General features: G+C 61.7%; 52 protein-coding genes (1 of these 52 running past the window's edge). 23 read left to right on the top strand and 29 right to left on the bottom strand.

Annotated features, from left to right (window positions below):
- A protein-coding gene (gene mtgA / locus HX805_RS03765) for a monofunctional biosynthetic peptidoglycan transglycosylase (protein WP_087693250.1) crosses the window boundary here: on the top strand, nucleotides 1-174 show its final stretch. 549 nt of this gene lie to the left of the window's left edge; the window shows 174 of its 723 coding nt (coding positions 550-723); its start codon lies beyond the left edge, outside the window; its stop codon occupies nucleotides 172-174.
- Nucleotides 175-309: 135 nt separating this feature from the next.
- Here mtgA and rpoH read toward each other — a convergent pair whose 3' ends face one another.
- From rpoH to ftsY, 4 genes are all read right to left on the bottom strand, one after another.
- Nucleotides 310-1,164, bottom strand: a complete 855-nt coding sequence (gene rpoH / locus HX805_RS03760; RefSeq protein WP_003176698.1) for an RNA polymerase sigma factor RpoH — start codon at nucleotides 1,162-1,164, stop codon at nucleotides 310-312.
- 129 nt (nucleotides 1,165-1,293) lie between these two features.
- Nucleotides 1,294-2,316 (bottom strand): permease-like cell division protein FtsX, encoded by a 1,023-nt coding sequence (gene ftsX, locus HX805_RS03755; RefSeq protein WP_003213783.1) that lies wholly within the window; start codon nucleotides 2,314-2,316, stop codon nucleotides 1,294-1,296.
- The gene (gene ftsE / locus HX805_RS03750; protein ID WP_003213784.1) at nucleotides 2,313-2,984 is read right to left on the bottom strand and encodes a cell division ATP-binding protein FtsE; all 672 of its coding nucleotides are present in this window, start codon (nucleotides 2,982-2,984) and stop codon (nucleotides 2,313-2,315) included. Before ftsE ends, ftsX begins: the two co-directional genes overlap by 4 nt.
- Nucleotides 2,981-4,390, bottom strand: a complete 1,410-nt coding sequence (ftsY, locus tag HX805_RS03745; RefSeq protein ID WP_177080626.1) for a signal recognition particle-docking protein FtsY — start codon at nucleotides 4,388-4,390, stop codon at nucleotides 2,981-2,983. The genes ftsE and ftsY overlap by 4 nt, the downstream gene beginning before the upstream one ends.
- A gap of 232 nt (nucleotides 4,391-4,622) precedes the next feature.
- Between ftsY and HX805_RS03740 the strand changes: the two genes are divergently transcribed.
- From HX805_RS03740 to HX805_RS03725, 4 genes are all read left to right on the top strand, one after another.
- A complete protein-coding gene (locus HX805_RS03740; RefSeq protein ID WP_003213786.1) occupies nucleotides 4,623-5,978 on the top strand; it encodes a pitrilysin family protein in 1,356 nt (451 codons plus the stop codon).
- Nucleotides 5,971-7,461 carry a pitrilysin family protein gene (locus tag HX805_RS03735; protein ID WP_177080625.1) on the top strand — a complete coding sequence of 497 codons (1,491 nt, stop codon included), beginning with the start codon at nucleotides 5,971-5,973 and terminating at the stop codon, nucleotides 7,459-7,461. The genes HX805_RS03740 and HX805_RS03735 overlap by 8 nt, the downstream gene beginning before the upstream one ends.
- The gene (gene rsmD, locus HX805_RS03730; RefSeq protein ID WP_177080624.1) at nucleotides 7,461-8,066 is read left to right on the top strand and encodes a 16S rRNA (guanine(966)-N(2))-methyltransferase RsmD; all 606 of its coding nucleotides are present in this window, start codon (nucleotides 7,461-7,463) and stop codon (nucleotides 8,064-8,066) included. The genes HX805_RS03735 and rsmD overlap by 1 nt, the downstream gene beginning before the upstream one ends.
- 130 nt (nucleotides 8,067-8,196) lie before the next feature.
- A complete protein-coding gene (locus HX805_RS03725) occupies nucleotides 8,197-9,192 on the top strand; it encodes a hydrolase (RefSeq protein WP_177080623.1) in 996 nt (331 codons plus the stop codon).
- 47 nt (nucleotides 9,193-9,239) lie between these two features.
- Here HX805_RS03725 and HX805_RS03720 read toward each other — a convergent pair whose 3' ends face one another.
- Nucleotides 9,240-10,094: a sulfurtransferase gene (locus HX805_RS03720; protein ID WP_087693253.1), complete on the bottom strand. Its 855-nt coding sequence runs from the start codon at nucleotides 10,092-10,094 to the stop codon at nucleotides 9,240-9,242.
- 39 nt (nucleotides 10,095-10,133) lie between these two features.
- Nucleotides 10,134-10,805, bottom strand: coding sequence for a TetR/AcrR family transcriptional regulator (locus tag HX805_RS03715; protein ID WP_003213791.1), 672 nt, complete (start codon nucleotides 10,803-10,805; stop codon nucleotides 10,134-10,136).
- 146 nt (nucleotides 10,806-10,951) lie between these two features.
- Between HX805_RS03715 and HX805_RS03710 the strand changes: the two genes are divergently transcribed.
- The 5 genes from HX805_RS03710 (at nucleotide 10,952) to HX805_RS03690 (ending at nucleotide 15,611) form a co-directional block, all read left to right on the top strand.
- Complete coding sequence (locus HX805_RS03710; RefSeq protein WP_102604117.1) at nucleotides 10,952-12,379, top strand: coniferyl aldehyde dehydrogenase; 1,428 nt, start codon at nucleotides 10,952-10,954, stop codon at nucleotides 12,377-12,379.
- Nucleotides 12,380-12,407: 28 nt separating this feature from the next.
- Nucleotides 12,408-12,953 (top strand): twin-arginine translocation pathway signal protein, encoded by a 546-nt coding sequence (locus tag HX805_RS03705; protein ID WP_177009092.1) that lies wholly within the window; start codon nucleotides 12,408-12,410, stop codon nucleotides 12,951-12,953.
- 33 nt (nucleotides 12,954-12,986) lie between these two features.
- Nucleotides 12,987-14,582 (top strand): GMC family oxidoreductase, encoded by a 1,596-nt coding sequence (locus HX805_RS03700; protein WP_003213795.1) that lies wholly within the window; start codon nucleotides 12,987-12,989, stop codon nucleotides 14,580-14,582.
- Nucleotides 14,583-14,696: 114 nt separating this feature from the next.
- Nucleotides 14,697-15,176 carry a pantetheine-phosphate adenylyltransferase gene (gene coaD, locus HX805_RS03695; protein ID WP_003176711.1) on the top strand — a complete coding sequence of 160 codons (480 nt, stop codon included), beginning with the start codon at nucleotides 14,697-14,699 and terminating at the stop codon, nucleotides 15,174-15,176.
- A 183-nt stretch (nucleotides 15,177-15,359) separates the two neighbouring features.
- A complete protein-coding gene (locus HX805_RS03690; protein WP_003213796.1) occupies nucleotides 15,360-15,611 on the top strand; it encodes a YfhL family 4Fe-4S dicluster ferredoxin in 252 nt (83 codons plus the stop codon).
- A gap of 133 nt (nucleotides 15,612-15,744) precedes the next feature.
- On the opposite strand, the gene mutM is transcribed toward HX805_RS03690, so the two are convergent.
- On the bottom strand, nucleotides 15,745-16,557 hold the full coding sequence (gene mutM / locus HX805_RS03685) for a bifunctional DNA-formamidopyrimidine glycosylase/DNA-(apurinic or apyrimidinic site) lyase (protein WP_008438968.1): 813 nt from the start codon (nucleotides 16,555-16,557) through the stop codon (nucleotides 15,745-15,747).
- Nucleotides 16,558-16,578: 21 nt separating this feature from the next.
- Nucleotides 16,579-17,391: an HDOD domain-containing protein gene (locus HX805_RS03680; RefSeq protein WP_174717803.1), complete on the bottom strand. Its 813-nt coding sequence runs from the start codon at nucleotides 17,389-17,391 to the stop codon at nucleotides 16,579-16,581.
- A gap of 299 nt (nucleotides 17,392-17,690) precedes the next feature.
- Here HX805_RS03680 and HX805_RS03675 point away from each other — a divergent pair, with 299 nt between their 5' ends.
- The 4 genes from HX805_RS03675 (at nucleotide 17,691) to ilvD (ending at nucleotide 23,159) form a co-directional block, all read left to right on the top strand.
- On the top strand, nucleotides 17,691-18,887 hold the full coding sequence (locus HX805_RS03675) for a class I SAM-dependent rRNA methyltransferase (RefSeq protein ID WP_177116617.1): 1,197 nt from the start codon (nucleotides 17,691-17,693) through the stop codon (nucleotides 18,885-18,887).
- 232 nt (nucleotides 18,888-19,119) lie between these two features.
- The gene (locus HX805_RS03670; RefSeq protein WP_177116616.1) at nucleotides 19,120-20,316 is read left to right on the top strand and encodes an MFS transporter; all 1,197 of its coding nucleotides are present in this window, start codon (nucleotides 19,120-19,122) and stop codon (nucleotides 20,314-20,316) included.
- A gap of 212 nt (nucleotides 20,317-20,528) precedes the next feature.
- On the top strand, nucleotides 20,529-20,987 hold the full coding sequence (locus HX805_RS03665) for a transposase (protein ID WP_003213801.1): 459 nt from the start codon (nucleotides 20,529-20,531) through the stop codon (nucleotides 20,985-20,987).
- A gap of 330 nt (nucleotides 20,988-21,317) precedes the next feature.
- Nucleotides 21,318-23,159: a dihydroxy-acid dehydratase gene (gene ilvD / locus HX805_RS03660; RefSeq protein ID WP_003213802.1), complete on the top strand. Its 1,842-nt coding sequence runs from the start codon at nucleotides 21,318-21,320 to the stop codon at nucleotides 23,157-23,159.
- A 193-nt stretch (nucleotides 23,160-23,352) separates the two neighbouring features.
- Here the strand turns inward: ilvD and HX805_RS03655 are convergent, their stop codons facing one another.
- A complete protein-coding gene (locus HX805_RS03655) occupies nucleotides 23,353-24,411 on the bottom strand; it encodes a phosphorylcholine phosphatase (RefSeq protein WP_003213803.1) in 1,059 nt (352 codons plus the stop codon).
- Nucleotides 24,412-24,652: 241 nt separating this feature from the next.
- Here HX805_RS03655 and HX805_RS03650 point away from each other — a divergent pair, with 241 nt between their 5' ends.
- Entirely contained in the window at nucleotides 24,653-26,044 is a 1,392-nt protein-coding gene (locus tag HX805_RS03650) for an L-cystine transporter (protein ID WP_003213804.1), read from the top strand.
- Nucleotides 26,045-26,138: 94 nt separating this feature from the next.
- On the opposite strand, the gene HX805_RS03645 is transcribed toward HX805_RS03650, so the two are convergent.
- Entirely contained in the window at nucleotides 26,139-26,651 is a 513-nt protein-coding gene (locus tag HX805_RS03645; RefSeq protein WP_008438965.1) for a dihydrofolate reductase, read from the bottom strand.
- Between the two features lie 90 nt (nucleotides 26,652-26,741).
- Here HX805_RS03645 and HX805_RS03640 point away from each other — a divergent pair, with 90 nt between their 5' ends.
- Entirely contained in the window at nucleotides 26,742-28,121 is a 1,380-nt protein-coding gene (locus tag HX805_RS03640) for a DUF2868 domain-containing protein (RefSeq protein WP_102370108.1), read from the top strand.
- On the top strand, nucleotides 28,114-29,487 hold the full coding sequence (locus tag HX805_RS03635; RefSeq protein WP_134327481.1) for a DUF3482 domain-containing protein: 1,374 nt from the start codon (nucleotides 28,114-28,116) through the stop codon (nucleotides 29,485-29,487). The genes HX805_RS03640 and HX805_RS03635 overlap by 8 nt, the downstream gene beginning before the upstream one ends.
- Here HX805_RS03635 and HX805_RS03630 read toward each other — a convergent pair.
- The 7 genes from HX805_RS03630 to HX805_RS03600 form a co-directional block, all read right to left on the bottom strand.
- Nucleotides 29,484-30,038 (bottom strand): phosphonate degradation HD-domain oxygenase, encoded by a 555-nt coding sequence (locus tag HX805_RS03630; RefSeq protein WP_087693259.1) that lies wholly within the window; start codon nucleotides 30,036-30,038, stop codon nucleotides 29,484-29,486. The genes HX805_RS03635 and HX805_RS03630 overlap by 4 nt on opposite strands.
- Nucleotides 30,038-31,162 carry a TIGR03364 family FAD-dependent oxidoreductase gene (locus HX805_RS03625; protein ID WP_087693260.1) on the bottom strand — a complete coding sequence of 375 codons (1,125 nt, stop codon included), beginning with the start codon at nucleotides 31,160-31,162 and terminating at the stop codon, nucleotides 30,038-30,040. The genes HX805_RS03630 and HX805_RS03625 overlap by 1 nt, the downstream gene beginning before the upstream one ends.
- 125 nt (nucleotides 31,163-31,287) lie before the next feature.
- Nucleotides 31,288-32,304: a putative 2-aminoethylphosphonate ABC transporter substrate-binding protein gene (locus HX805_RS03620; RefSeq protein ID WP_003213811.1), complete on the bottom strand. Its 1,017-nt coding sequence runs from the start codon at nucleotides 32,302-32,304 to the stop codon at nucleotides 31,288-31,290.
- 23 nt (nucleotides 32,305-32,327) lie between these two features.
- Entirely contained in the window at nucleotides 32,328-34,052 is a 1,725-nt protein-coding gene (locus HX805_RS03615; protein ID WP_177116615.1) for a putative 2-aminoethylphosphonate ABC transporter permease subunit, read from the bottom strand.
- A gap of 1 nt (nucleotide 34,053) precedes the next feature.
- The gene (locus HX805_RS03610) at nucleotides 34,054-35,118 is read right to left on the bottom strand and encodes a putative 2-aminoethylphosphonate ABC transporter ATP-binding protein (protein ID WP_023659299.1); all 1,065 of its coding nucleotides are present in this window, start codon (nucleotides 35,116-35,118) and stop codon (nucleotides 34,054-34,056) included.
- A gap of 225 nt (nucleotides 35,119-35,343) precedes the next feature.
- Complete coding sequence (locus tag HX805_RS03605; RefSeq protein WP_177116614.1) at nucleotides 35,344-36,207, bottom strand: LysR family transcriptional regulator; 864 nt, start codon at nucleotides 36,205-36,207, stop codon at nucleotides 35,344-35,346.
- A gap of 16 nt (nucleotides 36,208-36,223) precedes the next feature.
- Nucleotides 36,224-38,494, bottom strand: coding sequence for a heavy metal translocating P-type ATPase (locus tag HX805_RS03600; RefSeq protein WP_102370115.1), 2,271 nt, complete (start codon nucleotides 38,492-38,494; stop codon nucleotides 36,224-36,226).
- A gap of 85 nt (nucleotides 38,495-38,579) precedes the next feature.
- Between HX805_RS03600 and cadR the strand changes: the two genes are divergently transcribed.
- Nucleotides 38,580-39,029 carry a Cd(II)/Pb(II)-responsive transcriptional regulator gene (cadR, locus tag HX805_RS03595; protein ID WP_017476559.1) on the top strand — a complete coding sequence of 150 codons (450 nt, stop codon included), beginning with the start codon at nucleotides 38,580-38,582 and terminating at the stop codon, nucleotides 39,027-39,029.
- Nucleotides 39,030-39,153: 124 nt separating this feature from the next.
- On the opposite strand, the gene HX805_RS03590 is transcribed toward cadR, so the two are convergent.
- The 3 genes from HX805_RS03590 to HX805_RS03580 form a co-directional block, all read right to left on the bottom strand.
- The gene (locus tag HX805_RS03590) at nucleotides 39,154-39,987 is read right to left on the bottom strand and encodes a thymidylate synthase (protein WP_003213821.1); all 834 of its coding nucleotides are present in this window, start codon (nucleotides 39,985-39,987) and stop codon (nucleotides 39,154-39,156) included.
- 51 nt (nucleotides 39,988-40,038) lie between these two features.
- Nucleotides 40,039-40,851 carry a prolipoprotein diacylglyceryl transferase gene (gene lgt / locus HX805_RS03585; RefSeq protein ID WP_003213823.1) on the bottom strand — a complete coding sequence of 271 codons (813 nt, stop codon included), beginning with the start codon at nucleotides 40,849-40,851 and terminating at the stop codon, nucleotides 40,039-40,041.
- A gap of 66 nt (nucleotides 40,852-40,917) precedes the next feature.
- On the bottom strand, nucleotides 40,918-41,700 hold the full coding sequence (locus tag HX805_RS03580; RefSeq protein WP_003213825.1) for a sulfite exporter TauE/SafE family protein: 783 nt from the start codon (nucleotides 41,698-41,700) through the stop codon (nucleotides 40,918-40,920).
- A gap of 89 nt (nucleotides 41,701-41,789) precedes the next feature.
- Between HX805_RS03580 and HX805_RS03575 the strand changes: the two genes are divergently transcribed.
- Nucleotides 41,790-42,536: an NRDE family protein gene (locus tag HX805_RS03575; RefSeq protein WP_003213826.1), complete on the top strand. Its 747-nt coding sequence runs from the start codon at nucleotides 41,790-41,792 to the stop codon at nucleotides 42,534-42,536.
- 137 nt (nucleotides 42,537-42,673) lie between these two features.
- Here the strand turns inward: HX805_RS03575 and ptsP are convergent, their stop codons facing one another.
- Nucleotides 42,674-44,953, bottom strand: coding sequence for a phosphoenolpyruvate--protein phosphotransferase (ptsP, locus tag HX805_RS03570; protein WP_003213828.1), 2,280 nt, complete (start codon nucleotides 44,951-44,953; stop codon nucleotides 42,674-42,676).
- A 22-nt stretch (nucleotides 44,954-44,975) separates the two neighbouring features.
- The gene (locus tag HX805_RS03565; protein WP_003176750.1) at nucleotides 44,976-45,455 is read right to left on the bottom strand and encodes an RNA pyrophosphohydrolase; all 480 of its coding nucleotides are present in this window, start codon (nucleotides 45,453-45,455) and stop codon (nucleotides 44,976-44,978) included.
- Nucleotides 45,456-45,598: 143 nt separating this feature from the next.
- Between HX805_RS03565 and HX805_RS03560 the strand changes: the two genes are divergently transcribed.
- Complete coding sequence (locus tag HX805_RS03560) at nucleotides 45,599-46,255, top strand: HAD family phosphatase (RefSeq protein ID WP_008438940.1); 657 nt, start codon at nucleotides 45,599-45,601, stop codon at nucleotides 46,253-46,255.
- A gap of 112 nt (nucleotides 46,256-46,367) precedes the next feature.
- Here the strand turns inward: HX805_RS03560 and HX805_RS03555 are convergent, their stop codons facing one another.
- Nucleotides 46,368-46,781 (bottom strand): DUF2269 family protein, encoded by a 414-nt coding sequence (locus HX805_RS03555; protein ID WP_102370118.1) that lies wholly within the window; start codon nucleotides 46,779-46,781, stop codon nucleotides 46,368-46,370.
- 40 nt (nucleotides 46,782-46,821) lie between these two features.
- Entirely contained in the window at nucleotides 46,822-48,336 is a 1,515-nt protein-coding gene (gene ilvA, locus HX805_RS03550) for a threonine ammonia-lyase, biosynthetic (RefSeq protein WP_003213834.1), read from the bottom strand.
- 136 nt (nucleotides 48,337-48,472) lie between these two features.
- On the opposite strand from ilvA, the gene rpiA reads away from it, so the two are divergent.
- Nucleotides 48,473-49,144 carry a ribose-5-phosphate isomerase RpiA gene (gene rpiA / locus HX805_RS03545; protein ID WP_008438935.1) on the top strand — a complete coding sequence of 224 codons (672 nt, stop codon included), beginning with the start codon at nucleotides 48,473-48,475 and terminating at the stop codon, nucleotides 49,142-49,144.
- A 118-nt stretch (nucleotides 49,145-49,262) separates the two neighbouring features.
- Here rpiA and HX805_RS03540 read toward each other — a convergent pair whose 3' ends face one another.
- The 4 genes from HX805_RS03540 to HX805_RS03525 all read right to left on the bottom strand — a co-directional run bounded on the left by HX805_RS03540 (nucleotide 49,263) and on the right by HX805_RS03525 (nucleotide 53,553).
- Nucleotides 49,263-50,177 (bottom strand): SdiA-regulated domain-containing protein, encoded by a 915-nt coding sequence (locus HX805_RS03540; RefSeq protein WP_003213837.1) that lies wholly within the window; start codon nucleotides 50,175-50,177, stop codon nucleotides 49,263-49,265.
- A 117-nt stretch (nucleotides 50,178-50,294) separates the two neighbouring features.
- Nucleotides 50,295-51,224, bottom strand: coding sequence for an SdiA-regulated domain-containing protein (locus tag HX805_RS03535; RefSeq protein WP_177080611.1), 930 nt, complete (start codon nucleotides 51,222-51,224; stop codon nucleotides 50,295-50,297).
- 246 nt (nucleotides 51,225-51,470) lie between these two features.
- The gene (locus HX805_RS03530; RefSeq protein ID WP_177080610.1) at nucleotides 51,471-52,136 is read right to left on the bottom strand and encodes a fumarylacetoacetate hydrolase family protein; all 666 of its coding nucleotides are present in this window, start codon (nucleotides 52,134-52,136) and stop codon (nucleotides 51,471-51,473) included.
- A 22-nt stretch (nucleotides 52,137-52,158) separates the two neighbouring features.
- Nucleotides 52,159-53,553, bottom strand: a complete 1,395-nt coding sequence (locus HX805_RS03525) for an FAD-binding oxidoreductase (protein ID WP_003213844.1) — start codon at nucleotides 53,551-53,553, stop codon at nucleotides 52,159-52,161.
- Nucleotides 53,554-53,757: 204 nt separating this feature from the next.
- Here HX805_RS03525 and serA point away from each other — a divergent pair, with 204 nt between their 5' ends.
- Nucleotides 53,758-54,987 (top strand): phosphoglycerate dehydrogenase, encoded by a 1,230-nt coding sequence (gene serA / locus HX805_RS03520; protein WP_003213846.1) that lies wholly within the window; start codon nucleotides 53,758-53,760, stop codon nucleotides 54,985-54,987.
- Between the two features lie 61 nt (nucleotides 54,988-55,048).
- Here the strand turns inward: serA and HX805_RS03515 are convergent, their stop codons facing one another.
- Nucleotides 55,049-55,489, bottom strand: a complete 441-nt coding sequence (locus tag HX805_RS03515) for a DUF4399 domain-containing protein (RefSeq protein ID WP_003213848.1) — start codon at nucleotides 55,487-55,489, stop codon at nucleotides 55,049-55,051.
- Nucleotides 55,490-55,623: 134 nt separating this feature from the next.
- Between HX805_RS03515 and HX805_RS03510 the strand changes: the two genes are divergently transcribed.
- Nucleotides 55,624-56,403, top strand: a complete 780-nt coding sequence (locus HX805_RS03510; protein WP_177080609.1) for a transporter substrate-binding domain-containing protein — start codon at nucleotides 55,624-55,626, stop codon at nucleotides 56,401-56,403.
- Nucleotides 56,404-56,431 lie beyond the last annotated feature (28 nt).

Below are 56,431 nucleotides of genomic sequence, written 5' to 3'. Positions count from 1 at the left end.
CAGGCCAGCTACCTGGCGGCGGTGTTGCCTAACCCGCGGGTGTGGAGTGCCAGCCATCCAACGTCGTATGTCGCGCGACGGGCGGCGTGGATTCGGCAGCAGATGAGTCAGTTGGGTGGCGACAGCTATTTGAATGAGCTGAACAACTCGCGCAAGGCGCCCTGGGCTGACTGATACCCCACAAAACAAAAGTGGGAGCGGGCTTGCTCGCGAAAGCGGTGTGCCAGTCAATACCTTAGGTGACTGATCCACCGCTTTCGCGAGCAAGCCCGCTCCCACATTTCGATCGCGCTGTCCTAGCTACCTGTGTCAGGCGGCGATCGACAGTTTCAGCTTGTTCATCGCACTCTTCTCGAGCTGACGAATCCGCTCGGCCGACACGTTGTACTTCTGCGCCAGGTCGTGCAGCGTGGCTTTTTCTTCTGCCAACCAGCGCTGGTAGAGAATGTCACGGCTGCGGTCGTCCAGCACTTCCAGCGCTTCGTGCAGGTTGTGATTGGAGTTGTCGCTCCAGTCGGCATCTTCCAGCTGACGCGCCGGGTCGTACCGGTGGTCTTCCAGGTAGTTGGCCGGCGATTGGAAGGCGCTGTCGTCGTCCGCTTCGGCGGCCGGGTCGAAGGCCATGTCATGGCCGGTCAGGCGACTTTCCATCTCGCGCACTTCACGTGGCTCTACGCCGAGGCTTTCGGCCACGCGATGCACTTCTTCGTTGTTCAGCCACGCCAGGCGTTTCTTCTGGCTGCGCAGGTTGAAGAACAGTTTGCGCTGGGCCTTGGTGGTCGCGACTTTCACGATGCGCCAGTTGCGCAGGATGAATTCGTGAATTTCCGCCTTGATCCAGTGCACAGCAAACGACACCAGGCGCACACCCATTTCCGGGTTGAAGCGCTTCACAGCTTTCATCAGGCCAACGTTGCCTTCCTGAATCAGGTCAGCCTGGGCCAGGCCGTAGCCGCTATAGCTACGGGCGATATGTACGACAAAACGCAGGTGGGCGAGCACCATCTGCCGAGCCGCCCCCAAATCCTGCTCATAGTAGAGACTCTCGGCCAGTTCACGCTCCTGCTCGGGCGTCAGCAATGGAATGCTGTTGACCGTGTGCACATAGGCCTCCAGGTTCGCACCCGGGACCAGAGCATAAGCAGGTTGCAAAGAAGTGGTCATACGAAAAAACCTCCGACTCACATAACTCGTGCAGTTCAGCACTGCGAAAATTGACCGGGAACCGTAGGACAAGTTCCCTAAACCACTGATACGGTCAATACAAACGAAACCACATTACCCTGACATTAACTACTTCGGTGCCAGCTCACGTAAATGCCGTGCGACCGCAATCCAAGCACCGATATACCCCAAGAGCACTGCCCCAAGCAACAATGACAGACCATCGGCTGCCGGCACGCCGGCCAGGGCAAAATCGCTGCCGTACAAACCGGCAAGCCCCACCACCGCATCGTTCAGCCAGTTCAGGCCAAAAGCCAGTACGCCCCAGGACAAAATTCCCGCACCGAAGCCATAAAGCGCGCCCATGTACAGAAAAGGCCGACGCACATAGCTGTCCGTGCCGCCGACGAGTTTAATCACTTCTATCTCGGTGCGGCGGTTTTCAATATGAAGACGAATGGTATTGCCTATCACCAAAAGTAATGCAGACACCAGCAACACCGTCAGGCCGAACACAAACCGGTCGCCCAGCTTGAGAATCGCGGCCAACCGCTCTACCCAGACTAGATCAAGTTGTGCCTGTTGGACCTTCGGCAGCTCTGCGAGTTTTTGTCGCAGGGCTTCCAGGGTGGTCTTGTCGACCTCGTTCGGGGTGACCAGCACCACGCCCGGCAGCGGGTTTTGCGGCAACTCCTTGAGCGCCTCGCCCAGGCCGGACTGTTGCTGGAACTCTTCCAGGGCTTGATCGCGGCTGATGTACTCAGCCTCGGCCACACCCGGAATGCCCTTGATCTGGTCGCGCAGGGACTCACCGTCCTGGGCGCTGGCATCCAGGTTCAGGTACAGGGAAATCTGCGCCGCCCGCTGCCACGAACCGCCAAGGCGCTCGACATTGTTCAGCAGCAATGACAAGCCCATGGGCAGGCTCAAGGCCACGGCCATGACCAGGCAGGTAAAAAAGCTGCCGATCGGCTGCTTGCCGAGGCGGCGCAGGCTGTCTACCAGGCTGGCACGGTGGCTTTCGATCCAGGCATGCACCAGGGTGCCGAAATCCGGGCCATCGTCTTCGTCGCGTTTTTTCTTCTGTGGCTGCGGGTCGGCCGCCTTTGGCGCGACGCGCTCGGAAACCTTCGGGCTGCGTGTTGCACTCATACCCCAGCCTCCCCGTCACCGATCAGGCGGCCGCGTTGCAGGGTCAACATGCGGTGGCGCATGCGGGCGATCAGCGCCAGGTCGTGACTGGCGATCAGCACGCTGGTGCCCAGGCGGTTGATGTCTTCGAACACGCCCATGATTTCTGCGGCCAGGCGCGGGTCGAGGTTACCGGTGGGTTCGTCCGCCAGCAGCAAGGCCGGGCGATGGACGATGGCGCGGGCGATGCCGACGCGCTGTTGCTGGCCGGTGGACAGGTCGCCCGGGTACAGGTCGGTCTTGTCCGACAGCGCCACGCGCTCCAGGGCCGAATCCACGCGCTTGACGATTTCGGCCTTGGACAGACCGAGAATCTGCAACGGCAAGGCGATGTTGTTGAACACCGTGCGATCGAACAGCAACTGGTGGTTCTGGAACACCACGCCGATCTGGCGACGCAGGAATGGAATCTGTGCGTTGCTGATGGTTGCCAGGTCCTGGCCCGCCAGCAGCAGTTTGCCGGTGGTTGGGCGCTCCATGGCCAGCAGCAGGCGCAACAAGGTACTTTTACCGGCACCCGAATGGCCGGTCACAAACAAGAATTCGCCGCGACGCACCCGGAAACTCAGCTCATGCAAGCCGACATGCCCGTTGGCGTAGCGTTTACCGACCTGTTCGAAACGAATCATGAACGCTCCCGCTCGGCAAACAGTGCCTGTACAAAGGGTTCGGCTTCAAAAGTGCGCAGGTCGTCGATGCCTTCACCGACGCCGATGTAACGAATCGGCAACCCGAACTGCTTGGCCAGGGCGAAGATCACACCGCCCTTGGCCGTGCCGTCGAGCTTAGTCAATGCCAGGCCGGTCAGTTGGACCGTCTGGTGGAATTGTTTGGCCTGGCTGATGGCGTTCTGGCCGGTACCGGCGTCCAGCACCAGCAACACCTCGTGGGGCGCGTCGGCATCGAGCTTGCCGATCACGCGGCGAACTTTCTTCAGCTCTTCCATCAGGTTGTCTTTGGTGTGCAGGCGACCGGCGGTATCGGCGATCAGCACATCAATGTTGCGCGCTTTGGCGGCCTGCACCGCATCGAAGATCACCGAAGCCGAATCGGCGCCGGTGTGCTGGGCGATGACCGGGATCTTGTTGCGCTCGCCCCAGACCTGCAATTGCTCCACGGCGGCGGCACGGAAGGTGTCACCGGCGGCGAGCATGACTTTCTTGCCTTCCAGTTGCAGCTTCTTCGCCAGCTTGCCGATGGTGGTGGTCTTGCCGGCGCCGTTGACGCCAACCACCAGGATCACAAACGGCTTTTTCTGCGTATCGATGATCAGCGGCGCTTCCACCGGCTTGAGCATGTTGGCCAGCTCGGCCTGCAGCGACTTGTAGAGCGCATCGGCGTCGGTCAGTTGCTTGCGCGCGACCTTCTGGGTCAGGCTCTGGATGATCACGGCGGTGGCTTCGACGCCCACGTCGGCGGTCAGCAGGCGGGTTTCGATGTCCTCCAGCAGCTCGTCATCGATGGTCTTTTTGCCGAGGAACAGGCTGGCCATGCCTTCGCCGATGCTGGCGCTGGTCTTGCTCAGGCCTTGCTTGAGGCGGGCGAAGAAACCGGTCTTGCCGGTTTCGGCAGGAACAGCAGGCTCTTCGATGACTGCTGGCGCGGCGACGGCGACCGGAACAGGTTCGGCGACCACCGGTGCAGGCACCTCAACCACTGGCGGCGCCTGGACCACAACGGGCGCAGGCTCCACGAGGGCCGGAATCGGCGGCGCCACATGCTCGGCCAGCTCGTCTTCAACCAGTGCTACAGGCTCTTCTGCCACCGGCAACACCAGCCATGGCTTGTGCTCTGGCTCTGGCGCAGGTTCTGGCTCAACCACCGGCTGCAACACCGGCTCGGCCATCGGCAACACCACCGGGGCCGGTGTTTCGGCAACCGGTTCGGCTTCTACTATGGATTCGGGGATCGGTTCAGCTTGAACCTGCGGCTGTTCGACGACGGTTTCCTGCGGCTTTTTGCGCAGCCATCCGAACAGGCCTTTTTTCTCGCCAGCCGCAGCTGGGGTCTTCTTGTCGTCGTTGGAACCAAACATGGAGACGGCTATCTCAAGGTAGCGACGCGCCAGGGGGCGTGCCGGTAAATAAAATTCGATGCGTAACAGACTGTTTTTTAGCCAGCTCGTTCATGCGCAACATTTTGTAAGGCCTAAATAGAGCCTTAACAAGACAGCCATAGTGGCCGTCCCTAGGTCGGACCAGTATCCTAGCACCTCCTCGCCCGCCGACGCTAAGACCAAGCGGGCAGCCCAACAGGTTTAAAAACGAATGAATGCTCTAGCCCGCCGCGCCGCAGGCCTGCTGCTCAGCACAGTTTGTCTGCCCCTTTCAGCTTTGGCTGCCGACCCACAACCCACCCATGAATTCACCCTGGACAACGGCCTCAAGGTCGTCGTGCGCGAAGACCATCGCGCCCCGGTGGTGGTTTCGCAGGTCTGGTACAAGGTTGGCTCCAGCTACGAAACCCCGGGCCAGACCGGTTTGTCCCACGCCCTGGAACACATGATGTTCAAGGGCAGCGCCAAGGTCGGCCCCGGCGAGGCTTCGTTGATCCTGCGTGACCTGGGCGCGGAAGAAAACGCCTTCACCAGCGACGACTACACCGCCTACTACCAAGTGCTGGCCCGTGACCGCCTGGGTGTCGCCTTCGAGCTGGAAGCCGACCGCATGGCCAGCCTGCGCCTGCCGGCCGACGAGTTCAGCCGCGAGATCGAGGTGATCAAGGAAGAGCGCCGGATGCGCACCGACGACAACCCGATGTCCAAGGCCTATGAGCGCTTCAAGGCCATGGCCTACCCGGCCAGCGGCTACCACACGCCGACCATCGGCTGGATGGCCGACCTGGACCGCATGAAGGTTGAAGAGCTGCGCCACTGGTACCAATCCTGGTACGTGCCGAACAACGCCACCCTGGTAGTGGTGGGCGACGTAACCCCGGATGAAGTCAAAACCCTGGCCCAGCGCTATTTCGGCCCGATCCCCAAGCGCGACGTCCCCCCGGCGAAAATCCCGCTGGAGCTGGCCGAGCCCGGTGAACGCCTGCTGACTATGCATGTACAGACCAAACTGCCGAGCGTGATCCTTGGTTTCAACGTGCCGAGCCTGGCCACCGCTGAAGACAAACGCTCGGTCAACGCCCTGCGCCTGATCTCGGCACTGCTGGACGGCGGCTACAGCGCGCGCATCTCGACACAACTGGAGCGCGGCGAAGAGCTGGTGTCCGGCGGCTCGTCGAGCTACGACGCCTACACCCGCGGTGACAGCCTGTTCACCCTGACTGCCACACCGAACCTGCAAAAGAAAAAGACCGTGGCCCAGGCTGAAGCCGGCCTTTGGCGCCTGCTGGATGAGCTGAAGGCCAAGCCACCGAGCGCTGAAGAACTGGAGCGTATCCGCGCCCAGGTCATCGCCGGCGTGGTTTACCAGCGCGACTCGATTACCAGCCAGGCCACTGCCATCGGCTCCCTGGAGACAGTGGGCCTGTCCTGGAAACTCATGGACACCGAGCTGGCCGAGCTGCAAAGCGTCACCGCCGAAGATATCCAGAAAGCTGCACGCACCTATTTCACCCGCGAACGTCTCAGCGTCGCCCATGTCTTGCCTGAGGAGACCGCTCATGAGTGAACGTAAAAACAACCGCCTGGTGCTGCCCGGCCTGATCGTGGTGACTTTGGCTGCGGCCTGCGCGGTGTACTTGCTGCGCCCCAGCGAATCCGTCGCCAGCCAGGCGCTGGAGCAGGCCAAGTCCGCCAACAAGCTGCAATCCCTGGCCGAGCTGGACGACAAGGCGCCGACCAACCGCAAGCTCGACGTGCAAACCTGGACCACCGCCGAAGGCGCCAAGGTGCTGTTCGTCGAAGCCCATGAACTGCCGATGTTCGACATGCGCATCCTGTTCGCCGCCGGCAGCAGCCAGGACGGCGCAACGCCAGGCCTGGCACTGTTGACCAACGCAATGCTTAACGAAGGCGTGCCGGGCAAGGACGTCAGCCAGATTGCCGCCGGTTTCGACGGCCTGGGTGCTGATTTCAGCAATGGCGCCTACCGCGACATGGCGCTGGTTTCCCTGCGCAGCCTGAGCGCCAGCGACAAGCGTGACGCCGCCCTGTCACTGTTTGACGACGTGATCGGCAAGCCGACCTTCCCGGCAGACTCCCTGGCGCGGATCAAGAACCAGCTGCTGGCCGGCTTTGAATACCAGAAACAGAATCCCGGCAAACTGGCGAGCATCGAGCTGTTCAAGCAGCTCTATGGCGACCACCCTTACGCGCACCCGAGCGAAGGCAACGCCGAGAGTGTGCCGAAGGTGACTCTTGCGCAATTGAAGGACTTCCACGCCAAGGCCTACGCCGCCGGCAACGCAGTGATTTCCGTAGTCGGCGATCTGACCCGCGCCGAAGCCGAAGCCATGACCGCCAAGGTTTCCGCGTCCCTGCCAAAAGGCCCGGCGCTGGCGAAAATCGCCCAACCGGTCGAGCCCAAGGCTGGCACCACGCACATCGAGTTCCCGTCCAAGCAGACAACCCTGCTGCTGGCGCAACTGGGTATCGACCGTGCCGACCCGGATTACGCCGCGCTGTCCCTGGGTAACCAGATTCTCGGCGGCGGTGGCTTCGGCACCCGTTTGATGAGCGAAGTGCGCGAGAAACGCGGCCTGACCTACGGCGTATACTCCGGCTTCTCGCCGATGCAGGTACGCGGCCCGTTCATGATCAACCTGCAAACCCGCGCCGAAATGAGCGCCGGCACGCTGCGATTGGTGCAGGACGTACTCGCCGACTACCTCAAGACCGGCCCGACACAGAAAGAACTCGATGACGCCAAGCGCGAACTGGCCGGCAGCTTCCCGCTGTCCACCGCGAGCAACGCCGATATCGTCGGGCAGCTGGGCGCCATGGGTTTCTACAACCTGCCGCTGAGCTACCTGGAAGATTTCATGAAACAATCCCAGGCGCTGACCGTTGACCAGATCAAAGCTGCTTTGAACAAACATTTGAGTGCCGACAAGATGGTCATCGTGACCGCCGGCCCGACGATTGCGCAAAAGCCACTACCGCCCCCCACTGATAAACCCGCCGAGCAACCGCTCGGGGTTCCGGAGCATTAATGGCCCGTCCATCCCGTCCCAAAAAACCTGTCCACAACGTTCACAACGGTGTGGGCCAACTGCGCATCATCGGCGGAGAGTGGGGCAGCCGTAAGCTGAGCTTCCCTGATGTCGTGGGCCTGCGCCCGACGCCAGACCGCGTGCGTGAAACCCTGTTCAACTGGCTCGCGCCGTATATCGCCGGGGCCAAGGTGCTGGACCCGTTCGCGGGTAGCGGCGCGTTGTTCCTGGAGTCGCTGTCCCGTGGCGCGGCGCTGGGCCAGGCGCTGGATGCCAGCAATGTGGCGGTCGCCAGCCTCAAGGAACACCTGGGCACCCTGCGTTGCACCACAGGGCAAGTGCAGACGGCTGACGCGTTGCGCTACCTGGAAACCCAGGAAGCCCGTGAGTTTGACGTGGTGTTTCTTGATCCGCCGTTCAACCAGAGCCTGCTGCCGACTGTATGTGCGCTGCTGGAAGAGCGTCAGTGGTTGGCGCCGGATGCCTGGATCTACACTGAAAGCGAAACCGCACCGTCCACACTCGGCCTGCCGGGCACGTGGCGCCTGCACCGCGAGCAGAAATCCGGGCGGGTGTATTACGCGTTGTGGCAACGCACCGTGTAGGAGCGAGCTTGCTCGCGAAGATCGTTAACGATGACGCGGGAAACCAGGGGAACGCGGTGATCTTGAGTTTTTCGCGAGCAAGCTCGCTCCTACAATGATTGGAGCAAGCCCATTCGGCACCGAGAATTTCATGACTCCGCCCCTCGACCGCTTCTCCCCCGCCTTCGGCCTCGGCAACCCGCACCTGCAAACGTTGTGGGGACCGCTGTGGCGCAAAACCACGCACATCGAACGCCAGCGCGAACGGCTGTGGCTGGCAGACGGCGACTTTCTCGACCTCGACTGGCATGGGCCCCATGACGCAACCACCCCGCTGGTGCTGGTACTGCACGGGCTGACCGGCTCGTCCAACTCCCCTTACGTCGCCGGCCTGCAAAAAGCCCTCGCAACCCAAGGCTGGGCCAGCGTCGCGCTGAACTGGCGTGGCTGCTCCGGCGAACCCAACCTGCTCGCCCGCAGCTACCATTCCGGCGCCAGTGAAGACCTGGCCGAAACCATCGCTCACCTGCGGGCCAAGCGCCCGTTGGCGCCGCTGTATGCGGTGGGGTATTCACTGGGCGGCAATGTGCTGCTCAAGTACTTGGGCGAAACCGGCGAAGCCTGCGGGCTGCAAGGTGCGGCAGCCGTGTCGGTACCGTTTCGCCTGGATCAGTGCGCCGATCGCATTGGCCTGGGCTTTTCTCGGGTTTATCAGAAGCATTTCATGCGCGAAATGCTGGCCTATATCCGCGTCAAACAAAGCCGGTTTCTCAAGGATGGCCGCGAGGCAGGCCTGAAAACCCTCGCCGACCTGGGCTCGCTGGAGAAGATGCGCACGTTCTGGGACTTTGACGGCCGCGTCACCGCGCCGCTGCACGGGTTCCTCAGTGCCGAGGACTACTACCGCCGCGCCTCCAGCCGCTACTACCTCGGGGGCATTCGCACACCAACCCTGATCATCCAGGCCGCGGACGACCCGTTCGTGTTCGCCCACAGCCTGCCCGAGGCCAGCGAACTGTCGGATTGCACCGAGTTCGAACTGCTGGCCAAGGGCGGGCATGTCGGGTTTGTGGACGGCTCATTGAAGCAGCCAACTTACTACCTGGAACGGCGAATCCCAGGGTGGCTACTGACACAACGCCGATAAAAATGTAGGAGCTCCCACACTTTGGCTCAGACCGGGTCAGGCAGACCTCAGTCGCCTGTTGCAACTTCCCGCTTTGGATCAGTGATCCACTCGCTCCACGACCCCGCGTACAACTTGCCCAACGGGTAACCCGCCAGGCACAGCGCAAACAGGTTGTGGCAGGCAGTCACGCCCGAGCCGCAGTAGGCCACCAGGTCATCCGGCGAGCGGTCTTGCAGCTTGGCGGCGAAGCGTTGCTTGAGCTGGTCCGCCGGCAGGAAACGGCCGTCGCTGCCCAGGTTTTCATTGAATGCGGCACATTGCGCGCCGGGGATATGCCCGGCAACCGGGTCGATCGGCTCCACTTCACCACGAAAACGCGGCTGGGCGCGGGCGTCGATCAGGGTCAGGCCGGGCTGGCCAAGGCGTTTCTGCAGGTGTTCGGCGTCCAGTTGCAAGTGGTTGTCCGGCGTGCCGCTGAAGGTGCCGGGCTCGATCACCGGCGCATCCAGGCTCAACGGGAAGCCCGCCGCGTGCCAGGCTTTCAGGCCGCCATCGAGGATGAACACACCGTCGCGCTTGCCCAGCCAGGCCAGCAGCCACCAGGCACGGGCGGCATAGGCACCCGGGCCGTCGTCATACAAAACGATATCGCTGTCGGCGTTAACGCCCCATGCCCGCAGTTGCCGGATAAACGCATCCGGCGCCGGCAACGGATGGCGACCGGTCACGCCCTTGATTATCGGCCCGCTGAGGTGGCGCTCCAGATCGGCATACTGCGCCCCTTCGATATGCCCTTCGGCGTAGCTGCACAGGCCGTAGTCCGGGTCTTCCAGGGCAAAGCGGCAATCGAGGATCACCAGCCCGCCGGACTTCTGGCGCTCGGCCAGTTGCTGGGGGCTGATCAGTTGGGCAAGCGGCATGACTGACTCCTGTGGCTAGGTTAGCGTTCGGGAAACATCCTACTTCACTTCTTCCAGCGCCTGATTCAACGGCACGTAAAACTCTTTGAACAGTGCATCCACCGCGTCCTTGGCCTTGGGGGTGATAAACCCGGCTTCCAGCACCAGCACCTGGTACACACCGCGCTTGATGGCCTCAGCGCTCAGGTGCGTGGACTTTTCATTGGTGGTGCACAGGAAGCGCACCCATGAGGTGAGGATGATCCAGGCGTTGAGGGTCAGGGCTTCGGTTTGCACCGGGTCCATGTTCAGGATGCCGGCATCGACAAACCCCTGGTAGATGGCTGCGCCCTGGATCAGGCAACGCTGGGAGAACCGCCGATAGCCGGTGGCCAGCTCCGGGTCGCTTTCCAGCAGGTGTTCGAGGTCACGGTGCAGGAAGCGGTAGCGCCACATGCCGGCCAGCACCGCCTGCAGGTAGAAGCGCTTGTCTTCCACGGTCACCGCACGGCCCTGGGGCGGGCGCAGGAAACTGTCCACCAACGCTTCGTACTCACGAAACAGCACCGCGATAATCGCCTGCTTGTTGGGGAAGTGGTAGTACAGGTTGCCCGGGGAAATTTCCATATGGGCGGCGATATGGTTGGTGCTGACACTGCGCTCGCCCTGCTGGTTAAACAGCTCCAGGCTGGTTTGCACAATGCGCTCGCTGGTCTTTACTCGTGGTGCCATGGGAAATCAACTTCTAGACCCGTGATGGCGGCATCTTACGGACTATCCTTGTCCGGATAAATCGGCACGTTGTGCAATGTTATTTGACAATTTAGAGCAATGACTCTAAAAACTGAAGCATTCCAATAACAATCGGGAACTTCGCCATGTCTGCCAACGTTGCCTACCTGCAAGATTCCCAGGCGCTGGACCAGCTCCAGGAACTGTTCGACGCCCAGCGCCAAGCCTACGCCGCCAACCCGATGCCGCCGGCCGCCCAGCGCCAGCAATGGCTCAAGGCCTTGCGCGAGCTGCTGAGTGACGAACGCCAGGCGCTGATCAACGCCATCAGCAGTGATTTCAGCCACCGCAGCGCCGACGAAACCCTGTTCGCCGAACTGATGCCCAGCCTGCATGGCATTCACTACGCCAGCAAACACCTCAAGGGTTGGATGAAACCTTCCCGCCGCGCTGTAGGCATTGCCTTCCAGCCCGCGTCCGCCAAGGTCATCTATCAACCCCTGGGTGTGGTCGGGGTGATCGTGCCCTGGAACTACCCGTTGTACCTGGCCATCGGCCCGCTGGTGGGTGCATTGGCGGCCGGCAACCGGGTGATGCTCAAGCTCAGCGAATCCACCCCCGCCACCGGCCAGTTGCTCAAGACGCTGCTGGCGAAGATCTTCCCCGAGGACCTGGTGTGCGTGGTGCTCGGCGAGGCTGAAGTGGGCATGGCGTTTTCCAAGCTGCGCTTCGACCACCTGCTGTTCACCGGCGCCACCAGCATCGGCAAGCACGTGATGCGCGCGGCGGCCGAACACCTGACGCCGGTCACCCTGGAACTGGGCGGCAAATCACCGGCGATTGTTTCCGCCGACGTGCCGCTCAAGGACGCCGCCGAACGCATCGCCTTCGGCAAGGCGCTGAATGCCGGGCAAACCTGCGTGGCGCCGGACTATGTGCTGGTGCCGGAAGACCGTGTAGACGGCTTCGTCGAGGCCTACAGCAAGGCGGTTCGCGGGTTCTATCCGACCCTGGCCGACAACCCGGACTACACCGCCATCATCAACGAACGACAGTTGGCCCGGCTCAACGGCTACGTGAAAGACGCCACCGACAAGGGTGCCACCCTGGTCCCGCTGTACGACCAGGGCCAGGACCGCCGCATGGCCCACAGCCTGCTGCTGAATGTCAGCGACGAGATGACCGTGATGCAGGACGAAATCTTCGGCCCGGTGCTGCCGATCGTGCCGTATCGCGGCCTCGACCAGGCCTTCGCCTACATCAATCAGCGCCCTCGCCCGCTGGCGCTGTATTACTTCGGCTACAACAAGGCGGAACAGAACCGCGTACTGCACGAAACCCATTCCGGCGGCGTGTGCCTGAACGACACGTTGCTGCACGTAGCCCAGGACGACATGCCCTTCGGCGGCATCGGCCCGTCGGGCATGGGCCACTACCACGGCCATGAAGGTTTCCTGACCTTCAGCAAGGCCAAGGGCGTGCTGATCAAACAACGCCTGAACGCGGCCAAGCTGATTTACCCGCCCTATGGCAAATCCATCCAGAAGTTGATCCAGAAGCTGTTCGTCCGCTAACAAACCCATCACCGGGATAACAATAAGAATGAACCCTAGCCTGACTGAATCACCCGCGCTGTCACGACGCGGCGTCTTGAAACTCGGCCTGTGCGCCAGCGCCTTCCTGGCCACCGCCGGGCTTGGCGCCAGCCTCAGCGGCTGCTCCAGCAGCACCCCGGCCAGCGGCTTTGCGATGTTGCGCAGCAGTGACCTGCCGTTTTTGCGGGCAGTGATTCCGGTGCTGCTGGAGGGCGTGGCCAGCGCCGAGATAGTGGTGGCCGGCATCGACGACACCCTGAAAAAGCTCGACTTCAGCCTGCAACACCTGTCGCCCGAGATGTTCAAGCTGACCCAGCAACTGTTCGACGTATTGGGCATGGCCGTCACCCGTGGGCCGCTGACCGGGGTGTGGGGCAGCTGGGAAAACGCCAGCGGCGAACAGATCCGCAACTTCCTGCACCGTTGGGAAAACAGCTACCTGAACCTGCTGCGCATGGGCCAGGGCTCGTTGCTCAAGCTGGTGATCATGGCCTGGTATTTCCGCCCCGAGTCCTGGGCGCATTGCGGCTACCCCGGCCCACCGAAAATCTGATCTGCATCCCGATAAAAACAAGAGACGACCCTGATGCCCGTACCTGATCTGTTCCGCGATGGCATGGCCCGCGGCTGGAAGACCCACAATGGCGCCGCCCTCGACCAGGACCTGACCCTGGAAGCCGACGTCGCGATCATCGGCAGCGGCGCCGGCGGCGGCACCACCGCCGAAATCCTCAGCGCCGCCGGCTACAAGGTGCTGCTGATCGAAGAAGGCCCGCTGAAGACCAGCAACGACTTCAAGCTGCTGGAAGACGAGGCCTACGCCAGCCTCTACCAGGAAGGCATCGGCCGCATGAGCAAGGACGGCGCTATCACCATCCTGCAGGGCCGCGCGGTCGGCGGCACCACGCTGATCAACTGGACCTCCAGCTTCCGCACCCCGGACCCGACCCTCGCCCACTGGGCCAGCGAGTACGCGGTCAAGGGCCACAGCAGCGCCGAAATGGCGCCCTGGTTCGAAAAAATGGAACAACGCCTGGGCATCGCGCCTTGGGCCATGCCACCGAATGCCAACAATGACGTGATCCGCAAGGGCTGCGAAAAGCTTGGATACAGCTGGCACGTGATCCCGCGCAATGTGCGCGGCTGTTTCAACCTGGGGTATTGCGGCATGGGTTGCCCGGTCAACGCCAAGCAATCAATGCTGGTGACCACCATTCCGTCCACCCTGGAGAAAGGCGGCGAGCTGCTGTACCTGGCCCGTGCCGAACGCCTGAAGTTCAGCGGCGACACCATCACCAGCCTCGAATGCGTGGCCATGGATCAGTATTGCGTGGCACCCACCGGCCGCAAGATCACAGTAAAAGCCAAGCATTACGTACTGGCCGGCGGCGGCATCAACAGCCCGGCGCTGCTGCTGCGCTCGGACGCACCCGATCCCCACTCGCGCCTGGGCAAGCGAACCTTTTTACACCTGGTGAATTTTTCCGCCGGGTTGTTCGACGAGGTGATCAACCCGTTCTACGGCGCGCCGCAGTCGATTTATTCCGATCACTTCCAATGGCAGGACGGCACTACCGGCAAAATGTCCTACAAGCTCGAAGTACCGCCACTGCATCCGGGCCTGGCCAGCACCTTGCTCGGCGGCTACGGCACGCAGAACGCGCTGGACATGGGTCAACTGCCGAAAACCCACGCCATGCTGGCGCTGCTGCGGGACGGCTTCCACCCCGACAGCCCGGGTGGCACAGTCGAATTACGCGGCGATGGCACACCGGTGCTCGATTATCAGGTTTCGCCCTACGCCTGGGACGGCCTGCGCCGGGCATTCCACAGCATGGCGGAGATTCAGTTTGCCGGCGGCGCCAAGTCGGTGATGCCGCTGCACGGCGATGCGCGCTACGTGAACACCTTGGCTGAAGCCCGCAGCATGATCGACGGGTTGAACCTCGAATTACATCGAACCCGGCTCGGCAGCGCTCATGTAATGGGCGGTTGCGCGATGGGGGAAGAACCGAAAAACGCCGTGGCCGACAGCCTTGGGCGCCATCATCAACTGCGCAACTTGTCGATCCACGATGGCTCGCTATTCCCCACCAGCATTGGCGCTAACCCGCAGTTATCGGTGTATGGATTGACGGCGCAACTGGCGACGGCATTGGCCGAACGTCTGAAAACGGCCTGAAAAAACCGGGTATTCGCGGTGTCTATAGTGCTTTCTTCTGAATAAGTTGACTTGGCCGACCGGGATGGCTGCGATACCATCCGGTTCCCCAACGGACTCCGCCAGGACGACGCGATGAACCGAGTGTTGTACCCAGGTACCTTCGACCCAATCACCAAGGGCCATGGCGATCTGGTCGAACGCGCCTCGCGCTTGTTCGACCATGTGATTATCGCGGTCGCTGCCAGCCCCAAGAAAAACCCGCTGTTTCCCCTGGAACAGCGCGTGGAGCTGGCCCGTGAGGTCACCAAGCATCTGCCCAACGTTGAAGTGGTCGGCTTCTCGACGCTGCTGGCGCACTTCGCCAAGGAACAGAACGCCAATGTGTTCCTGCGCGGCCTGCGGGCGGTGTCGGACTTCGAATACGAATTCCAGCTGGCCAACATGAACCGCCAACTGGCGCCGGACGTGGAAAGCCTGTTTCTTACGCCTTCGGAACGTTATTCGTTCATTTCCTCGACGTTGGTCCGGGAAATCGCGGCGTTGGGCGGGGATATCACCAAGTTCGTGCACCCGGCTGTGGCGGATGCTCTCACCCTGCGATTCAAGAAATAATCCCGGACTGCAGGAGCTGGCTTGCCAGCGATCCAGGCGCCACGGTGCAACTGACCCATCGCCATCGCCGGCAAGCCGGCTCCTACAGTCCATCGCTGTGACTCGCACTGCGGGCGCCAATGCGGCACAATTGCGCGCATTAGTTTTCAGATGCCTTGGCTGACAGCCCTGGCAGGAGTTTCCATGTCCCTGATCATCACCGACGATTGCATCAACTGCGACGTCTGCGAACCCGAGTGCCCGAACGCTGCCATTTCCCAGGGTGAAGAGATCTATGTGATCGACCCCAACCTGTGCACCCAGTGTGTCGGCCACTACGACGAACCCCAGTGCCAGCAGGTTTGCCCGGTGGATTGCATTCCGCTGGACGAGGCTCATCCGGAAACGGAAGAGCAACTGATGGAGAAGTACCGGTTGATTACCGGGAAGGCCTAAGTCCCTTGGCGCTTCATTAAGCCCCTTCGCGAGCAAGCCCGCTCCCACATTCGACTGCATTCCAAAGGTGGAACTCGGTCGAATGTGGGAGCGGGCTTGCTCGCGAAGAGGCCATCAGCAGCACCACAAATTGTCAGCTCTGACACTTCGGGCAAAACACACTCGCCCGCTGCCCCAGCATCACGTTGCGCAATTCGGTCCCACAGACCTTGCACGCCTCGCCACCACGGCCATAGACGAACAATTCCTGCTGGAAATACCCCGGCTGTCCGTCGCCACCGATAAAGTCCCGCAGCGTGGTGCCGCCGCGCTCGATGGCCGCCGCCAGGATGCGTTTGATCTCGATCGCCAGCTTCAGGTAACGCCCACGGGAAATGCCCTTGGCTTCCCGGCGCGGATCAATCCCGGCGGCAAACAGCGCTTCCGTCGCATAGATATTGCCCACGCCCACCACCACCGCGTTGTCCATGATGAACGGCTTCACCGCCATCGAGCGTCCACGGGACAGCTGGAATAGCCGCTCGCCGTCGAACAGGTCGGTCAACGGCTCCGGCCCCAGGCGGATCAGCAGCTCGTGGTTCAGCGGGTCGAGGCTCCAGAGCATCGCGCCAAAGCGTCGCGGGTCGGTGTAGCGCAGGGCCAGGCCCGACTCCAGTTCTATATCCACATGCTCATGCTTGGCCGCCGGGCTGCCGGCTTCCACCAGGCGCAAATTGCCCGACATGCCCAAGTGGCTGATCAGCGTGCCGACCTCGGCATTGATCAACAAATACTTGGCCCGCCGCTCCACCAGCACGATGCGTTGCCCGGACAGCCGCACATCCAGGTCTTCCGGGATCGGCCAGCGCAGGCGCCGCTCACGCACCACCACACGGCTGACCCGCTGGCCTTCCAGGTGCGGCGCAATTCCGCGCCGGGTGGTTTCGACTTCCGGTAACTCGGGCATGTGTACCTCTTGGAAAAAGGGTTAGTGCGCGCCCAGCTCGCGGATCGACAACTTCAAACTCTCGAAGTCGTAGTCCGACAGGCCGATATGGTCCAGCACCAGCGGGCCGATGGCGTTCCACTCATGGTCATCCACCTGGTTGCCCAGCACGCGGTACGACGCACAAATGTGCTCGGCCATCTTCAGGATCGCCAGCAGGTTTTTCAGCTGCGGCTTCTGGTTGGACTCGTCGCTGAAAATCGCCAGGGCATTGTGGTGATTGGCGATGGCATCGGTCACATGTTCCGGCAGGCGCCAGGATTTGGCGGTGTAGTAACCCACCACGGCATGGTTGGTGTTGAACGCCTGGTTCTCGGTGTCGACCACACGGCACTCCGGGCCGGCGTTGGCATAGGCCTCTTCCAGCACACTCATGTAGTTCGGGAAACGCTTGAGCATCAGCGGCACGCCACAATCGTGGAACAGCCCCAATGCGTAGGCTTCATCGACCGCCTGGCTGCCGGTGCGCTTGGCCAGGGCCAGGCAGGTCATGGCCACGTCCTGGGCGGTGTCCCAGAAACGGTTGAGGGTGACGATGGTGTCGTCGCTCATCTCGCCCTTGATCGACTGCGCGTTGATCAGGTTGACGATGGAGCGGCTGCCCAGCAGGTTCACCGCGCGCTGGATCGAGACGATCTTGTTGCTCAGACCGTAATACGGCGAATTGACGATCTTCAGCAGCGAGCCGGAGAGGCCCGGGTCTTGGGCGATCAACCGGGCGATCACTTCCAGGTCCGGATCGGGCATGTACTGCTCCATCTGCAAATCCACCATGATTTGCGGTTGAGGCGGCACGCTGATGCCTTGCAGGCTCTGTTGGATCTGTTCGGCGGATAGCTCTTGGGACATAGGGGGCACACTCTGGACTAGGCGGCGATTCTAACCTTTATGGCAACCAGGCTGACACCTCAAAAACCCGAACTGAAACCGGACCGAATGTGGGAGCGGGCTTGCTCGCGAAAGCGGTGTGTCAGCCACGGAATGGGTTTACTGATCCTCCGCTTTCGCGAGCAAGCCCGCTCCCACATGTCCGGCGGCGCCGCCAAGTACTGCACAACACGGTATACTCCCGCTCTTTTTTCCGGAGCGACGTCATGTCCCTGCCAAGCCTGCGTCTCAAAGCCAACGCCGATCGTCGTTTGCGCAACGGCCACCTGTGGGTCTACAGCAACGAAATCGATGTGGCCGCCACACCTCTTCACGGCTTCCAGGCAGGCGACCAGGCGATCCTGGAAGCAGCCGGCGGCAAGACCCTCGGCATCGTGGCCATGAGCCCGAACAACCTGATCTGCGCCCGCCTGCTGTCCCGCGACATCAAGTTGCCGCTGGACAAGTCGCTGCTGGTGCACCGCATCAACGTCGCCCTGTCCCTGCGTGACCGCCTGTTCGACAAGCCGTTCTACCGCCTGGTGTACGGCGATTCCGACTTGTTGCCAGGCCTGGTGGTCGACCGTTTCGGCGACATCCTGGTGGTGCAGATCGCTTCGGCGACCATGGAAGCCCACAAGGAAGACGTGATTGCCGCACTGACCCAAGTGCTCAAGCCAAGCGGCATCCTGTTCAAGAACGACTCCGCTGCGCGTGATGCCGAAGGCCTCAACCGCTACGTCGAAACCGTGTTCGGCCTGGTGCCGGAGTGGGTGGCACTGGAAGAAAACGGCGTGAAGTTCGAAGCGCCGGTGATCCAGGGCCAGAAGACCGGCTGGTTCTACGACCACCGCATGAACCGCGCTCGCCTGGCTCCGTATGCCAAAGGCAAACGCGTACTCGACCTGTACAGCTACATCGGCGGCTGGGGCGTGCAAGCGGCCGCCTTCGGTGCCAGTGAAGTGTTCTGCGTCGACGCCTCCGCCTTCGCCCTCGACGGCGTGGAGCGCAACGCGGCACTGAACGGCGTTGCCGAGAAAATGACCTGCATCGAAGGCGACGTGTTCGAAGCCCTCAAAGAGCTGAAAGCCAGCGAAGAGCGTTTCGACGTGATCGTGGCCGACCCGCCTGCCTTCATCAAGCGCAAGAAAGACATGAAGAACGGCGAAGGCGCCTACCGCCGCCTGAACGAGCAAGCCATGCGCCTGCTCAGCAAGGACGGCATCCTGGTCAGCGCTTCGTGCTCGATGCACTTGCCGGAAGACGACCTGCAAAACATCCTGCTGACCAGCGCCCGTCACCTGGATCGCAATATCCAGATGCTGGAACGCGGCGGCCAGGGCCCGGACCACCCGATGCACCCGGCGATTGCCGAGACCCGGTATATCAAGAGCATTACTTGCCGGTTGTTGCCGAACAGCTAACGCCCAATTGAAACCGGATCAACTGTAGGAGCGAGCTTGCTCGCGAAAGACGAATAGACAACACGGGCTACCTGATAGCGCTGCGTTATCGTTGACGTTCTTCGCGAGCAAGCTCGCTCCTACAGCGGCCACACACACCATCATGGGCTTGGCCTCCCACAACACTTTTGATTGAATTCCCCGTTTCGCAGACTAGTATCGGTTTCTGGTTTTACTCCGGAAAATAAAAACAATGTCTGAGTCCTCTTATTCGCCACCCCATGGCGACGTAAAACGCCAACAACTCTCGCGCTTCATCCTCATCACCTGCATTTCCCTGATCAGCTTCTTCCCGATCAATATCCTGCTGCCCTCCTTTCCAGCCCTGGCCGCGAAGTTCGACACTTCAACCGCTGAAGTCGCGCTGTCCATCAGCCTGTTCACCCTGGTATTTGCGATTTCCCAACTGATCGCCGGCCCGCTTTCAGACAAGTTCGGGCGCAAGGAAGTCCTGCTGGGGTGCATCGTGGTTTCCACCCTAGGCTCGATCGGCTGCGCACTGGCGGCGAATTACCCGAGTTTCCTGCTGTTTCGCGCCGTCCAGGCCATCGGCTGTGGCTTTTTTGTGCTCGGCCATGCGCTGGTTGAAGACCTTTTCGAAGAGCAGGATCGCGCCCGCATCCGCATCTACTACATGACCCTGAGCGGATCGTTCGTTGCGCTGTCGCCGCTGCTCGGCTCCTGGCTGCAAACCACATTTGATTGGCAGGGCAGCTTTTATGGATTTGCGGTGATGGCGCTAGGCATGTTTATCCATGCCTGGCTGATATTGCCGTCCAAGGCGGCCAGCCCTGAAAGAGCCCCTGTTTCGATCATCGCCACGCTGAAATCCATCGCAAACAACCGGGACTTCATCCGTTACTGGTGGATCGCCGCGTTGGTATTCGCGTGTTACTTCGCCTTGATCAGCGTGACACCGCTGATTTTCATGGATGAGTTGAAGCTGTCCGAATACCAGTACGCAGTAGTGCTGATGGTGTATGGCGTTGCCTACCTGCTGGGCGGCGTTGCAGCAACTGCACTGCAGAAACATATCTCCCTCACGCGACAAATCAACCTCGGGCTGGGCCTGCTGGGGATCGCAGGCGTATTGCTGACGCTGGTGATCAGCTATGAGGCCATGACCACCATCACCCTGCTGATCCCGATGCTGATCAGCGCCCTGGCCGTGACCCTGGTTCGCCCCGCCGCGATTTCCGCGGCCATGTTGCTGTTCTCCAGCAGCGCCGGCACCGCCGCGTCGGCCGGCAACAGCATCATGTTCATCACCGCCGCCGTCAGCAGCGCCGCGCTCGCCCAAGCCGGAGACAACTTGCTGATGACCATCGCCATCAGCTTCATCGTGCTCAGCGTTTGGGGCGTAGTGACGAACATCAGAGTCGGACGCTAACGCTCTCCCACTCCCACTGTAGGAGCGAGCTTGCTCGCGAAAAACATATAGGCGACACGGGCCACCTGATAGCGCTGCGTTATCGTTGACGTTCTTCGCGAGCAAGCTCGCTCCTACAGAAGGCATGACATATTCAGAACCAGTGTTTAAACGCCAATAGACACTGTTGCCTCCTACCGTCTCTCTTCTACCCACACGAAGAGGACGAAGGAATGTCCACCCAGCAAAACGCCCATCGGCTGCGTAAAGGCCGCTATTCGGAATCCGGCCGCATTTACCTGCTCACCGCCGTCACCCATCAACGACAGCTGGTCTTCCAGGACTGGCGCATTGGTCGCCTGCTTGTTCGCGAATTCAGAAAGGCTCAGGACGACGGCGAGGCGACCTCACTGGCCTGGGTCGTGATGCCGGACCATTTCCATTGGCTGGTGGAATTGCACAACGGCGATTTGCCGAGACTGATGCGGATTACCAAGTCGCGAAGTGCCCACGCCATTAACAAAGCGAGGAGTTGCCACGGGACACTTTGGCAAAAGGGCTACTTTGATCGGGCGCTACGCCGGGAAGATGACCTGAAAGCAACAGCTCGATACATCGTCGCCAATCCATTAAGAGCAGGGCTGGTTGAGCGTATCGGCGACTATCCGCTCTGGGACGCCATGTGGCTGTGAAATACGCAACCCTGTAGGAGCGAGCTTGCTCGCGAAAAACCAACAGACGACACGGACCACCTGATAGCGCTGCGTTACCGTTGACGTTTTTCGCGAGCAAGCTCGCTCCTACAGGTAGACGGCCATTCCCTCCGGCCGCCAGCGGTGTAGAATCGGACCTATTCATCGCCAGTCATCCCCCGGCGGGTTTATGAGCTCGAGGCCCAAGCAAGCGGCGATCCCGCGACGCGAGTGGCAACTTCCGGACACACGGCCATTTATCGGGTGCTCCAGTCGTCAATTAGAAGCTCACTCCCCTTTAGTACTTGATTAGCCGCCCGGAGTGCTCCAATGCCTGATTACCGCTCGAAAACATCCACCCACGGCCGCAACATGGCCGGCGCCCGCGCACTGTGGCGCGCCACGGGGATGAAAGATGACGACTTCAAGAAGCCGATCATCGCGATTGCCAACTCGTTCACCCAGTTCGTACCCGGCCACGTCCACCTCAAGGACCTGGGCCAACTGGTCGCCCGCGAGATCGAACGCGCCGGCGGTGTAGCGAAAGAATTCAACACCATCGCCGTGGATGACGGCATCGCCATGGGCCATGACGGCATGCTGTATTCCCTGCCGAGCCGCGAGATCATCGCCGACTCCGTGGAATACATGGTCAACGCCCACTGCGCCGACGCCATCGTGTGCATCTCCAATTGCGACAAGATCACCCCCGGCATGCTGATGGCCGCCCTGCGCCTGAACATCCCGGTGATCTTCGTCTCCGGCGGCCCGATGGAAGCCGGCAAGACCAAGCTCGCCTCCCACGGCCTCGACCTGGTGGACGCCATGGTCATCGCCGCCGATTCCAGCGCTTCTGACGAGAAGGTTGCGGAATACGAGCGCAGCGCCTGCCCTACTTGCGGTTCGTGCTCCGGCATGTTCACCGCCAACTCGATGAACTGCCTGGTGGAAGCCCTGGGCCTGGCGTTGCCGGGCAACGGCTCGACACTGGCCACCCACAGCGACCGCGAGCAACTGTTCCTGCAGGCCGGCCGCACCATCGTCGAGCTGTGCAAGCGCTACTACACCGAGAACGATGAGTCGGTGTTGCCGCGCAACATCGCCAACTTCAAGGCGTTCGAAAACGCCATGACCCTGGACATCGCCATGGGCGGTTCCACCAACACCATCCTGCACTTGCTGGCCGCCGCGCAAGAAGCCGAGATCGACTTCGACCTGCGGGACATCGACCGCCTGTCGCGCCACGTGCCGCAACTGTGCAAAGTCGCGCCGAACATCCAGAAGTACCACATGGAAGACGTGCACCGCGCCGGCGGGATCTTCTCGATCCTCGGCTCCCTGGCCCGTGGCGGCCTGTTGCACACCGACCTGCCGACCGTGCACAGCAAATCCATCGCCGAAGGCATCGCCAAGTGGGACATCACCCAAACCACTGACGAAGCCGTGCATCACTTCTTCAAGGCCGGCCCGGCCGGCATCCCGACGCAGACCGCGTTCAGCCAGTCGACCCGTTGGGAAACCCTCGACGACGACCGTGAAAACGGCTGCATCCGCAGTGTCGAGCATGCCTATTCGAAAGAGGGCGGCCTGGCCGTGCTGTACGGCAACATCGCCCTCGATGGCTGCGTGGTGAAAACCGCCGGTGTCGACGAGTCGATCCACGTGTTCGAAGGCCGCGCCAAGATCTACGAAAGCCAGGACAGCTCGGTACGCGGCATCCTCGCTGACGAAGTGAAGGAAGGCGACATCGTCATCATCCGTTACGAAGGCCCGAAAGGCGGCCCGGGCATGCAAGAGATGCTGTACCCGACGTCGTACCTGAAATCCAAGGGCCTGGGCAAAGCCTGCGCCTTGCTGACCGACGGCCGTTTCTCCGGCGGGACCTCGGGCCTGTCCATCGGCCACGCTTCGCCGGAAGCTGCTGCGGGCGGCGCCATCGGCCTGGTGCAGGATGGCGACAAGGTGCTGATCGACATTCCGAACCGCTCGATCAACCTGTTGATCAGCGATGAAGAACTGGCGGCACGCCGGGTCGAGCAGGACAAGAAAGGCTGGAAGCCGGTGGAGAAGCGTCCGCGCAAAGTCACCACCGCCTTGAAGGCTTATGCCCTGCTGGCCACCAGTGCCGACAAGGGTGCTGTGCGTAACAAGGCGATGCTTGACGGTCTGTAAGCCTCGCCCATAAAAATGCCCCGCCAGGTGCGGGGCATTTTTTTGCCTGGAGATTATTCCTCAAACAAAGGTGATCAACTGTGGGAGCGGGCTTGCTCGCGAATTGCGGTGTGCCAGTTACCGAATAAGCTAGCTGATCCGCCGCCTTCGCGAGCAAGCCCGCTCCCACATTTTTGACCGAGTCCAGCCGTACTTACTGAATCTCGTCCGGCTTGACGATCACCCAGTTTTTATCCGCCGTCACCGGCAACCCTTCCTTGGCCTGGGCCGCAGCGTGCTTGGCCATCATGCCGTTCAACTGGGTCATGTATTTGTCCTTGCGGTTGATCCACAGGTGGATGCCGCCCTTGGCCACGTCCACGTCATGGAACAGCATGTAGCCGTCACTGGTTGGCGTGTCGCCACCGACGATCACCGGTTTTTTCCACTCGTCGATGTAGGTCAGGATCGCCGCGTGCTTGCCGGCCATCCAGGTGGCCGGGGTCCACAGGTACGGGGTCAGCTCCAGGCCGAGGTTGGCCTTCTCGTCATACTTGCCGGCGGCAATCTGCTTGCGGGCGGTGGTCAGCTCGCCGGTCTTGCGGTCCTTGAGCAAGGTGCTCACGCCGATGACATTCTCGGGTTTGACGTTGTAGCCGTACTTCGGATCGGCCGCGACCATGCGCACCAGTTCCTCGGACGCGGCGGTCATCACGTAGACCTCGATGCCGTTTTCCATCAGCTTGTTGAACAGCTCAGCCTGGCCGGTGAAGACCTTCGGCGGCTGCACTTCCATGTTCTTGACCACGTCACCGTCGTAATAGGTGACCGGCACCGGCTTGCCCGACGCCATCATCTCGTCGACGTAGCCCTTGAGTTCCTTGAGGGTGAAGCCGGAGAAAATCTGCGCGACCCACGGGTAGCAGACCATGTCGTCGACTTCGCAGAGGCGGTAGTAGTAGCTGAAGAGGCTTTCCTTGTGGTCGGCGGTGTCTTTGAACGGGATCAGCTTCAGGGAGGGGTCCATGGTGTCGCGGGTGATCAGGCCCTTGTTTTCCAGGTACGGCAGCAATGACTCTTCAAGGTCGTAGCGGTAACTGGTGTTGTCCATGTCGAACACCGCGAAGTTGCCCTTGTTGGCATTGGCAGCAATCATCGTGTCCAGTTGCTTGGCGGCAGCCGCCGGCCAATGTTTCAACTCGGTGGCGGCAAAGGCCTGGCTCGCGAGGCCCAGGCACAGCGCGGCGGCAAACAGTTTCGGCGCTAGCTTCATGTGCGTTTTCTCCCTGAGTGAAAGACATCGACGCTAACAAATCTGTATGACAGTTATCGCCCGAGCGCGACCGCTTTCGTCGTGATCGCGCCAATGCCATACGCCTGCGCGTCATCCGCTTATTCCAAAAACGACAGTCACCATGCGATAACGTTATTAAATCAATATATTTCAAGCTGTTAGGCTTGCCGGTTCGCAATCGCAGGCTCCTGCGATTGGCTGCCTTCTCAACGGAGCTTCAATGAATCTGCCCCTGATTCTCAACTTACTGGTGTTCGTGGCCTTGCTGCTGGGCCTGGCACAAACCCGCCGAACCAACTGGAGCCTCGCCAAGAAGGTGTTGTTTGCGTTGGTCCTCGGCGTGATCTTCGGTGTGGTGCTGCACGCGATCTACGGTGCCGGCAACCCGGTGCTCAAGGCCTCGATCGGCTGGTTCGACCTGGTCGGCAACGGTTACGTGCAGTTGCTGCAAATGATCGTGATCCCGCTGGTGTTCGCCTCGATCCTCAGCGCCGTGGCCCGTCTGCATAACGCCTCGTCCCTGGGCAAGATCAGCTTCCTGACCATCGGCACGCTGCTGTTCACCACGGCAATCGCGGCGCTGATCGGTATCGGCCTGACCAACCTGTTCGGCCTCACCGCCGAAGGCCTGGTGGCCGGCACCCAGGAAATGGCGCGCCTGCAAGTGATCCAGAGTGATTACGCGGGCAAGGTCGCCGACCTGAATATCCCGCAACTGCTGCTGTCGTTCATCCCGCAGAACCCGTTCGCCGACCTGGCCCGGGCCAAGCCGACGTCGATCATCAGTGTGGTGATCTTCGCTGCATTCCTCGGGGTTGCCGCGCTGCAACTGCTCAAGGATGACGTGGAAAAAGGCCAGAAAGTCCTCAACGCCATCGACACCCTGCAAGCCTGGGTGATGCGCCTGGTGCGCCTGGTGATGAAACTGACCCCCTACGGCGTATTGGCGCTGATGACCAAAGTGGTCGCCAGCTCCAACCTGCAAGACATCATCAAGCTCGGCAGTTTTGTGGTGGTGTCGTACCTGGCCCTGGGCCTGATGTTTGTGGTGCATGGCCTGCTGCTGTCGCTGGCCGGGATCAACCCGCTGCGGTTCTTCCGCAAGGTCTGGCCGGTACTGACGTTTGCCTTCACCAGCCGCTCCAGCGCCGCGAGCATCCCGCTGAGCATTGAAGCGCAGACCCGTCGCTTGGGGATTCCGCAGTCCATCGCCGGCTTTGCCGCCTCGTTTGGCGCAACGATTGGCCAGAACGGTTGCGCGGGTCTTTACCCAGCGATGCTGGCGGTGATGGTTGCGCCGACCGTGGGTATCAACCCGCTGGACCCGCTGTGGATCGCAACACTGGTGGCGATTGTGACCTTGAGTTCGGCCGGTGTGGCGGGCGTGGGCGGCGGTGCGACGTTTGCCGCGCTGATCGTGCTGCCGGCGATGGGCTTGCCGGTGTCATTGGTGGCGCTGCTGATTTCGGTTGAGCCGCTGATCGACATGGGCCGTACGGCATTGAACGTGAACGGTTCGATGACGGCCGGGGCGATTACCAGCCAGATCATGCAGCAGACGGATAAAGAACTGCTCAATGCCGATGAGCATGCGGAATTGGCGCAGGCCTGACAGACCGCTATCGCAGGCAAGCCAGCTCCCACATTGAACCGGTTTTTTCAGTAATACTCGGTCAACTGTGGGAGCTGGCTTGCCTGCGATGCTCTTAGGCTTTTTCCCAGACTTCGAAGTTGTACGCCGGCTTGTCACCCTCAGCCGCATTCTCGACATTCGACACCAGCTTCCACTGGTTCAAATCAAACTCGGGAAACCACGCATCCCCGTCCGGGCTCAACGCCACCCGCGTCAAATACAGGCGATCCGCCTGCTCCAGCCCCTGGGCATACAACTGCGCGCCGCCGATCAGCATCAGCTCATCCACGCCCTGCGCCTTGGCCCATTCCTCAGCCCGCTCCACGGCCGCGTCCAGTGACGGAAAAACTTCCGCACCTTCCAGCGCCAGATCGGTCTGACGGCTGACCACAATGTTCAACCGGCCCGGCAACGGTCGCCCCAGGGAATCCCAGGTCTTGCGCCCCATGATGATCGGCTTGCCCAAGGTGGTGGCCTTGAAATATTTGAAATCCCCCGGCAAATGCCAGGGCATGCTGTTGTCGACGCCGATCACACGGTTTTCACCGAGGGCTGCGATCAGGCTTAAAGGGAGAGTTTTTTTCATGGCGACGAGAATACCAGAGCCGCGCGCGGCATACCCCAACCGGCGTTCCAGCGGTTATGCTCCAGACTCACTGGCTCAACAGGACGGCGCGTGACAGCTCTGACCCCCCTGCAAACACTCTGGCTGACCGAGACCGTGCGCCTGCGCGAGGAACACGCGGGCGCCCTGGAAGACCAGGAAGCCAATCGCCTGGCCCGCAACACCGGCGGCGATTTGCCCACGCGCATTCAAAACCGTGCGCTGTGGCTGGCCGAACGCGATGGCCTGACCGCCGCCCTGACCCGCTGGCTGCAAGGCGCGCGCCTGGCGCTGATCCTGCTGGCGGTAGTCGCCATTATCAGCGGCGCCGGCCTGGCGTTTGCCGCGCTGGGCAACGGGTTGGCGCCGGTCAATGTGTTCTGGGCCCTGGGCAGCCTGCTGGGTTTGAACCTGATCCTGTTGTTGAGCTGGGCCCTGGGCCTGCTGTTTGCCGGTGAACACGGCGCCAGTCTTGGCCGCCTGTGGTTATGGCTCAGCGAAAAACTCGCCCGCGACGCCAAGGCCGCGCAACTGGCGCCCGCCCTGCTGCTGTTGCTGCAACGGCGCAAGCTCAATCGCTGGGCCGTCGGTGTGCTGGTCAACAGCCTGTGGCTGCTGGCCCTGCTCAGCGCCCTGGTGATCCTGCTGACGCTGTTGGCCACCCGGCGCTACGGTTTTGTGTGGGAAACCACCATCCTGCGGGCGGACACCTTTGTCGCCGTGACCCAAACCCTCGGCGCCCTGCCCGCCTTGCTCGGCTTCAATGTGCCCACTGTCGAGATGATCCGCGCCAGCGGCGATGCCGCCCTGAATATCGAAAGCGCCCGCCAGGCCTGGGCCGCCTGGCTGGTGGGCGTGCTGCTGGTGTACGGCATCCTGCCGCGGCTGATCCTTGCGTTGCTGTGCCTGTGGCGCTGGAAACGTGGGCGCGCCGCCTTGAGCCTCGACCTTAATCTGCCCGGCTACAGCCAACTGCGTGAACGGCTGATGCCCAGCAGCGAACGGCTTGGGGTCAATGATGCGGCGCCCGAACAATTGCACTACGTGACCGGCGGCGTCAGTGAACTGGAAAGCAACGGCGCCCTGCTGGTGGCCATCGAGCTGGACGACCAGCGCCCATGGCCGCCGAAGCTCCCGGCCAGTGTCAAGGACGCCGGCATCCTCGACAGCCGTGAATCCCGCAACAAGCTGCTGGAGCAACTCACCCGCTTCCCGCCCGCGCGCCTGGCCATCGCCTGCGACCCACGCCGCTCGCCGGATCGCGGCAGCCTTGCGCTGATTGCCGAACTGGCCCGCAGCGCCACCGCCACTCGGGTCTGGCTGCTGCAAGCGCCCGCCGGCCAAGCCCTGGATGCTGAGCGCCTAGGTGATTGGCACACGGCCTTGCAACAACTGGAGATACCGTTCGCCGATTGCGCGCCGCTCACCTGGCTGGAGACCGGTCATGACTAAGCCCCTGAAACTTGCGGTGGTCGGCCACACCAACGTCGGCAAGACCTCGTTGCTGCGCACGCTCACGCGAGACGTCGGCTTTGGTGAAGTCTCCCATCGTCCCAGCACCACCCGGCATGTCGAAGGTGCGCGCTTGTCGGTGGACGGCGAAGCCTTGCTGGAGCTGTACGACACGCCGGGCCTGGAAGATGCCATCGCCCTGCTCGATTACCTCGAACGCCTGGACCGCCCCGGCGAACGCCTCGACGGCCCGGCACGGCTGGCGCGTTTTCTGGAAGGCAGCGAGGCCCGGCAACGCTTCGAACAGGAAGCCAAGGTGCTGCGCCAACTGCTCGCCTCCGACGCCGGGCTGTATGTGATAGACGCCCGGGAGCCGGTGCTGGCCAAGTACCGCGATGAGCTGCAAGTGCTCGCCAGTTGCGGCAAACCGTTGCTGCCAGTGCTCAATTTTGTCAGCAGCGCCGACCACCGCGAGCCGGACTGGCGCGAAGCCCTCGCCCGCCTCGGCCTGCATGCGCTGGTGCGTTTCGACAGCGTCGCGCCGCCGGAAGACGGCGAGCGCCGGCTCTATGAAAGCCTCGCCCTGCTGCTGGAAAACTCCCGTGGGCAACTGGAACGGCTGATACTTGATCAGGAAGCCCAGCGCCAGGCCCGCCAGCAAAGTGCGGCGCGGCTGATCGCCGAACTGCTGATCGACTGCGCCGCCTGCCGCCGCAGCGTGGTCAGCGAAGCCGAAGTGGAACAGCAGGCCATCAGCGAACTGCGCAAAGCCGTGCGCCAGCGCGAACAGCGTTGCGTGGAGGCCTTGCTCAAGTTGTTCGGCTTCCGCCCGCAGGACGCCGCCGCCAGCGATCTACCGCTGCTGGACGGGCGCTGGGGCGATGACCTGTTCAACCCCGAGACCCTCAAGCAACTGGGCGTGCGGGTCGGTGGCGGAATCGCAGCCGGCGCGGCGGCCGGCGCAGGTGTGGATCTACTCGTAGGCGGCCTGACCCTCGGCGCCGCCGCACTCGCCGGTGCCATCGCCGGTGGCGCCCTGCAAACGGCTCGCAGCTATGGCAGCCGCCTGCTGGGCAAGATCAAGGGCCAGCGCGAGCTGACCGTCGACGACAGCGTGCTGCGCCTGTTGGCCCTGCGCCAGCGGCAACTGCTCAAGGCCCTGAACCTGCGGGGCCATGCGGCGATCCACAGCATCAAGGTCGACACGCCACAGGACAAGACCTGGCGCGAAGGCAAATTGCCCGAAGCCCTGAACAAGGCCCGCGCCCATCCGCAATGGTCGTCCCTCAACCCGCACCCCAAATTGAGCCAGGCCGAACGCCAGGAACAGATCGAAGCCCTGGCCCAGCGCCTGGACGAGACCTAAGCCGCCAACAGTTGCCGGGCCTTGGACTTCAGCACTTCAAGGTCCAGCAACGGCACATGCATTTCCTTGGCCTGTTCATCCCAGTGGCGCATGCGCAGGCTGACGGCGCACAGCGGGTCCTGCTCGAACGCTTGGGCTTCCTCGGCGGTCATCACGCCGCCCTGGTAACCCAGGGTGCGGCGGCTGGCCTCGCTCAACCGCGCATAGTAGTCCGGCTGGCTGAAGGTCAGGTAACGCTTGGCTTGCACGTGGTATTCCACCAGTTTTGCCAGGCGCTCGCTGAAGCCCGCCCGGCGCAGATAATCGGCGCCCAGCCGTTCATGGCTGACCACGCCATAACCGCCCATGTTCTCGCCACCTTGGCCGCAGATATGCCCGATATCGTGGAAGAACGCCGCCAGCACCACTTCATCATCGAAGCCTTCAGCCATGGCCAACTGCGCGGCCTGGGACATGTGTTCGATCTGCGAGACCGGCTCGCCAATGTAATCGGCGGTGCCGTGTTGTTCGTACAGGCCGAAGACCTCGGCGATTGCCTGCTCTGCTTTCATCACGCACTCCCCCACAGCTCAGTGATATTGCGCTCGGCCATCGCCGGCCCGACGCTCATGCCCACGCCGGTGTGCATCAACGCCGCGCTCACCCCCGGCGCCGCCCGCGTGAACGAGAACGGCCCCGGCCCACGGGAACCATAGACGCCCTGCCAGCGCTCCACGACCTGGATCCTGCAGCCCAGGGTATGTTCGGCCAGTTCGATCATCCAGTTGTCCACCTGTTCGGCGTTGAACGGTGAAGGATCGCTGCCGTAATGGTGAGAATCCCCGATGATCAGTTCGCCATAGGGTGTCGGGCTGATCAGCAGGTGAATACCGTTTTCATGCAGGTGCGGTACATCCCGCAGAATTTCGGCCTGTACCGGCGCGGCTTCCGGCAAGTCGGCGAAGGCGCCGTAGTGCACGCAGCTGAGGCCGGTCAGCAGCGCGTGTTGCAGGTTCAACTCCACCACTGGCCGGGCGCGCAGCATTTGCAGGCGGCAGATTTGCGGGTTGAGTTCGGCAATCTGCTCGGCCAGCAGCGTCTGGTAGTCGTGACCGGAGCAGACAATGATCTGCTCGCCGCGAAAGGAGCCGGCAGTGGTGTGCACCTGGCCGGGTTCGATGTCGCGCACCAGGGTGGAGAAATGAAACTCCACGCTCAGTTCGCGGCTGAGGTAGTTGATCAGCGCCGGGATAGCCTCACGCGAATACAGTTGTTGATCATCCAGGCCGTGAAGCGCAGCGCGGTGATGGGCGAACTGGCCACCGTACAGCTCGTGCAGGGCGGCGCCTTGCAGCAACTTGACGCGATAACCGTGTTCTTGCGCGCGACCGGCGCAGAAGGCTTCAAGCAAGTGCTCTTCGGCTTCGGTGCGGGCGAACAAATAAGAGCCGTTGCGCTTGAGCTGGATGCCGGCGAGTTGCGCCCACTGGCCCCAGATCTCGCGGCTGTCCCGCGCCAGGTCGAGCATGGGCCCCGGCGGCTGGCCGGTGACCAGTGCCTGGCCGAAGTTGCGCACGGAAGCACCCAGCGGTGTGGCGCTGCGCTCGAAGACCTTGACCTTGAGGCCGCGTTTGGCAGCGGCAAAGGCATGGGACAGGCCGAGGATGCCGGCGCCGATGATCAGCAGTTGTGTCATGAAGACCTCTCGTTCCCACGCAGAGCGTGGGAATGCATCCTGTGACGCTCCGCGTCACGACTACAAAAGCGGACGCAGAGCGTCCAGAGCCGCGTCCCCACGCAGAGCGTGGGGACGATCGGTAGTTATTGTTTTTCCGACTTGCCGTCATAGCGCTTGCGCCATTCGGTCAGGATGCTGTCGCGGTTTTTCGACGCCCAGGCAAAGTCATTCTTGATCAACCGCTGCTCGTAGTCCGCCGGCAACTCGGTCTGCGGCTTGGCGATGCCCGGCTGGGCCAGTACCGCGAAGTTTTCCTTGTACAGCTCCATCGCCGCGGGGCTGGCGGAGAAGTCGGCGAGTTTCTGTGCCGCGTCTGCGTGGGCAGTGCCCTTGATCACGGCAGTGGCTTCGATATCCCAGCCCAGGCCTTCTTTCGGCAGGATGATGTCCAGCGGTGCGCCCTGGCGCTTCAGCTGAACGGCCGGGTATTCGAAGGAAATGCCGATCGGGAATTCACCCGAGGCCGCCAGCTTGCAGGGTTTGGAACCGGAGTGAACGTACTGGCCGATGTTCTGGTGCAGGTCGTCCATGTACTGCCAGCCCTGCTTCTCGCCGAAGGTCTGCAACCAGGCACTCACATCCAGGAAGCCCGTGCCGGACGAGGCCGGGTTGGGCATCACGATCTTGCCCTTGTATTCAGGCTTGGTCAGGTCCTGCCAGCTCACCGGCTTGCTCAGGCCCTGCTTTTCGGCTTCGACGGTGTTGAAGCAGATGGTCGCAGCCCACACGTCCATGCCGACCCAGGCCGGCGGGTTGGCGGCGTCGCGGTAGTTCGCACCGATCTTGCTCAAATCTGCCGGTGCGTAGTTTTGCAGCATGCCCTGCTGATCGAGAATCGCCAGGCTGGAAGCGGCCAGGCCCCAGACCACATCAGCCTGCGGGCGGGCTTTTTCGGCCAGCAGCTTGGCGGTGATGATGCCGGTGGAATCGCGCACCCATTTGATCTCGATGTCCGGGTTAACCTTTTCAAAGGCCTGTTTGTAGGTCTTCAATTGCTCGGCTTCGAGGGCCGTGTACACGGTCAACTCGGTCTTGGCGGCAAAGGCATTCAGGCTGAACGCAGTGAGCACAGCAGCGGCTAACGCCAGGGGCTTGAACATGGTGCAGTTCCTTTATGGGTGAATTATTGGCCGGGCGCGGTTTGGCGCCAGGCCTGGGAGCGGCGCAACAAGCCGCGTGAGGCCCACGCCAGCAGCAAGGACACGCCCGCCGAGGTGAACAGGATCAGGGTCGACATGGCCGCCGCACCGCCGACGTTGCCGGCGTCGTCCATGTTCAGCACGGCGACGGCGGCGAGAATGGTGTCGGGGCTGTAGAGGAAGATCGCGGCGGAGACGGTGGTCATCGCCGAGACGAACAGGTAGCGCACGATGTCCAGCAGCGCCGGCAGGCAGATCGGCACGGTGACCCGCAGGTAATGGCGGTACAGCGGCGCCTTCAGCGACAGCGCGGCGGCTTCGAATTCCGCGTCCAGTTGGCGCAGGGCCGTGGTGGCGGTCATTTGGGCGGTGGTCAAATAGTGAGCAATGGTGCACACCACCAGCAACGTCATGGTGCCGTAGAGCACATGCAGCGGGTTGCCGTTGAGGTTGAAAAAGAACACGTAGCCCAGGCCGAGCACCAAACCCGGCACCGCCATCGGCACGAAGCTGAGCATGCGCAGCGCCAGGTTCAGGCCCTTCTGGCCCCTGGTCTTTTCCATCAGGTAGGCGCCGGTGAAGATCAGCACGCTGCCGATCAACGCGGTGCACAGGGCCATGGTGATGCTGTTGCGGTAGGCCAGCCAGCCGCCGCCGGCCGTGTCTTCGAACTGGTAGTGGGCCAGGGACAGCGACAGGTTGTAGGGCCAGAATTTCACCAGGGATGAGTAGACCGCCATGCCGAACACCAGCAGCAGGATCGCGCAGATCAGCAGGACGATGGCCAGGTAGCAGCCATCCCGCAGTTTCGACGGCGCCGGCTGGAACACCTGGGCGCGGCCGCTCATGGAGTCGCCATGGCGGCGGCGCAACCAGGCGTCGACACCGAAGCTGAACAGCGCCGGCAGCAGCAGGACCATGCCGATCAAGGCGCCCCGCCCGAATTGCTGCTGGCCGACCACGGCTTTGTAGGCTTCCAGCGCCAACACTTGGTAGTCGCCGCCCACTACGACGGGCACACCGAAGTCGGTGATGGTCAGGGTGAACACCAGGCAAAACGCGGCAAACACGGCCTGGCGCGTCGCCGGCCAGGTGATGCTGCGAAACGCCCGGGCGGGACTCGCGCCCATGCTCGATGCGGCATCGAACAAACGTGCATCCGCCAGGGAAAGCGCCGACAACAGGATCATCAAGGCATGGGGAAAGGTGTAGATCACTTCGCCGAGGACGATGCCCCAGAAGCCATAGATGTTGTCCGACAGCAGCCCGCGCAACATGCCCTGGTTGCCGAACAGGTAGACCAGCGCAATCCCGGGCAACATCGACGGCGCCATCAACGGCAGCAGCGACATGCCGCGCCAGATCGCCTTGCCCGGAATAAGCGTGCGTTGCAAAGCGTAGGCAAACAGATAAGCCAGTGGTACGACGATGGCGGCAACGCTGCCGGAAACCTTCAGGCTGTTACCGAGCAGCCAGTGGAAATTGTCGCTGGTGACCAACTCCCGCGCCGCCACCAGGCCACCGCCCTGCCCGGCTTCACTGCTGAAGCCGCGCCAGAAGATCGCCACCAGCGGCATCAGCACCGCGACGCCCAGCAGGCACAGCCAGAGCAGCTTGCCGCCGACTACAAAAATACGGTCGCCGAGTTCGGCACGGGAAACCTGACGAGCCACGTTATCGGGTATCGGCAGAGTCATATCGCGGGCCATCTCAGGCAAACACCTGCAGGCTGCGCGGGGGCAGCGCGACCCAGATGTCCTGGGCGCCAAGGCGCGGCATGGCTTCCGGGGCCAATTCGGCCAGCAGCGGATGGCCGGGCAGTTGGTCCAGCTCGAAGCTCATGCGGCAGCGGTTGCCGAGGAAAGTGATCTCGCGGACCTTGGCCGGGAACAGGTTTTCTTCATGCACCGGCGGGTTGACGCTGATGGCTTCCGGGCGGCAGAACAGACGGCCCGATTTCGCGACGCCTGCGTTGTCCGCCAGGCGCATGTTCATGCCGCCAACCTGGGCGTGGCTGGCGCTGTTGCGACTGAACGGGAGCCAGTTGCCCTGGCCGACAAACTCGGCCACAAACGGCGTGGCCGGGCGGTCGTAGATTTCCTGGGGCGTGGCGTACTGCTCGACCTTACCGTTGTTCATCACGGCAATGCGGTCGGCCATCAGCATGGCCTCGTCCTGGTTGTGGGTGACCATCAGGGTGGTGATGCCCAAGCGGCGCTGCAATTGGCGCAGCTCGGTGCACAGATGCTCGCGCACCCGGGCGTCGAGGGCCGACATGGGTTCGTCCAGCAGCAGCAAGGACGGCGCCGGCGCCAGGGCGCGAGCCAGTGCCACACGCTGTTGTTGGCCGCCGGAAAGTTGGCCGGGGTATTTCTTTTCGCTGCCCACCAAACCCACCAGTTCGAGCATCTGCCCGACACGCTTGCGCACTTCATCACGGCCACTGCCGGTGAGGCCGTAGCCGATGTTCGCTTCGACGGTGAGATTGGGAAACAGCGCGTAGGACTGGAACAGAATGCCGTAGTCCCGAGCCTGGGGTGCCAGTAGGGAAACATCGCGGTCGCCGAGGTACAACTCGCCGCTGTCCTGGCGCTCCAGGCCGGCGATGCAGCGTAGCAAGGTGGTCTTGCCGCAGCCCGACGGGCCCAGCAGGCACACCAGTTCGCCAGCGGCGACGTCCAGGGACACGTTATCCAGCGCGGTGAAGGCGCCGAAGCGTTTCTGTACACCGCGCACCTTCATTGGCGCGCCGGGATTAGTCATGGCTGTGTTCATGGAGGCACCTCATCAAACTGATGAAGGTCATCCTAGGCAGGCAATGCGTCCCTCTTGTGGCAGAAAGGCAAAACGTGGCGATAGTGGTATTGGTGGATTTGGGTTGTGCCAACAGATTGTTCCTACGCTCTGCGTGGGAATACATCCTGTGACGCTCCGCGTCACGACCTTAAGAGCGGACGCGGAGCGTCCAGGCCGGCATTCCCACGCAGAGCGTGGGAACGATCAGAGAGGAGACATTTCCTGGGCCAACCCCAGGAAAGCCGCCGGCAACCGGGCGCCCTTTCGCTCTTTGAGGCAGTACAAATACTCGGGAATCTGCGGCGCATTTTCGATGGTCAGCACGCGCAATTGCGGGTCGTGGGGCACTTCCTGGCGGGCGATGATGCTGATGCCGATATTGCGCAGCACTGCCTCACGGATCGATTCCCGGCTGCCGATCTCCAGCAGCGGCCCGTAACTCACTCCGGCGCCCTGCAACATCTCTTCGGTCAATCGACGGGTGGTCGACCCCGGCTCGCGCATCAGCAAGGTATGCCCGGCCAGCGCGGTCAGCGGTACATGCTCAAGCACCGCCAGCGGATGATTGCGATGCACCGCCAGCACCAGCGGGTCCATGCCCAGTACCCGCCGGATCAGGCGCGGGTCTTCAAGCAATTGGGACGAGGCAGCGACGTCGACGCGGTAGTCATCCAGCGCTTCCAGCACCTGCTGGGAGTTGCCGATCTCCACCGAAACCTCGACCTGCGGCAGTCGCTCGCGGAAGGTCTTGACCAGGTCGAGGATGTAATAAGGTGCCGTCGCGGCAATCCTCAACGTGCCCTGCACCTGGCCACTGTTGCGCAGGAAAAACTCGATATCCGCCTCCTGCTGCGACAGCGCCTTGACCATCGGCAACAGCCGCGCGCCTTCGTCGCTGACGGTCAGGCGGCGCCCGCCACGGTAGAACAATTCCACCGAGTACTGGCTTTCCAGGTGACGAATCTGGGTGGTCACCGTGGGCTGGCTGAGCCCGAGCTTTTTCGCCGCCTGGGTAATGCTGCCCAGGCGGGCGACCATGTAAAACGCCTTCAGCTCGGCACTCAGCACACCACCCTCTCATCGACTATTTGCGCAGCAGGCGCAGACCATTGAATACCACCAGCAGGCTCACGCCCATGTCGGCGAACACCGCCATCCACATGGTGGCCATCCCAAGGAAGGTCACCGCGAGGAAGATCGCCTTGATCACCAGGGCCAGGGCGATGTTCTGTTTGAGGATACTCGACGTTTGCCGCGACAGCCGAATGAATGCTGGAATCTTGCGCAGGTCGTCGTCCATCAGGGCCACGTCGGCGGTCTCGATGGCGGTATCGGTACCCGCAGCAGCCATGGCAAACCCGATCTCGGAACGGGCCAGCGCCGGGGCGTCGTTGATCCCGTCGCCGACCATGCCGACCCGGTGGCCCTTGGCGTAGAGCGCTTCGATGGCTTGCAGTTTGTCGGTGGGCAACAAGTCGCCCTGGGCCTGGTCGATACCCACCTGATCGGCGATCGCCTTGGCCGTGTGGGTGTTGTCGCCGGTCAGCATCAGGGTCTTGATGCCCAGGTCATGCAACTGCTGGATGGCTTCGCGGCTGGTGTCCTTCACGGTGTCGGCCACGGCGAACAGCGCCAGCGGGCCGGACTTGTCCAGCAGCAGGACCACGGACTTGCCTTGTTTTTCCAGGGCGAAGAGCTTCTTCTCCAGGGCCGGCGAGCACAGGTTCAGCTCTTCCACCAGACGGTGGTTGCCCAAGTAATAGACCTCTCCATTGATCTCGCCCTTCACACCGCGCCCGGTCAGGGCCTCGAAGTTATCCACAGTGTGCACGGTGAGGTTTTTGTCCACAGCCGCGTTGGCGATGGCCAGGGACACCGGGTGATCGGAGCGCCCGGCCAGGCTTGCAGCCAAAGCCGGTGCGCTGTCTTCCATGTTCGGGAACAGCGCCAGGTAATCGGTTTGCACCGGCTTGCCGTGGGTGATGGTGCCCGTCTTGTCGAGGGCCAGGTAGTCGAGTTTGTAGCCACCCTCCAGGTACACACCGCCCTTGATCAGGATGCCTTTGCGCGCCGCGGCGGCCAGGCCGCTGACGATGGTCACCGGGGTGGAAATCACCAGTGCACATGGGCACGCGACCACCAGCAATACCAGTGCGCGGTAGACCCATTCAAACCACACACCGCCCATGAACAGCGGCGGGATCAACGCCACACCCAGGGCAAAGATGAACACCGCCGGGGTGTAGACCTTGGCGAAGGTGTCGACAAAACGCTGGGTTGGCGCACGGGCGCCCTGGGCCTGTTCCACGGCGTGGATAATCCGCGCCAGGGTGGAGTTGTTGGCGGCTGCAGTGACTTTGTATTCCAGGGAGCCGGCCTGGTTGATGGTGCCGGCGAAGACTTTGTCGCCCACGGTCTTTTCGATCGGCAGGCTTTCACCGGTAATCGGCGCCTGGTCGATGGTGGACTGGCCGGAGGTGACTTCACCGTCCAGGCCAATGCGCTCACCGGGACGAACCCGCACGATAGCGCCCAGTTCAATGACTTTAACCTCCTGTTCAACCCAACTGCCATCTGCCTGACGGACCGTGGCCTGTTCCGGCGTCATCTGCATCAAGCCGCTGATGGCGTTACGTGCGCGGTCCAGGGACTTGGCCTCGATCAACTCGGCCACGGTGAACAGGAACATCACCATCGCCGCTTCCGGCCACTGGCCGATCAGGATCGCGCCGGTGACGGCGATGCTCATCAGGGCGTTGATGTTCAGGTTGAGGTTTTTCAGGGCGATCCAGCCCTTTTTGTAGGTGGTGAGGCCGCCACTGAAGATCGAGATCAGCGCGACCAGGGCAATCACCCACGTCGGGGCTGCGTTGGTGAAGTGCAGCACTTCAGCCCCCAGCGCGCCCACGCCGGACACGGCCAGCGGCCACCAGTGCTTCTTCGCCGGCGGCTCAGCCGGGGCGACGCCTTCTTCGATGGGGTCCGCCTGCATGCCCAGGGACTTGATGGCGTCGATGATCGGCGCGGTCGTCGGCAGGTCGTGAGTGACGCCGAGAATGCGGTTGATCAGGTTGAATTCCAGCTGCTGCACACCCGCAAGCTTGCCCAGTTTGTTCTGGATCAGCGTCTGCTCGGTGGGGCAGTCCATGGCTTCGATGCGGAAGGTGCTCAGCCGCGAGCCCGCTGTCGGGGCTTCGGTCAGCTTCACCAGCGCCGGCGCGGCCTTGCTGGAACAGCAGGAATCGCCATGGCTGCCATGGTCGTGCTTCTGCACAGGTTTGAGCTTGGGGCCGTGATCGTGCGCGTGGTCATGATCATGGTCGTGCTTATGCGGGGTGTGGAGGGAATCGCTCATTCTGTCGCGTCCGTAAAGGTGCCTGTTGCCAAGTAAAGACCCTGTAGCCACTATAGGGTCAAGCATCCTTTTGGAGATTGCTGCGATGAAGATCGGCGAATTGGCAAAATTGACGGATTGCCAGGTGGAAACCATCCGTTATTACGAGAAAGAAGGCCTGCTGCCGCCGCCTGCGCGCAGTGACGGTAATTACCGGCTGTACACCCAGGCGCACACCGAACGGCTGGTGTTTATCCGCAACTGCCGCAGCCTGGACATGACCCTTGAGGAAATTCGCAGCCTGCTGGGCCTGCGTGACAGTCCTCAGGACCAGTGCGAAAGCGTGAATGCGTTGATCGACGAGCATATCCACCACGTCAAGGCGCGGATCGACGGGCTGCTGGCGTTGCAGGAACAGTTGCTCGACCTGCGCCAACGCTGCGGCGGCGGGCCGGATCTGGATCAGTGCGGGATTTTGCAGCGGCTGGAAGTCAGCGGGAGTGTCGCGGCCAGCGAGGCTGAGCCCTCACATGTGGGCAGAAGCCACGGGCATTGAATGTGTACACAAAAAAATGTGGGAGCGGGCTTGCTCGCGAAAGCGGAGTGTCAGCCACTGAATGTGTTTCTGATACACCGTATTCGCGAGCAAGCCCGCTCCCACATTGGGACCGAGATCGCTTTTAGATCGCTACATCGGCCTTGATGCTCGGATCAGCGTCATAGCCCACGATTTCAAAATCTTCGAATTTGTAATCGTAGATCGACGCGGGTTTGCGCTTGATCACCAGTTCCGGCAGCTTCTTCGGCGTGCGCGCCAGCTGGGTCTGGATCTGTTCCATATGGTTGCTGTAGGCATGGGTGTCGCCCGTGGTGACGATGATCTCGTGAGGGATCAGGTCGCACTGCTGGGCCAGCATATGGGTCAGTAGCGCCAGGGCCGCGGTGTTGTACGGCAGGCCGAGGAATACATCTGAGCTGCGGATGTACAACTGCATCGACAGATGACCGTCATGCACAAACGCCTGGTACAGCAGGTGGCAAGGTGGCAGCGCTTGCTTGCCGTCCCGGGCGTTCTGCTGCGGGCTTTTGGTCTCGTCCGGCAGGTACTCGACGTTCCAGCCGTGGAACAGGATGCGGCGGCTGTTGGGGTTGGTCTTCAGCGTCTCGACCATGTAGTCGATCTGGTTGATCTTGCCGCCGTCCTTGGTGGGCCAGGCGGTCCACTGCTCGCCGTACACCGGGCCCAGGTCGCCGTCTTCGGTGGCCCATTCGTCCCAGATACGCACGCCATTTTCGTTCAGCCACTTGATGTTGGTGTTGCCACTCAACATCCAGATCAATTCGTTGGCGATGCTTTTGAAGTGAAGCTTCTTGGTGGTCAGCAGCGGGAAGCCGTCGGCCAAGCTATGCCGAAACTGACGGGCAAACACGGCCTTGGTGCCGGTGCCGGTGCGGTCGCCCTTGGTCAGGCCATTGGTCACGACATCGTTCAGTAGTTCGAGATATTGCTTCATGTGTATACCTGTATCGTTGAAGCCGGGACCCTCGGGCCCCGGCGTTCGAATTTAAAGCGCGGTGTTCTTGATGCCTTGCGGGCGATTGTAAGCCCACCACAGCAGGCCCAGGCCGGCGATGATCATCGGCAGGCTGAGAATTTGACCCATGGTCACCCAGCCCCACGCCAGGTAGCCCAGTTGCGCATCCGGCACCCGTACGAACTCGACGATAAAGCGGAAGATCCCGTAGAACAACGCGAACATCCCCGAAACGGCCATGGTTGGGCGTGGCTTGCGCGAGAAGATATAGAGGATCAGGAACAGCGCCACGCCTTCCAGGGCGAACTGGTACAGCTGCGAGGGGTGGCGCGGCAATTGCGCCGGGTCGCTGAACGGCGGGAACACCATGGCCCACGGCACGTCAGTCGGCTTGCCCCACAGCTCGGCGTTGATGAAGTTACCGATGCGCCCGGCACCCAGGCCAATCGGCACGAACGGCGCGACGAAGTCCATCAGCTGGAAGAACGACTTACCGTTACGCCGGCCAAACCACCAGGCGGCGATCATCACCCCCACAAACCCGCCGTGGAACGCCATGCCGCCCTTCCACACCTCGAAGATCAGCGTCGGGTTGGCGATGTAGGCTGGCAGGTCGTAGAACAGCACATACCCCAGGCGTCCGCCGACGATGACCCCCATCGACATCCAGAACACCATGTCGGAGAGCTTCTCCTTGGTCCAGGTCGGGTCGAAACGGTTCAGGCGCCGGGAAGCCAGCAGCCAGGCACCGCCGATGCCGATCAGGTACATCAACCCGTACCAATGGATTTGCAGCGGACCGATGGCCACGGCCACCGGGTTGATCTGCGGGTAAGGCAGCATTGCGACTCCTCGTTAAATCAATAGTCATGGCGCATCGGACCATGCCGGTGCGCGATTAAGCCTGCGTTACAGCAAAAAATTCAGCCCTACGCAAAACAGCAGCCCGGCGAACAGCCGCTTGAGCAAGCGCGGCGACAACCGGTGCGCCAGGCGCGCACCGAAACGGGCCGCCACCATGCTGGTCAGGGCGATGCCCAGCAGCGCCGGCAAGTACACAAAGCCGAGACTATGATCGGGCAGCAGCGGATCATGCCAGCCCAGAATCATGAAACTTAACGCACTGGCCAGGGCGATCGGCAAGCCGCAGGCCGACGAAGTGGCCACTGCCTGCTGCATCGGCACGCTGCGCCAGGTCAGGAACGGCACGGTCAACGAACCACCACCGGTGCCGAAAATCGCCGACGACCAGCCGATCACGCCGCCCGCCAGGGTCAGGCCAAGCTTGCCCGGCACCTGGCGGCTGGCCTTGGGCTTGAGCTCCAGGGTCATCTGCACGGCGATCACCAGGGCGAACACACCGATGATTTTCTGTAGATGCGGCCCGGAGATCGCCTCGGCGGTCAGCGCGCCAACACCCGCGCCCAGCAGGATACCCACGGCCATCCATACGAAGATCGGCCAGCGCACGGCGCCGCGCCGATGATGCTCACGCACCGCATTCACCGACGTGAAGATAATAGACGCCAGGGACGTGCCGACAGCGAGGTGGGTCAGCACCGCAGGATCGAAGCCCTGCAAGGTGAAGCTGAACACCAGCACCGGCACAATAATGATGCCGCCGCCCACGCCGAACAGCCCGGCGAGCATGCCCGCGCAGGATCCCAGCAGCAAATACAGCAGAAATTCCATGGGAGCCCCCGAAAACAGACCGGCATGTTAACGGATGCAAAGCACAGGGTTCTATGGGTAGAGTGGGCAAAACACAAAGGGATCGCCTTATGTGCCTGATTGTTTTCGCCTGGCGGCCGGGCCACGCCCAGCCGCTGATCGTCGCGGCCAACCGTGATGAATTTTATGCCCGGCCCAGTTTGCCGTTGGCCCAGTGGCTGGATGCGCCCCATGTTTACGCGGGCAGGGACCAGGAAGCGGGCGGGACCTGGCTGGGAGTTGGCGCAGACGGGCGCTTTGCGGCGCTGACCAATATCCGTGACCCGCACCAGCCGCCGGCGCGCAAGTCGCGGGGTGAGTTGGTGGCGCGCTTTCTCAGCGGTTCGCTGTCGATTGACGACTATTTAGCCGACGTTAATGGCAGATCGATTGAATATGCGGGGTTTAACCTGCTGGTCGGGACGCGGGACGAGCTTTGGCATTACAACGCCAAGGAATCTGCGCCGACACCATTGGTGGCGGGGGTTTATGGGTTATCCAATGCAGGGCTGGATACGCCGTGGCCGAAGTTGTTGAAGGCCAAGGCGGCGCTGACAGAAGTGCTGGACGATCCGCAGCCTGAAGCCTTGCTGGGGATTTTGAGCGACCCGCAGACCGCGCCGTTTGCCGACTTGCCGGATACCGGCGTGGGCTTGGCGACGGAGAGTCTGTTGTCGAGCGTGTTTATTGCCAGCCCCAGCTACGGGACGCGGGCGAGCACGGCGCTGATTGTGAATGCCGACGGGACGCGACATATCGTGGAGCGCAGTTTTGGGCCGTATGGCGGACAGTTGGGTGAAGTTGAACTCAAAATCTGAACCTCACGCAAACCAAATGTGGGAGCGGGCTTGCTCGCGAAGGCGGCGTGTCAGCCAATACATAAGCTGACTGATGCACCGCTTTCGCGAGCAAGCCCGCTCCCACATTTCGATTGGGGACAGGCTCTGAAATCCGGTTAGAGGCTCTTTGCAGACGCCGGGTTGATCATCCGCGCCAACCCAAGGTTCTTCAGCGCCAATTGCAGCGAGCTGTGGATAACTTGCGGGTTGTCGATAGTCATCAACTCCGCCAGCAGCTCCTTGGCCCGGCTCAGGTTGATCTGGCGCAGCATCCATTTCACCTTCGGCAAGTTGGTGGCGTTCATCGACAGGCTGTCAAAGCCCATCGCCATCAACAGTACGGCCGCCGCCGGGTCACCGGCCATCTCGCCGCAGATACTCACCTGCTTGCCTTCGGCATGGGCGTCGCGCACCACGTTCTGCAAGGCTTGCAGCACCGCCGGGTGCAGGTAGTCGTAGAGGTCGGCCACCCGCGGGTTGTTGCGGTCCACGGCCAGCAGGTACTGGGTCAGGTCGTTGGAGCCCACCGACAGGAAGTCCACCTGCCGCGCCAGCTCCTTGGCCTGGTACACCGCCGCCGGAATCTCGATCATCACGCCAATCGGCGGCATCGGCACGTCGGCGCCTTCGTCGCGCACTTCGCCCCAGGCCCGGTGGATCAGGTGCAGGGCTTCTTCCAGCTCGTGGGTGCCGGAGATCATCGGGAGCAGGATGCGCAGGTTGTTCAGGCCTTCGCTGGCCTTGAGCATCGCGCGGGTCTGGACGAGGAAGATTTCAGGATGGTCGAGGGTAACGCGAATACCGCGCCAGCCGAGGAAGGGGTTGTCTTCCTTGATGGGGAAATACGACAGTGACTTGTCGCCGCCAATGTCAAGGCTGCGCATGGTCACCGGTAACGGATGGAAGGCGGACAGTTGCTCGCGATAAATCGCCAGCTGCTCCTTCTCACTCGGAAAACGCTGGTTGATCATGAACGGCACTTCGGTGCGGTACAGGCCCACCCCTTCGGCGCCGCGCTGTTGTGCACGTGCCACGTCCGCCAGCAGGCCGGTGTTGACCAGCAGCGGTACGCGGTGGCCGTCGAGGGTCACGCACGGCAGTTCCCGCAGGGCGTCGAGGCCCTGGGACAGCTGGCGTTCTTCTTCCACCACTTCGGCGTATTGCTTGCGCAGCACTTCGCTGGGGTTGGTGTAGACCTCGCCGTGGTAGCCGTCGACGATCATTTCAATGCCGTCGACCTTGGAATACGGCAGGTCCACCAGACCCATCACCGTCGGAATGCCCATGGCCCGCGCCAGGATCGCGACGTGGGAGTTGCCCGAACCCAGTACCGAGACCAGGCCCACCAGTTTGCCTTCCGGCACTTCGCCGAGCATGGTGGCGGTCAGTTCTTCACTGATCAGGATGGTGTTGTCGGGGTACACCAACGTGGTCGAGCGCTCTTCCTGCAGGTAGGCCAGCAGACGGCGACCGAGGTCCTTCACGTCCGAGGCGCGCTCGCGCAGGTAGGCGTCGTCCATCAATTCGAAACGGTTGACGTGATCGGTGACCACCTGGCGCAGCGCGCCCTGGGCCCACTGGCCGGTCTTGATCACGTCCTTGACTTCGCTGCCCAGGGACGCGTCGTCGAGCATCATCAGGTACACGTCGAACAACGCCCGCTCTTCAGGCCGCAGCTGGGTGGCCAGCTTGGTCGAGAGGGTGCGCATGTCATTGCGCACGCCTTCGAGGGCGGTCTTGAACAGGATGATTTCAGCGTCGATGTCGGTGACGGTCTTGTCCGGCACCACGTCCAGGTCGGCGGGCGGCAGCATGACCACGGCGGTACCGACAGCAGCACCCGGCGAACCCGGCACGCCGACGAACTTGGCTTCCTGGATGCCCTTGCCCTGGCGTCCCAGGCCGCGAATCGAACCGGTGGCCTCGGCGTGGGCGATAACCCCGGCGAGCTGCGCGCTCATGGTCACAAGGAAGGCTTCTTCACCTTCGTCGAACTGGCGGCGTTCTTTCTGCTGGATGACCAACACGCCGACAACGCGGCGGTGGTGAATGATCGGCGCACCGAGGAACGAGGCGTAGCGCTCTTCACCGGTTTCGGCAAAGTAGCGATAACGCGGGTGATCGGCCGCGTTTTCGAGGTTCAGGGGTTCTTCACGCGTCCCCACCAGGCCCACCAGACCTTCATTGGGCGCCATGCTGACCTTGCCGATGGAGCGCTTGTTCAAGCCCTCGGTGGCCATCAGGACAAAACGGTTGGTCTCGGGGTCCAGCAGGTAAACCGAGCAGACCTGGCTGCCCATGGCTTCCTTGACGCGCAACACAATAATCCCCAACGCCGCCTTGAGATCCTTGGCGGAGTTAACTTCCTGGACGATCTTGCGCAGCGTATTGAGCATGGCTCGGGGTCGAACTCCGTCGTCAGTCGCGCGCTAAAAGGCGCGGGGCAAGCTCTTTAAGAGCGCGACGATAAACCTCGCGCTTGAATGTCACCACCTGGCCCAACGGATACCAATAACTGACCCAGCGCCAGCCATCGAACTCCGGTTTACCGGTCAAATCCATCCGCACCCGCTGCTCGTTGGAGATCAGGCGCAGGAGAAACCATTTCTGTTTCTGGCCGATGCACAGCGGTTGGCTGTGGGTACGCACCAGACGTTGCGGCAAACGATAGCGCAACCAGCCTCGGGTGCAGGCCAGAATTTGCACATCTTCACGTTCAAGGCCTACTTCTTCGTTCAACTCACGGTACAAGGCGTCTTCAGGGGTTTCGTCGGGGTTGATTCCGCCTTGAGGAAACTGCCAGGCATCTTGGTTGATACGGCGAGCCCATAGCACCTGTCCGGCATCATTCGTAAGAATAATCCCGACATTAGGACGGAAACCATCGGGGTCGATCACGGCAACAACCTCGCAAACGCATGTCACCGCATTGTTCCACAAAGATTGATACAGCGGCAACGAGGCTGCTTACCTTATGTGCACTCTTGTGAAAAGACCGTATTCTGGACGCCTTTTTACAGACTTTTCAGCGAGTAACTGCAATGCGCCTGGCTTTATTCGACTTGGACAACACGCTTTTGGGGGGTGACAGCGATCACGCCTGGGGCGATTACCTCTGTGAACGCGGGATTCTCGACGCGGTAGCCTACAAGGCCCGCAACGACGAGTTCTACCAGGACTACCTGGCCGGCAAGCTGGATAACGCCGAGTACCTGAACTTCTGCCTGGAAATCCTCGGCCGCACCGAGATGGCCCAGCTGGATGAATGGCATCGCGACTACATGCGCGACTGCATCGAGCCGATCGTGCTGCCCAAGGCAGTTGAGTTGCTGGCCAAGCACCGGGCGGCGGGCGACAAGCTGGTGATCATCACCGCGACCAACCGTTTTGTGACCGCGCCGATTGCCGAGCGGTTGGGGGTTGAAACCCTGATTGCGACGGAATGCGAGATGCAGGATGGCCGCTACACCGGGCGCAGTACGGATATCCCGTGCTTTCGCGAGGGCAAGGTGACGCGCTTGAATCGCTGGCTGGAAGAGACCGGGTTTAGCCTGGAGGACAGTTACTTCTATAGCGATTCGATGAATGACCTGCCGCTGCTGGAGCAGGTGACGCATGCAGTGGCAGTGGATCCGGATCCGAATTTGCGGGCTGAGGCTGAGAAGCGTGGTTGGCCGGTGATTAGCCTGCGCGGCTGATAAAGCTTTCGCGAGCAAGCCCGCTCCCACATTTGCTCGAGTTCCACCTTTGGAATGCAGTCAAATGTGGGAGCGGGCTTGCTCGCGAATGGAGGCAACTCGGTCTCAAGCCTTAAACCGGCTTGGCACCCATCAACCCGGCAATCGCCACAAACCCCACCAGGCTCACCACCGCCAGCGCCACGGTAAAGTTCAAACTCCCCGCCCCGCCCAGCCGCAGTCGATTAAGCCGCACCACCAGCCAGAACCAGCTCAGCGCCGCCACGGTGTAGATTACGCTGGAACCCAGGATCCAGGTTTGCCCCAGCGGCCAGCCGATCAGGTGCGCCAGCCACCAGCCGGTGAACGGCATGCTCACCACGCAAATGCCCATCAACAACCACACAAACACCCACGGCCGCTGCACGGTATAGGCCGGCCCCGCGCTGCGTTTGCGCCAGGCCAGCACTGCCAGGGCGAGGCCGCTGAGCAGCAGCAACACCGTGGCCGCGATGTGGATAACTTTAAGGGTGGTCAGCGTTTCCATGTTCTCGATTCCTTGAAGGCCGCCCAGTCAGCGTAGTCGCTCAACCGAGGAACAGCTGGTAGGCCGGGTTATCACTTTCATCCCAGTACGGGTAGCCAATGGCCTCCAGCGCCGCCGGCACCAGGTGACGCTCGTCCGCCGGTACTTGCAGGCCCGCCACCACGCGCCCATCGGCGGCGCCGTGGTTGCGATAGTGGAACATCGAGATGTTCCAGCGCCCGCCCAATTTGTTAAGGAAGTTGAACAGTGCCCCCGGACGTTCCGGGAATTCGAAGCGGAACACCACCTCGTCGCTGACGTGCGCCGCATGGCCGCCGACCATATGGCGGATGTGCAGCTTGGCCAGTTCGTTTTCCGTCAGGTCCAGCACCGGGAAACCCTGGCTGGTGAGGCTGGCGATCAGCGCGCTGCGCGGGTCGTTTTCCGGGTGGGTCTGCACGCCGACAAAGATGTGCGCCTCGCGGCCTGAGTGGTAGCGGTAGTTGAATTCGGTGATCTGGCGCTTGCCCACGGCCTCGCAGAAGGCCTTGAAGCTGCCCGGTTTCTCGGGGATGGTCACGGCGATGATGGCTTCGCGGCCTTCCCCCAGCTCGGCGCGCTCGGCCACGTGGCGCAGGCGGTCGAAGTTGACGTTGGCCCCGGAATCGATGGCCACCAGGGTTTGCCCGGTGATGCCACGGGTCTCGACGTATTTCTTGATACCCGCCACGCCCAGGGCGCCAGCAGGTTCTGTGATGGAGCGGGTGTCGTCGTAGATGTCCTTGATCGCCGCGCAGATTTCATCGGTGCTGACGGTGATCACTTCATCCACGTAATCCTTGCAGATGTCGAAGGTGTGCTGGCCGATCTGCGCCACCGCCACGCCGTCGGCGAAGATGCCCACGGTCGGCAGTACCACGCGCTCGCCCGCCGCCATGGCGGCTTGCAGGCAGTTGGAGTCGTCTGGCTCGACGCCGATGATCTTGATCTCGGGCCGCAGGTATTTCACGTAGGCCGCGATACCGGCAATCAGGCCGCCGCCGCCCACCGGGACGAAAATCGCGTCCAACGGCCCCGGGTGCTGGCGCAGGATCTCCATCGCCACGGTGCCCTGCCCGGCAATGGTGTGCGGATCATCGTAGGGGTGAATGTAGACGTAGCCTTTTTCGTCGACCAGCTTCAGCGAATACGCCAGGGCTTCCGGGAAAGAATCCCCGTGCAGCACCACTTTGCCGCCACGGGAGCGCACGCCTTCGACCTTGATCTCGGGGGTGGTCTTGGGCATCACGATGGTGGCCTTGACCCCCAGCACCTTGGCCGCCAGGGCCAGGCCCTGGGCATGGTTGCCCGCCGAGGCGGTGACCACGCCGCGCGCACGTTCTTCGGCGCTCAGTTGGGTCAGCTTGTTGTAGGCACCGCGAATCTTGAACGAGAACACCGGCTGCAAGTCTTCGCGCTTGAGCCAGACCTTGTTGCCCAGCCGCTCGGAGAGCTGGCGGGCGGTCTGCAGCGGGGTTTCTACGGCAACGTCGTAAACGCGCGAGGTGAGGATCTTTTTGACGTACTGTTCAAGCATCGGAAAGCATCACTGGGCGGGTTGGGCAGGGCCAAGGAGTCTAACCCAGCGTTTGGCCGGGCGACCACACGAAAACCGAGGTTTTGTTGGGTTATACTCGCGCCCCTCTTTACTCCCCGCCCGTTCCGGAGCCCGCATGACCCAGGATCAACTCAAACAGGCAGTGGCCCAGGCCGCCGTCGATTTAATCCTTCCTAAACTCGACGATAAAAGCATCGTCGGTGTCGGCACCGGTTCCACCGCCAATTGCTTTATCGATGCGCTGGCCCTGCACAAGGGCGCGTTCGACGGCGCGGTTGCCAGCTCCGAAGCCACCGCTGCGCGGCTCAAGGGCCACGGTATCCCGGTGTATGAGCTGAACACCGTCAGCGACCTGGAGTTCTACGTCGACGGCGCCGATGAAAGCGACGCACACCTGAACCTGATCAAGGGCGGCGGCGCAGCCCTGACCCGCGAGAAGATCGTCGCGGCCGTGGCCAAGACCTTCATCTGCATCGCCGACGCCAGCAAACTGGTGCCGGTACTCGGCGCGTTCCCGCTGCCGGTGGAAGTGATCCCGATGGCCCGCAGCCACGTGGCCCGCGAACTGGTGAAACTGGGCGGCGACCCGGTGTACCGCGAAGGCGTGCTGACCGACAACGGCAACATCATCATCGACGTGTTCAACATGCAGATCACCAACCCGGTGGAACTGGAGCGCCAGATCAACGCGATCGTCGGCGTCGTCACCAACGGTTTGTTCGCGGCCCGTCCGGCTGACGTACTGCTGCTGGGCACCCCGGAAGGCGTAAAAACCCTTAAGGCGTAATGCAAAACCCCTGTGGGAGCGGGCTTGCTCGCGAATGCGCAGTGTCAGTCACTGAATATGGCGCCTGATACACCGCATTCGCGAGCAAGCCCGCTCCCACATTTGTTCTGCACATGACTCAAGACTTGGTTTTTTTGAATACATAGAAAAGATTGGGCTCACTGACCATGTACAACGTGCCGTCGTTGTCCATGGCGATCCCCTCGGCCTGAGGCACGCGCTGCTTCAGGCCATGGCGCCCCTTGAGCAGCGACAGGCTGCTCAGGGGGCGACCGTCGATATCCAGTTCCAGCACCAAAAATGACTCATCCGACAGCGCCAGCAGATGACCGCTGCGCTCGTCGTATTGCAGGCTCGACAGGTCGCGCACAAACAACCCGGCATCGCGCTTGGGGTTGTTGATCACGTGCACCGAGTAGGTTTTTTCCGGTTTGAAATGCGGAAAGCCGTGGACCTCGTAGATCAGCATCGGGTCGCGTTCCTTGGCCACAAACAGGCGCTTGCCCACCGAGTCATAGGCCAGGCCTTCGAAGCCCTTGTTGCCGCCCAGGTGCACGCCGAGGGTCATTTGCTCGGCGTCGGCGGCATCGAGGAATTGGGTGTCGTCATCCACGTGGACCTTGATCAGCCGCTGCTGGCGTTCGTCGCTGATCACGTAGGTGTTGTCGCTGATGTACTCCACGGCCTCGGCATCGCCAAACCCCACCAGCGCAATGCGCCGCAGGATTTTGCCGTCCAGGGACAGTTCGACCAGCTCAGCGTTCTTGTTGGTCACGGTAAACAGGCTGTTGCGCACCGGATCAAAGGTCAGTGCCGAGACATCATCGTTGAGGCCGTCGATCACCTGCGCCTCCAGGGCCACCCGGTAATCCCCAAGGCCAATGGAGTGCTCCCCGGCGGGATTGCGCCAGGATTGCCAGTTGAACCAGGCACGCTCAAACAGGCGCAATTGCTGGGCAACCACACCGCACGCCACCAGGGCGATCAGGATCAGGATAAAAAAAGCAGGTTTGGGGCGGGCAAGTCGACGCATCGGGCGGGGCTCAGAGTAAAAACTGGCGAATGAATATCACGGTCGCCTGAATTTAAACTTAAACGCCCCGGGTGTCTGGCGGATGCCGCAGATAGAGAGAAATCTGACGTAATCGAACTACTGCGCCTGCTTCTCGAAGCGATAGAACAGGTTCGGCTCGCTGACCATATACAGCGTGCCGTTCTCGTCCATGGTCACACCTTCGGCACGCGGGATGGTGTTCTTCAAGCCATTGAAGCCGCCGAGCAAGGTCATGAAGCTGACCTGCTCGCCCTTTTCGTCCAGTTCCAGCAACAGATGGGAGTCCGCCGACAGCGCCAGCAGGTGGCCGGTACGCGGGTCGACGGTCAGCGCCGACAGGTTGCGCATGTCCAGTTCAGTGCTGGCGAGCTTTTGCTTGGCGCCGGAGAGGGTCTGGCTGCCGTCGCTTTTCCAGGTGAACAGGGCCGGTGGGCGTTCTTCGCCGAGGATCAGCTGTTGGTTGCGCTTGTCCCAGGTGACCGCCTCAAAGGCTTTGTTCTGGTCCTTGGACGGGCCCAGGTCATAGGACGGGAAGTCGGCTTTGTTCAACTGCTGGGTCTGCGGGTCGACCTTGACGATGGTCAGGCTGTGCTGGCGCTCATCGACCACGGCCATCAGGCCGTTTTCCATCATGGTCACGCCCTCCGGGTTGTTCCAGCCGTTGAGCGGCATCTTGCGCAGCACGTCGCCTTGCAGGGTCAGTTCAACCAGGAACGGGTTCTTGCCCATCACCGAGAACAGGGTCTTGGTCAGCGGGTTGTAGGTGAGGTCCGAGGCTTCGTCCTTCTCCATGCCGGGCAGCAGCTTGGCGTCGATCACCGCGTGGTAGTCCGGGAGCCAGACGCTTTCCAGGCGCTCGGCCGGGGTTTCGAAACCCTCCGCCAGCCACAACACACCGCGGTCGTCCCAGTGCATCGCCCAGGCCACGCCGTAAATGATCGCGCCGGCGAGGAACAGCCAGGAATACCAGCGCATGGCAAGGCGTGAACGAAACGTGGGTTTTACGGATGGGAGAGGCACGGCCATTACGCTTTCCAGAAAGTCAGCTTTAGGGGATAGCACAGGATCAAAAGGTCCGCGCGCAGGAGGCTGAGGATTATCCGGATGGGGTGTGAAAAAAATGCAAAAACCCGATTGGGTGGCAGTACACAGATCAAATGTGGGAGCGGGCTTGCTCGCGAATGCGGAGTATCAGTCACTGAATCTGTCACTGATACACCGCTTTCGCGAGCAAGCCCGCTCCCACATTTTTGACCGCGTTTCGCCAGGTATTCAGCGAACGCTGCTTTCGAAGCGGCTCACACCCGGCAATTCCAGCACCAGCTCGTCACCCACATTCAGCGGGCCCACGCCTGCCGGCGTACCGGTGAGGATCACATCCCCGGCCTGCAACGAGAAGCAGCCGGCCATGTACTGGATCATCGGGATGATCGGGTTGAGCATGATCGCGCTGTTGCCGTCCTGGCGCACTTCGCCGTTGATGGTCAGGCGGATGCCGATATCCGTCACATCCGGGAAAGTGCTGCCGACCACGAACGGGGCAATCACCGCCGCACCGTCAAACGACTTGGCGATTTCCCACGGCAGGCCCTTGGCTTTCAGCTCGGCCTGTTTGTCCCGCAGGGTCAGGTCCAGGGCCGGGGCGAAGCCGGAGATGGCGTCCAGCACTTCCTCGCGGCTCGGTTTGGCCGACAACGGCTTGCCGATCAACACCGCGATTTCCGCTTCGTAATGCACCGAACCGCGCTCGATAGGGATGGCAAAACCGCCTTCCAGTGCCACTACGCAACTGCCGGGCTTGATAAACAGCAGCGGCTCGGTCGGTACCGGGTTATCCAGTTCCTTGGCGTGTTCGGCGTAGTTACGCCCGATGCACACCACCTTCCCCAGGGGAAAGTGAATATTGGTGCCGTCGACATACTTGTGCTGGTAGCTCATGGACCGACTCCTTCAGGGACTGTTAAACAGCGAAAATCTTGCCCGGGTTCATGATCCCGTTCGGGTCGAACACCGCTTTCACTGCCTTCATGTATTCAATTTCAACCGGCGAACGGCTGTAGGTCAGGTAATCGCGCTTGGTCATGCCCACGCCGTGTTCGGCGGAGATCGAGCCGTTGTACTTCTGCACGGTCTCGAACACCCACTTGTTGACGGTGGCGCACTTGGCGAAGAACTCGTCCTTGCTCAGGTTTTCCGGCTTGAGAATGTTCAGGTGCAGGTTGCCGTCGCCGATGTGGCCGAACCAGACGATTTCGAAGTCCGGGTAGTGTTCGCCGACAATCGCGTCGATTTCCTTCAGGAAGGCCGGCACTTTCGACACAGTCACCGAAATGTCGTTCTTGTACGGCGTCCAGTGGGAGATGGTCTCGGAGATGTACTCGCGCAGCTTCCACAGGTTGTGCAGTTGGGTTTCGCTCTGGCTCATCACGCCGTCCAGCACCCAGCCCTGCTCGACGCAGTGTTCGAACGTGGCCAGGGCATCGTTGGCCACTTCTTCGGTGGTCGCTTCAAATTCCAGCAGCGCGTAGAACGGGCAGTCGGATTCGAACGGCGCCGGCACGTCGCCACGACCGAGGACTTTGGCCAGGGCCTTGTCGGAAAAGAATTCGAAGGCGGTCAGGTCCAGCTTGCTCTGGAAGGCGTGCAGCACCGGCATGATCGAGTCGAAGTCGGTGGTGCCGAGCACCATCGCGGTAAGGTTTTTCGGCGCACGGTCCAGGCGCATGGTCGCTTCGACCACAAACCCCAGGGTGCCTTCAGCGCCGATGAACAGCTGGCGCATGTCGTAGCCGGTGGCGTTCTTGATCAGGTCTTTGTTCAACTCCAGCAGGTCGCCCTTGCCGGTGACGACTTTCATACCGGCCACCCAGTTACGGGTCATGCCGTAGCGAATGACCTTGATCCCGCCGGCATTGGTGCCGATATTGCCGCCAATCTGGCTGGAACCCGACGAGGCGAAATCCACCGGGTAGTACAGGCCTTTTTCTTCGGCGACGTTCTGCAATTGCTTGGTGACCACACCCGGCTGGCACACGGCGGTGCGGTCGGTGAGGTTCACGTCGAGAATCTGGTTCATATAGTCGAACGACACAACCACTTCGCCATTCGCAGCGACGGCAGCGGCCGACAGGCCGGTACGGCCACCGGACGGCACCAGCGCGACCTTGTGCTCATTGGCCCAACGGACGATGGCCTGCACCTGCTCGGTGGTCTTCGGGAAGACGATGGCCACCGGGGCCGGCGCGAAATGCTTGGTCCAGTCCTTGCCATAAGCCTCAAGGGAGTCAGCATCGGTCAGGACCTTGCCAGGCTCAACCAGGGTCTTCAGCTCATCAATCAGGGCAGGATGGGTCATCGACAGAACTCTCGAACAATTCATGGTCATCCTGAGAACGCTTCACGTCGCAGGAATGGGTGTTTAGCGGGGCACGTATGCTAGCATACCGCCCCCGCAGGATAGTGCCCAAGGGCGTTCTGCGGTGACGGCTTTCCTGCCGTCCGGGTCAGCTTACGTGATCCGATTCCCTGCCATTTTTCTCCGGGATACAGGTTTACGCAGATGAGCAAGACTTCTCTCGATAAGAGCAAGATCAAGTTCCTTCTTCTGGAAGGCGTCCACCCATCGGCCGTCGAAGTCCTGAAGGCCGCCGGGTACACCAGCATTGAGTACATCACCAGTTCTCTGCCGGAAGCCCAGCTCAAGGAAAAGATCGCCGACGCGCACTTTATCGGCATTCGCTCCCGCACTCAGCTGACCGAAGAGATCTTCGATCACGCCAAGAAGTTGGTAGCTGTCGGCTGTTTCTGCATCGGCACCAACCAGGTCGACCTCAACGCAGCGCGCGAGCGCGGCATCGCGGTGTTCAACGCACCGTACTCCAACACCCGCTCCGTTGCTGAGCTGGTATTGGCCGAGGCGATCCTGTTGCTGCGCGGTATTCCCGAGAAGAACGCTTCCTGCCACCGTGGTGGTTGGATCAAGAGCGCAGCCAACTCCTTCGAAATCCGCGGCAAGAAGCTGGGTATCGTCGGTTACGGCTCGATCGGCACGCAGTTGTCGGTACTGGCCGAAGGCCTGGGCATGCAGGTGTTCTTCTACGACACCCTGACCAAGCTGCCATTGGGCAACGCCACCCAGGTGTCGAGCCTGACCGAGCTGCTGGGCATGTCCGACATCGTGACCCTGCACGTACCGGAAACCGCTGAGACCCAGTGGATGATCGGCGAGAAGGAAATCCGCGCCATCAAGAAGGGCGGGATCCTGATCAACGCTGCACGCGGCACCGTGGTCGAGCTGGACGCCCTGGCCGACGCGATCAAGGACAAGCACCTGATCGGCGCCGCCATCGACGTGTTCCCGGTAGAGCCGCGCTCTAACGACGACATCTTCGAAAGCCCGCTGCGTGGCCTGGACAACGTGATCCTGACCCCGCACATCGGCGGTTCCACCGCAGAAGCCCAAGCCAACATCGGCCTGGAAGTGTCGGAGAAACTGGTCAAGTACAGCGACAACGGTACGTCGGTGTCCTCGGTCAACTTCCCGGAAGTGGCTCTGCCGGCGCACCCTGGCAAGCACCGTCTGCTGCACATCCACCAGAACATCCCTGGCGTGATGATGGAGATCAACAAGGTCTTCGCGGAAAACGGCATCAACATTTCCGGTCAGTTCCTGCAGACCAACGAGAAAGTCGGCTACGTGGTTATCGACGTAGACGCCGAGTATTCGGACCTGGCGCAAGAGAAGCTGCAACACATCAACGGCACTATCCGTAGCCGCGTGTTGTTCTAATCGTTAAACGCGCATAAAAAAGGGAGACCCTCGGGTCTCCCTTTTTTTGTCTGAACAAATCTTACTTGACGTTAACCGTGATGACTTTCGAGGCTACAGTCGGGTTGAACTGCATGTGCAGTTTGTCGCCGGCTACCAGTTGCAGCGTGTGCTTGCCTGGGGTGAGGGTCAGCTCGGTTTCGGTCTGTGCCTTGCCGTAGTGGATCACGGTATCGGTGGCCGGGATCGGCACGCTGGCATCCGGCAATTCTTTCTGGTCGATCAGCAGGTGGTGGTGGCCGGTGCCCGGGTCCTGGCTGGTGGCCGGGGCCAGTTTCAGGCCTTCCATGCCGAATTTCACGGTGAAGGTTTTATCGACGGTGGCGCCATCTTTGGGCGACACGATGAACACTTTGGCACCTTCTGGTGGAGCGCTGCGCGGGATGCCATCAGCAGCGGTCGCCAGCATCGAAGCGCCCAGCAATAGGCTGGCCAGGGTTGCACGGGTCAAAAAGGCTTTCATTCACTTCTCCAGTTTTTCCGGGAAATCTGTAGGGTTATGACAACTTCGCGACAAATTGCTGTCCAAGGCATTCAACACCATAGCAAAGCGAGCCTGAACAACGCTTCGCTCATTCGAATTCTTTAGGAGCGACCATGCGTTTCCTGCCTGGCCTGTTACTTTTACTGCCCCTTGCAAGTCCCTTGGCCCATGCCGAACTGATCGACGATGTATTTGACCGCGGGGAACTGCGCATCGCAATGGAAGCCAACACCCCGCCCTTCAACTTCAAGGAACGCGACAAACTCACCGGTTTTGAAGTGGAGCTGGGTGAGTTGCTGGCCAAGGAAATGGACGTACGCCCCTCCTTTATCACCGTCGATGCCGCCGAGTTGCTGCCCGGCGTGGAAAGCGCCAAGTACGACGTGGCCATCAACCATATCGCTATGACTCCTGAACTGGCGGATCGTTTCGACTTCAGCGAGCCCTACAGCTACTCCAGCGCACAGCTGATCGTGCGCAAGCAGGAACAGCGCCCGCTGGGCAGCTTTGCGGCGCTCAAGGGCAAGGCGTTGGGCGTGGCCCAGGGCAGCCAGTTTGTGGAGCAGGCGCGCACCGCCGAGGGCGTTGATTTGCGCAGCTATGCCGATGCCAGGCAGCCGATCAAGGACGTTGCCGATCAACAGATCGATGCCGCCATCAGTGATCGGCTGCTGATTCCCTACGCGATTCGCGACAGCCAGCTGCCGGTGAAGGAAGGCGCAGACGTCGGCCCGACGCTGAGCCTGGCGATTCCGTTCCAGAAGGGTAACCCGGCGTTCAAGGCCAGCCTGGACAAGGCCCTGCAACGAGTGAAGGCCGATGGCCGGCTGGCGGCGCTGTCGGAGAAGTGGTTCGGGATGGATGCGAGCAAGCCGGTGAAAAAGGCCGAATAAACGACTCGGTCAATGTGGGAGCGGGCTT

The sequence above is a fragment of the Pseudomonas sp. G5001 genome (genome assembly GCF_013385475.1).
GTDB lineage: Bacteria > Pseudomonadota > Gammaproteobacteria > Pseudomonadales > Pseudomonadaceae > Aquipseudomonas.
The sequence above is the reverse complement of the archived record's forward strand: the minus strand, read 5'-3'. Positions and strand labels throughout refer to the sequence as shown.

Coding starts and splice junctions, on each gene's coding strand:
- rpoH (WP_003176698.1), bottom strand. CDS start 1,164: ATGACCACTTCTTTGCAACCTGCTTATGCTCTGGTCCCGGGTGCGAAC.
- ftsX (WP_003213783.1), bottom strand. CDS start 2,316: ATGAGTGCAACACGCAGCCCGAAGGTTTCCGAGCGCGTCGCGCCAAAG.
- ftsE (WP_003213784.1), bottom strand. CDS start 2,984: ATGATTCGTTTCGAACAGGTCGGTAAACGCTACGCCAACGGGCATGTC.
- ftsY (WP_177080626.1), bottom strand. CDS start 4,390: ATGTTTGGTTCCAACGACGACAAGAAGACCCCAGCTGCGGCTGGCGAG.
- HX805_RS03740 (WP_003213786.1), top strand. CDS start 4,623: ATGAATGCTCTAGCCCGCCGCGCCGCAGGCCTGCTGCTCAGCACAGTT.
- HX805_RS03735 (WP_177080625.1), top strand. CDS start 5,971: ATGAGTGAACGTAAAAACAACCGCCTGGTGCTGCCCGGCCTGATCGTG.
- rsmD (WP_177080624.1), top strand. CDS start 7,461: ATGGCCCGTCCATCCCGTCCCAAAAAACCTGTCCACAACGTTCACAAC.
- HX805_RS03725 (WP_177080623.1), top strand. CDS start 8,197: ATGACTCCGCCCCTCGACCGCTTCTCCCCCGCCTTCGGCCTCGGCAAC.
- HX805_RS03720 (WP_087693253.1), bottom strand. CDS start 10,094: ATGCCGCTTGCCCAACTGATCAGCCCCCAGCAACTGGCCGAGCGCCAG.
- HX805_RS03715 (WP_003213791.1), bottom strand. CDS start 10,805: ATGGCACCACGAGTAAAGACCAGCGAGCGCATTGTGCAAACCAGCCTG.
- HX805_RS03710 (WP_102604117.1), top strand. CDS start 10,952: ATGTCTGCCAACGTTGCCTACCTGCAAGATTCCCAGGCGCTGGACCAG.
- HX805_RS03705 (WP_177009092.1), top strand. CDS start 12,408: ATGAACCCTAGCCTGACTGAATCACCCGCGCTGTCACGACGCGGCGTC.
- HX805_RS03700 (WP_003213795.1), top strand. CDS start 12,987: ATGCCCGTACCTGATCTGTTCCGCGATGGCATGGCCCGCGGCTGGAAG.
- coaD (WP_003176711.1), top strand. CDS start 14,697: ATGAACCGAGTGTTGTACCCAGGTACCTTCGACCCAATCACCAAGGGC.
- HX805_RS03690 (WP_003213796.1), top strand. CDS start 15,360: ATGTCCCTGATCATCACCGACGATTGCATCAACTGCGACGTCTGCGAA.
- mutM (WP_008438968.1), bottom strand. CDS start 16,557: ATGCCCGAGTTACCGGAAGTCGAAACCACCCGGCGCGGAATTGCGCCG.
- HX805_RS03675 (WP_177116617.1), top strand. CDS start 17,691: ATGTCCCTGCCAAGCCTGCGTCTCAAAGCCAACGCCGATCGTCGTTTG.
- HX805_RS03670 (WP_177116616.1), top strand. CDS start 19,120: ATGTCTGAGTCCTCTTATTCGCCACCCCATGGCGACGTAAAACGCCAA.
- HX805_RS03665 (WP_003213801.1), top strand. CDS start 20,529: ATGTCCACCCAGCAAAACGCCCATCGGCTGCGTAAAGGCCGCTATTCG.
- ilvD (WP_003213802.1), top strand. CDS start 21,318: ATGCCTGATTACCGCTCGAAAACATCCACCCACGGCCGCAACATGGCC.
- HX805_RS03655 (WP_003213803.1), bottom strand. CDS start 24,411: ATGAAGCTAGCGCCGAAACTGTTTGCCGCCGCGCTGTGCCTGGGCCTC.
- HX805_RS03650 (WP_003213804.1), top strand. CDS start 24,653: ATGAATCTGCCCCTGATTCTCAACTTACTGGTGTTCGTGGCCTTGCTG.
- HX805_RS03645 (WP_008438965.1), bottom strand. CDS start 26,651: ATGAAAAAAACTCTCCCTTTAAGCCTGATCGCAGCCCTCGGTGAAAAC.
- HX805_RS03635 (WP_134327481.1), top strand. CDS start 28,114: ATGACTAAGCCCCTGAAACTTGCGGTGGTCGGCCACACCAACGTCGGC.
- HX805_RS03630 (WP_087693259.1), bottom strand. CDS start 30,038: ATGAAAGCAGAGCAGGCAATCGCCGAGGTCTTCGGCCTGTACGAACAA.
- HX805_RS03625 (WP_087693260.1), bottom strand. CDS start 31,162: ATGACACAACTGCTGATCATCGGCGCCGGCATCCTCGGCCTGTCCCAT.
- HX805_RS03620 (WP_003213811.1), bottom strand. CDS start 32,304: ATGTTCAAGCCCCTGGCGTTAGCCGCTGCTGTGCTCACTGCGTTCAGC.
- HX805_RS03615 (WP_177116615.1), bottom strand. CDS start 34,052: ATGGCCCGCGATATGACTCTGCCGATACCCGATAACGTGGCTCGTCAG.
- HX805_RS03610 (WP_023659299.1), bottom strand. CDS start 35,118: ATGAACACAGCCATGACTAATCCCGGCGCGCCAATGAAGGTGCGCGGT.
- HX805_RS03600 (WP_102370115.1), bottom strand. CDS start 38,494: ATGAGCGATTCCCTCCACACCCCGCATAAGCACGACCATGATCATGAC.
- cadR (WP_017476559.1), top strand. CDS start 38,580: ATGAAGATCGGCGAATTGGCAAAATTGACGGATTGCCAGGTGGAAACC.
- HX805_RS03590 (WP_003213821.1), bottom strand. CDS start 39,987: ATGAAGCAATATCTCGAACTACTGAACGATGTCGTGACCAATGGCCTG.
- lgt (WP_003213823.1), bottom strand. CDS start 40,851: ATGCTGCCTTACCCGCAGATCAACCCGGTGGCCGTGGCCATCGGTCCG.
- HX805_RS03580 (WP_003213825.1), bottom strand. CDS start 41,700: ATGGAATTTCTGCTGTATTTGCTGCTGGGATCCTGCGCGGGCATGCTC.
- HX805_RS03575 (WP_003213826.1), top strand. CDS start 41,790: ATGTGCCTGATTGTTTTCGCCTGGCGGCCGGGCCACGCCCAGCCGCTG.
- ptsP (WP_003213828.1), bottom strand. CDS start 44,953: ATGCTCAATACGCTGCGCAAGATCGTCCAGGAAGTTAACTCCGCCAAG.
- HX805_RS03560 (WP_008438940.1), top strand. CDS start 45,599: ATGCGCCTGGCTTTATTCGACTTGGACAACACGCTTTTGGGGGGTGAC.
- HX805_RS03555 (WP_102370118.1), bottom strand. CDS start 46,781: ATGGAAACGCTGACCACCCTTAAAGTTATCCACATCGCGGCCACGGTG.
- ilvA (WP_003213834.1), bottom strand. CDS start 48,336: ATGCTTGAACAGTACGTCAAAAAGATCCTCACCTCGCGCGTTTACGAC.
- rpiA (WP_008438935.1), top strand. CDS start 48,473: ATGACCCAGGATCAACTCAAACAGGCAGTGGCCCAGGCCGCCGTCGAT.
- HX805_RS03540 (WP_003213837.1), bottom strand. CDS start 50,177: ATGCGTCGACTTGCCCGCCCCAAACCTGCTTTTTTTATCCTGATCCTG.
- HX805_RS03535 (WP_177080611.1), bottom strand. CDS start 51,224: ATGGCCGTGCCTCTCCCATCCGTAAAACCCACGTTTCGTTCACGCCTT.
- HX805_RS03530 (WP_177080610.1), bottom strand. CDS start 52,136: ATGAGCTACCAGCACAAGTATGTCGACGGCACCAATATTCACTTTCCC.
- HX805_RS03525 (WP_003213844.1), bottom strand. CDS start 53,553: ATGACCCATCCTGCCCTGATTGATGAGCTGAAGACCCTGGTTGAGCCT.
- serA (WP_003213846.1), top strand. CDS start 53,758: ATGAGCAAGACTTCTCTCGATAAGAGCAAGATCAAGTTCCTTCTTCTG.
- HX805_RS03515 (WP_003213848.1), bottom strand. CDS start 55,489: ATGAAAGCCTTTTTGACCCGTGCAACCCTGGCCAGCCTATTGCTGGGC.
- HX805_RS03510 (WP_177080609.1), top strand. CDS start 55,624: ATGCGTTTCCTGCCTGGCCTGTTACTTTTACTGCCCCTTGCAAGTCCC.